General features: G+C 31.3%; 60 protein-coding genes (1 of these 60 only partly in view). 46 read left to right on the forward strand and 14 right to left on the reverse strand.

What is annotated here, in order from left to right:
• The 4 genes in view from radC to FVF61_RS11515 are tightly spaced (at most 38 nt apart) and all read left to right on the forward strand, a layout consistent with a single transcriptional unit that may run on beyond the window.
• Positions 1 to 560, forward strand: partial view of a RadC family protein gene (radC, locus tag FVF61_RS11500; protein ID WP_148456545.1) — the 3' portion only. The gene continues 139 nt to the left of window position 1, outside the view; 560 of the gene's 699 nt are visible here — the last part of the coding sequence; its start codon lies off the left edge, out of view; the stop codon is at positions 558 to 560.
• Positions 561 to 1862 (forward strand): polysaccharide deacetylase family protein, encoded by a 1302-nt coding sequence (locus FVF61_RS11505; RefSeq protein WP_148456547.1) that lies wholly within the window; start codon positions 561 to 563, stop codon positions 1860 to 1862.
• Entirely contained in the window at positions 1852 to 2541 is a 690-nt protein-coding gene (locus FVF61_RS11510) for a YjjG family noncanonical pyrimidine nucleotidase (RefSeq protein WP_148456549.1), read from the forward strand. Before FVF61_RS11505 ends, FVF61_RS11510 begins: the two co-directional genes overlap by 11 nt.
• 38 nt (positions 2542 to 2579) lie before the next feature.
• The gene (locus FVF61_RS11515; RefSeq protein ID WP_148456551.1) at positions 2580 to 3437 is read left to right on the forward strand and encodes a hypothetical protein; all 858 of its coding nucleotides are present in this window, start codon (positions 2580 to 2582) and stop codon (positions 3435 to 3437) included.
• Here FVF61_RS11515 and FVF61_RS11520 read toward each other — a convergent pair.
• The gene (locus FVF61_RS11520) at positions 3434 to 4711 is read right to left on the reverse strand and encodes a replication-associated recombination protein A (protein ID WP_148456553.1); all 1278 of its coding nucleotides are present in this window, start codon (positions 4709 to 4711) and stop codon (positions 3434 to 3436) included. The two genes, FVF61_RS11515 and FVF61_RS11520, sit on opposite strands and share 4 nt — an antisense overlap.
• Positions 4712 to 4839: 128 nt before the next feature.
• Between FVF61_RS11520 and FVF61_RS11525 the strand changes: the two genes are divergently transcribed.
• Positions 4840 to 5568, forward strand: a complete 729-nt coding sequence (locus tag FVF61_RS11525; protein ID WP_148456555.1) for a rhomboid family intramembrane serine protease — start codon at positions 4840 to 4842, stop codon at positions 5566 to 5568.
• 9 nt (positions 5569 to 5577) lie between these two features.
• Here the strand turns inward: FVF61_RS11525 and rlmB are convergent, their stop codons facing one another.
• The 6 genes from rlmB to FVF61_RS11555 form a co-directional block, all read right to left on the reverse strand.
• Positions 5578 to 6312: a 23S rRNA (guanosine(2251)-2'-O)-methyltransferase RlmB gene (gene rlmB, locus FVF61_RS11530; protein WP_148456556.1), complete on the reverse strand. Its 735-nt coding sequence runs from the start codon at positions 6310 to 6312 to the stop codon at positions 5578 to 5580.
• A 69-nt stretch (positions 6313 to 6381) separates the two neighbouring features.
• Positions 6382 to 7251 carry a hypothetical protein gene (locus tag FVF61_RS11535; RefSeq protein WP_148456558.1) on the reverse strand — a complete coding sequence of 290 codons (870 nt, stop codon included), beginning with the start codon at positions 7249 to 7251 and terminating at the stop codon, positions 6382 to 6384.
• A gap of 21 nt (positions 7252 to 7272) precedes the next feature.
• Positions 7273 to 8118 (reverse strand): hypothetical protein, encoded by an 846-nt coding sequence (locus FVF61_RS11540; protein ID WP_148456560.1) that lies wholly within the window; start codon positions 8116 to 8118, stop codon positions 7273 to 7275.
• 12 nt (positions 8119 to 8130) lie between these two features.
• Positions 8131 to 9567: a SusD/RagB family nutrient-binding outer membrane lipoprotein gene (locus FVF61_RS11545; RefSeq protein WP_148456562.1), complete on the reverse strand. Its 1437-nt coding sequence runs from the start codon at positions 9565 to 9567 to the stop codon at positions 8131 to 8133.
• Between the two features lie 17 nt (positions 9568 to 9584).
• Positions 9585 to 12731, reverse strand: a complete 3147-nt coding sequence (locus FVF61_RS11550) for a SusC/RagA family TonB-linked outer membrane protein (RefSeq protein ID WP_148456564.1) — start codon at positions 12729 to 12731, stop codon at positions 9585 to 9587.
• Between the two features lie 120 nt (positions 12732 to 12851).
• Positions 12852 to 14549, reverse strand: coding sequence for a POTRA domain-containing protein (locus tag FVF61_RS11555; RefSeq protein ID WP_148456566.1), 1698 nt, complete (start codon positions 14547 to 14549; stop codon positions 12852 to 12854).
• A 319-nt stretch (positions 14550 to 14868) separates the two neighbouring features.
• Here FVF61_RS11555 and rpsL point away from each other — a divergent pair, with 319 nt between their 5' ends.
• From rpsL to FVF61_RS11745, 38 genes are all read left to right on the forward strand, one after another.
• Complete coding sequence (gene rpsL, locus FVF61_RS11560; RefSeq protein WP_006795815.1) at positions 14869 to 15243, forward strand: 30S ribosomal protein S12; 375 nt, start codon at positions 14869 to 14871, stop codon at positions 15241 to 15243.
• 23 nt (positions 15244 to 15266) lie between these two features.
• On the forward strand, positions 15267 to 15743 hold the full coding sequence (rpsG, locus tag FVF61_RS11565) for a 30S ribosomal protein S7 (RefSeq protein WP_148456567.1): 477 nt from the start codon (positions 15267 to 15269) through the stop codon (positions 15741 to 15743).
• Positions 15744 to 15749: 6 nt separating this feature from the next.
• Complete coding sequence (fusA, locus tag FVF61_RS11570; protein WP_148456569.1) at positions 15750 to 17876, forward strand: elongation factor G; 2127 nt, start codon at positions 15750 to 15752, stop codon at positions 17874 to 17876.
• 12 nt (positions 17877 to 17888) lie between these two features.
• Positions 17889 to 18194, forward strand: coding sequence for a 30S ribosomal protein S10 (rpsJ, locus tag FVF61_RS11575; RefSeq protein ID WP_007650482.1), 306 nt, complete (start codon positions 17889 to 17891; stop codon positions 18192 to 18194).
• A 124-nt stretch (positions 18195 to 18318) separates the two neighbouring features.
• On the forward strand, positions 18319 to 18936 hold the full coding sequence (gene rplC, locus FVF61_RS11580; RefSeq protein WP_148456570.1) for a 50S ribosomal protein L3: 618 nt from the start codon (positions 18319 to 18321) through the stop codon (positions 18934 to 18936).
• On the forward strand, positions 18936 to 19565 hold the full coding sequence (rplD, locus tag FVF61_RS11585; RefSeq protein WP_148456571.1) for a 50S ribosomal protein L4: 630 nt from the start codon (positions 18936 to 18938) through the stop codon (positions 19563 to 19565). Before rplC ends, rplD begins: the two co-directional genes overlap by 1 nt.
• Positions 19566 to 19572: 7 nt before the next feature.
• The gene (gene rplW, locus FVF61_RS11590; RefSeq protein WP_040492195.1) at positions 19573 to 19863 is read left to right on the forward strand and encodes a 50S ribosomal protein L23; all 291 of its coding nucleotides are present in this window, start codon (positions 19573 to 19575) and stop codon (positions 19861 to 19863) included.
• A 10-nt stretch (positions 19864 to 19873) separates the two neighbouring features.
• Complete coding sequence (gene rplB / locus FVF61_RS11595) at positions 19874 to 20698, forward strand: 50S ribosomal protein L2 (RefSeq protein WP_148456573.1); 825 nt, start codon at positions 19874 to 19876, stop codon at positions 20696 to 20698.
• Between the two features lie 3 nt (positions 20699 to 20701).
• The gene (gene rpsS / locus FVF61_RS11600) at positions 20702 to 20980 is read left to right on the forward strand and encodes a 30S ribosomal protein S19 (protein ID WP_148456575.1); all 279 of its coding nucleotides are present in this window, start codon (positions 20702 to 20704) and stop codon (positions 20978 to 20980) included.
• A gap of 6 nt (positions 20981 to 20986) precedes the next feature.
• A complete protein-coding gene (gene rplV, locus FVF61_RS11605; protein WP_109308669.1) occupies positions 20987 to 21394 on the forward strand; it encodes a 50S ribosomal protein L22 in 408 nt (135 codons plus the stop codon).
• 9 nt (positions 21395 to 21403) lie between these two features.
• The gene (rpsC, locus tag FVF61_RS11610) at positions 21404 to 22132 is read left to right on the forward strand and encodes a 30S ribosomal protein S3 (protein WP_148456577.1); all 729 of its coding nucleotides are present in this window, start codon (positions 21404 to 21406) and stop codon (positions 22130 to 22132) included.
• A 20-nt stretch (positions 22133 to 22152) separates the two neighbouring features.
• The gene (gene rplP, locus FVF61_RS11615) at positions 22153 to 22572 is read left to right on the forward strand and encodes a 50S ribosomal protein L16 (RefSeq protein ID WP_148456579.1); all 420 of its coding nucleotides are present in this window, start codon (positions 22153 to 22155) and stop codon (positions 22570 to 22572) included.
• Between the two features lie 13 nt (positions 22573 to 22585).
• Positions 22586 to 22777 carry a 50S ribosomal protein L29 gene (gene rpmC, locus FVF61_RS11620; RefSeq protein ID WP_109682252.1) on the forward strand — a complete coding sequence of 64 codons (192 nt, stop codon included), beginning with the start codon at positions 22586 to 22588 and terminating at the stop codon, positions 22775 to 22777.
• Positions 22778 to 22790: 13 nt separating this feature from the next.
• The gene (gene rpsQ / locus FVF61_RS11625; RefSeq protein WP_040492188.1) at positions 22791 to 23048 is read left to right on the forward strand and encodes a 30S ribosomal protein S17; all 258 of its coding nucleotides are present in this window, start codon (positions 22791 to 22793) and stop codon (positions 23046 to 23048) included.
• A 2-nt stretch (positions 23049 to 23050) separates the two neighbouring features.
• A complete protein-coding gene (gene rplN, locus FVF61_RS11630; RefSeq protein ID WP_007650464.1) occupies positions 23051 to 23419 on the forward strand; it encodes a 50S ribosomal protein L14 in 369 nt (122 codons plus the stop codon).
• An 11-nt stretch (positions 23420 to 23430) separates the two neighbouring features.
• Entirely contained in the window at positions 23431 to 23742 is a 312-nt protein-coding gene (gene rplX, locus FVF61_RS11635; RefSeq protein WP_148456581.1) for a 50S ribosomal protein L24, read from the forward strand.
• A 2-nt stretch (positions 23743 to 23744) separates the two neighbouring features.
• Complete coding sequence (rplE, locus tag FVF61_RS11640; protein ID WP_148456583.1) at positions 23745 to 24296, forward strand: 50S ribosomal protein L5; 552 nt, start codon at positions 23745 to 23747, stop codon at positions 24294 to 24296.
• Positions 24297 to 24299: 3 nt separating this feature from the next.
• Complete coding sequence (gene rpsN, locus FVF61_RS11645; RefSeq protein WP_148456585.1) at positions 24300 to 24569, forward strand: 30S ribosomal protein S14; 270 nt, start codon at positions 24300 to 24302, stop codon at positions 24567 to 24569.
• Between the two features lie 72 nt (positions 24570 to 24641).
• On the forward strand, positions 24642 to 25040 hold the full coding sequence (gene rpsH, locus FVF61_RS11650; protein WP_148456587.1) for a 30S ribosomal protein S8: 399 nt from the start codon (positions 24642 to 24644) through the stop codon (positions 25038 to 25040).
• Positions 25041 to 25057: 17 nt separating this feature from the next.
• On the forward strand, positions 25058 to 25600 hold the full coding sequence (rplF, locus tag FVF61_RS11655; protein WP_148456589.1) for a 50S ribosomal protein L6: 543 nt from the start codon (positions 25058 to 25060) through the stop codon (positions 25598 to 25600).
• Positions 25601 to 25610: 10 nt separating this feature from the next.
• Complete coding sequence (rplR, locus tag FVF61_RS11660; RefSeq protein WP_148456591.1) at positions 25611 to 25967, forward strand: 50S ribosomal protein L18; 357 nt, start codon at positions 25611 to 25613, stop codon at positions 25965 to 25967.
• A gap of 6 nt (positions 25968 to 25973) precedes the next feature.
• A complete protein-coding gene (gene rpsE, locus FVF61_RS11665) occupies positions 25974 to 26498 on the forward strand; it encodes a 30S ribosomal protein S5 (RefSeq protein ID WP_148456593.1) in 525 nt (174 codons plus the stop codon).
• A 12-nt stretch (positions 26499 to 26510) separates the two neighbouring features.
• A complete protein-coding gene (rpmD, locus tag FVF61_RS11670; protein WP_148456595.1) occupies positions 26511 to 26693 on the forward strand; it encodes a 50S ribosomal protein L30 in 183 nt (60 codons plus the stop codon).
• 12 nt (positions 26694 to 26705) lie between these two features.
• The gene (gene rplO, locus FVF61_RS11675; protein ID WP_148456597.1) at positions 26706 to 27158 is read left to right on the forward strand and encodes a 50S ribosomal protein L15; all 453 of its coding nucleotides are present in this window, start codon (positions 26706 to 26708) and stop codon (positions 27156 to 27158) included.
• Positions 27159 to 27172: 14 nt separating this feature from the next.
• Entirely contained in the window at positions 27173 to 28519 is a 1347-nt protein-coding gene (secY, locus tag FVF61_RS11680; RefSeq protein WP_148456599.1) for a preprotein translocase subunit SecY, read from the forward strand.
• A 10-nt stretch (positions 28520 to 28529) separates the two neighbouring features.
• The gene (gene infA / locus FVF61_RS11685) at positions 28530 to 28745 is read left to right on the forward strand and encodes a translation initiation factor IF-1 (protein ID WP_007094967.1); all 216 of its coding nucleotides are present in this window, start codon (positions 28530 to 28532) and stop codon (positions 28743 to 28745) included.
• Positions 28746 to 28755: 10 nt separating this feature from the next.
• Positions 28756 to 28872 carry a type B 50S ribosomal protein L36 gene (ykgO, locus tag FVF61_RS11690; RefSeq protein ID WP_013305171.1) on the forward strand — a complete coding sequence of 39 codons (117 nt, stop codon included), beginning with the start codon at positions 28756 to 28758 and terminating at the stop codon, positions 28870 to 28872.
• Between the two features lie 2 nt (positions 28873 to 28874).
• Positions 28875 to 29249: a 30S ribosomal protein S13 gene (rpsM, locus tag FVF61_RS11695; protein ID WP_148456602.1), complete on the forward strand. Its 375-nt coding sequence runs from the start codon at positions 28875 to 28877 to the stop codon at positions 29247 to 29249.
• 100 nt (positions 29250 to 29349) lie between these two features.
• Entirely contained in the window at positions 29350 to 29733 is a 384-nt protein-coding gene (gene rpsK, locus FVF61_RS11700) for a 30S ribosomal protein S11 (protein ID WP_109682262.1), read from the forward strand.
• A gap of 173 nt (positions 29734 to 29906) precedes the next feature.
• Positions 29907 to 30512, forward strand: a complete 606-nt coding sequence (gene rpsD / locus FVF61_RS11705; protein WP_148456604.1) for a 30S ribosomal protein S4 — start codon at positions 29907 to 29909, stop codon at positions 30510 to 30512.
• A gap of 94 nt (positions 30513 to 30606) precedes the next feature.
• A complete protein-coding gene (locus tag FVF61_RS11710) occupies positions 30607 to 31599 on the forward strand; it encodes a DNA-directed RNA polymerase subunit alpha (RefSeq protein ID WP_148456606.1) in 993 nt (330 codons plus the stop codon).
• A gap of 58 nt (positions 31600 to 31657) precedes the next feature.
• Complete coding sequence (gene rplQ / locus FVF61_RS11715; protein ID WP_148456608.1) at positions 31658 to 32137, forward strand: 50S ribosomal protein L17; 480 nt, start codon at positions 31658 to 31660, stop codon at positions 32135 to 32137.
• Positions 32138 to 32229: 92 nt separating this feature from the next.
• A complete protein-coding gene (locus FVF61_RS11720; RefSeq protein ID WP_148456610.1) occupies positions 32230 to 32931 on the forward strand; it encodes a hypothetical protein in 702 nt (233 codons plus the stop codon).
• 49 nt (positions 32932 to 32980) lie between these two features.
• Positions 32981 to 33691, forward strand: coding sequence for a hypothetical protein (locus tag FVF61_RS11725; RefSeq protein WP_148456612.1), 711 nt, complete (start codon positions 32981 to 32983; stop codon positions 33689 to 33691).
• Between the two features lie 75 nt (positions 33692 to 33766).
• The gene (carA, locus tag FVF61_RS11730; RefSeq protein ID WP_148456614.1) at positions 33767 to 34870 is read left to right on the forward strand and encodes a glutamine-hydrolyzing carbamoyl-phosphate synthase small subunit; all 1104 of its coding nucleotides are present in this window, start codon (positions 33767 to 33769) and stop codon (positions 34868 to 34870) included.
• 81 nt (positions 34871 to 34951) lie between these two features.
• Positions 34952 to 36244 carry a phosphopyruvate hydratase gene (eno, locus tag FVF61_RS11735; RefSeq protein WP_148456615.1) on the forward strand — a complete coding sequence of 431 codons (1293 nt, stop codon included), beginning with the start codon at positions 34952 to 34954 and terminating at the stop codon, positions 36242 to 36244.
• Positions 36245 to 36430: 186 nt separating this feature from the next.
• The gene (locus FVF61_RS11740; RefSeq protein ID WP_148456617.1) at positions 36431 to 37717 is read left to right on the forward strand and encodes a citrate synthase; all 1287 of its coding nucleotides are present in this window, start codon (positions 36431 to 36433) and stop codon (positions 37715 to 37717) included.
• Positions 37718 to 37827: 110 nt separating this feature from the next.
• Entirely contained in the window at positions 37828 to 38742 is a 915-nt protein-coding gene (locus FVF61_RS11745; protein WP_148456619.1) for a dimethylarginine dimethylaminohydrolase family protein, read from the forward strand.
• Between the two features lie 12 nt (positions 38743 to 38754).
• Here FVF61_RS11745 and FVF61_RS11750 read toward each other — a convergent pair whose 3' ends face one another.
• The 3 genes from FVF61_RS11750 to lysS form a co-directional block, all read right to left on the reverse strand.
• A complete protein-coding gene (locus tag FVF61_RS11750; protein ID WP_148456621.1) occupies positions 38755 to 39927 on the reverse strand; it encodes a M28 family peptidase in 1173 nt (390 codons plus the stop codon).
• A 57-nt stretch (positions 39928 to 39984) separates the two neighbouring features.
• On the reverse strand, positions 39985 to 40512 hold the full coding sequence (locus FVF61_RS11755) for a YceI family protein (protein WP_148456623.1): 528 nt from the start codon (positions 40510 to 40512) through the stop codon (positions 39985 to 39987).
• Positions 40513 to 40607: 95 nt separating this feature from the next.
• A complete protein-coding gene (lysS, locus tag FVF61_RS11760; RefSeq protein WP_148456625.1) occupies positions 40608 to 42302 on the reverse strand; it encodes a lysine--tRNA ligase in 1695 nt (564 codons plus the stop codon).
• Positions 42303 to 42450: 148 nt separating this feature from the next.
• On the opposite strand from lysS, the gene FVF61_RS11765 reads away from it, so the two are divergent.
• Together FVF61_RS11765 and lipB are read left to right on the forward strand one after the other, a co-directional pair.
• The gene (locus FVF61_RS11765) at positions 42451 to 42609 is read left to right on the forward strand and encodes a YqaE/Pmp3 family membrane protein (RefSeq protein WP_148456627.1); all 159 of its coding nucleotides are present in this window, start codon (positions 42451 to 42453) and stop codon (positions 42607 to 42609) included.
• Positions 42610 to 42628: 19 nt separating this feature from the next.
• On the forward strand, positions 42629 to 43345 hold the full coding sequence (lipB, locus tag FVF61_RS11770; RefSeq protein WP_148456629.1) for a lipoyl(octanoyl) transferase LipB: 717 nt from the start codon (positions 42629 to 42631) through the stop codon (positions 43343 to 43345).
• A 3-nt stretch (positions 43346 to 43348) separates the two neighbouring features.
• Here the strand turns inward: lipB and FVF61_RS11775 are convergent, their stop codons facing one another.
• The 4 genes from FVF61_RS11775 to FVF61_RS11790 form a co-directional block, all read right to left on the reverse strand.
• Positions 43349 to 44995, reverse strand: coding sequence for a serine hydrolase domain-containing protein (locus FVF61_RS11775; RefSeq protein ID WP_148456631.1), 1647 nt, complete (start codon positions 44993 to 44995; stop codon positions 43349 to 43351).
• A gap of 137 nt (positions 44996 to 45132) precedes the next feature.
• On the reverse strand, positions 45133 to 46182 hold the full coding sequence (locus FVF61_RS11780) for a nucleoid-associated protein (RefSeq protein WP_148456633.1): 1050 nt from the start codon (positions 46180 to 46182) through the stop codon (positions 45133 to 45135).
• A gap of 50 nt (positions 46183 to 46232) precedes the next feature.
• The gene (locus FVF61_RS11785) at positions 46233 to 48668 is read right to left on the reverse strand and encodes a ribonuclease HII (RefSeq protein ID WP_148456635.1); all 2436 of its coding nucleotides are present in this window, start codon (positions 48666 to 48668) and stop codon (positions 46233 to 46235) included.
• A 32-nt stretch (positions 48669 to 48700) separates the two neighbouring features.
• On the reverse strand, positions 48701 to 49300 hold the full coding sequence (locus FVF61_RS11790; protein ID WP_148456637.1) for a ribonuclease HII: 600 nt from the start codon (positions 49298 to 49300) through the stop codon (positions 48701 to 48703).
• 165 nt (positions 49301 to 49465) lie between these two features.
• On the opposite strand from FVF61_RS11790, the gene FVF61_RS11795 reads away from it, so the two are divergent.
• Positions 49466 to 51445: a putative porin gene (locus FVF61_RS11795; RefSeq protein WP_148456639.1), complete on the forward strand. Its 1980-nt coding sequence runs from the start codon at positions 49466 to 49468 to the stop codon at positions 51443 to 51445.
• Positions 51446 to 51497: the final 52 nt, after the last annotated feature.

A 51497-nucleotide genomic window follows, 5' to 3' on the forward strand; every position in this document is an offset into this window, starting at 1 on the left:
ATGAAAGTGCTGTAGATTTAAGCAAACGTATTTTAGCAAGCGTCAACAACAATTTAAATGCTTTAGGGAAATTATCTTTAAAACAATTAATGGCATTTAAAGGTATAGGTGAAGCTAAAGCAATAACTATTGTAGCAGCTCTAGAATTAGGAAGAAGAAGAGGAGGTGAAGAAGTTGTCGAGAAAATAAAGATTACCTCTAGCCAATTGGTTTTTCAAGTTATGCAACCTATTCTTGGAGAATTGCCTCACGAAGAATTTTGGATTTTATACCTAAATAATTCAAATAAAATTGTTCAAAAAAACCAATTGAGCAAAGGTGGCATAACAGGTACTATGGTAGATGTTAGGTTAGTACTTAAAAATGCATTAGAAGTTGGGGCTACAGGATTCATTTTAGTTCATAATCACCCATCTGGAACTTTAAAACCTAGTGAGGCAGACAAACAAATTACCCAAAAATTAAAACAAGCAGGAGAAAGTTTGGACATTAAGGTTCTGGATCATTTAATCGTAACAGAAAAAGCCTACTTTAGCTTTGCTGATGAAAACATCTTATAAGTGCTTCTAGTTTATACTCATAAAATATCACCTCGATTAAAATATGCTTTTAAACATATCTTTACAAGAATATTAGGTATTCCGGTCGATTTTACAACCACTATTGAAGATTTTATTGCTCATGATAGTATAAAGATGTCTTATACCAAACAACCATTAAGTAATGAAATTTTTGTAAGAAGTCATGATATTTTATATGAACAAGGCCTATCAGATATAGAATTAAACGTTCAAGATTGGGAAGAAACAAAATGTTTCTTTTCAAGTGGAGATAAAAGCGCTATTCCATTCGATATATTTTCAGCCACATTCTATTTGTTAAGTAGATACGAAGAATATTTACCACATGTTAAAGACGAATATGGCAGATTTACAGCTCAAGAGAGTATTGCTTTTAAACACAACTTTCTACATCAGCCTGTAGTAGATATTTGGGCTTATAAAATGAAAAAAGTATTTCAGGAAAATTTTCCAGAATTTATATTTCCTTTAAAATCGTATTCAATAAAACCAATTATTGATGTGCCTTCTGCCTATAATTTCAAATTAAAAGGAATTATGAGAACATTTGGAGGAACTGTTAAAGATATCTTTAGTTTTAATTTCAAAAAGTTATACTACAGATACATGGTTCTTTTTGGGTTTAAACGCGATACTTACGATACCTTTAAATACATTATAAATAAACAAAAACACAGTGATTTTAAATTTCTGTTCTTCTTTTTAATTGGTGATTACTCAACATACGATAAAGGCATAGATGCTCAAAAAAAGAAACTAATTACTTTAATAAAACAAGTGGCAGATTATTGTCAAGTTGGTTTAAAAGCGTCATATTTTGCTTTAGAAGACATCTTGGTTTTAAAGAAAGAGAAGCTTAGAATGGAGTCTATTTTAAACACCTCATTAACAGCTTCAAGGCAATCTTTTTCAAAATTAAATCTACCAGAATCTTATAGAAATTTGGTTGAATTGGAAATTTTAGAAGATTATACTATGGGTTATGTAAATCATGCAGGATTTAGAGCAGGAACCTGTACACCATTTTTTTTCTACGATTTAGATTATGAAATACAAACGCCTCTAAAGATATGTTCTTATCATTTATTAGATTATTCTTTATTAAAATACCATTCACTCTTAGATAAAAAGAAAGAATTAAAGGAAATTATGAATCAAGTAAAAAAAGTAAATGGCGAATTTATACCTGTTTTTCATAATTATACGTTTAGTGAAGTAGATAGATGGAAAGGATATAAAGAATTATTTAATATGATTTTAGAATCAGCTCATGAAAATTAAGGGAATAAAAGATGTTTTTTTTGATTTAGATCATACCCTTTGGGATTTTGATAAAAATTCAGCTTTAACTTTTAATAAAATATTTAAAATGCATGATGTGGCTGTAGATTTGAACGAATTTTTAAGCCATTACGAACCTATAAACCTAGATTATTGGAAGCTTTATAGAGAAGAAAAAATTGATAAGGCTTCATTAAGGTATAATCGTTTAAACGATACATTTAATAAAATATCATTTCGAGCAGATAGTACATTAATAGATAAATTATCAATTGATTATATAGCGTATTTAACGTCATTTAATCATTTATTTGATGACACTTTAGAAGTATTAAATTATTTAAAACCTAAGTATAATTTGCACATTATAACAAATGGTTTTCAAGAAGTTCAAGAAAGTAAATTAAAGAATTCTAACATTCATCATTTTTTCAAATCGGTTACAGATTCTGAACAAGTTGGAGTTAAGAAGCCAAATCCAAAAATCTTTAATCATGCTTTAAAAAAAGTCAATGCCAATCCAAAAACTAGTATAATGATTGGAGATAATTTAGAGGCAGATATTTTTGGGGCTTTAGGAATAGGAATGGAAGCTATATATTTTAATTATCTTAAAGACCCTACCCAGCAACAAGTGAATCAAATAAATAATTTAAATGAATTAAAATTATTTTTATAAATCTTACCTATCTTTACAAGAATTTAAAAGTCTCACAAATGTTTAATAAATTTCTAATAATTACCATTCTGTTAGTTTCTAGTTTTACTATGTTTTCTCAGAATAGTGTTAACAATTATAAATATGTTATAGTTCCTGATAAGTATGATTTTTTAGATGAAGAGGACCAATTTAGACTAAATTCCTTATCTCAATTTTTATTCAATAAACATGGCTTTAATGCTTTTATGGAAGATGAAACCTTTCCAGAAGATTTATTGTATAATCCCTGTTTAGCATTAAAAGCAGATGTAATAGATGACTCTGGGTCTTTTAAAACAAAACTAAAGATTGAATTAAAAAATTGTAAAGACGAACTGGTATTTGTTTCAGAAATGGGAGAGAGTTTCGAAAAAATATATGAAGTTGCTTATAATAAAGCATTAAGAGACGCATTTACCTACGTAGCAGCCATAAAATATCAGTACGAACCTAGTGAAGAAATACTTGCTGAAAGTAGAGATACACGAGATGAAGCAAATCAAGAAATAGAGCAGCTTAAAGAAGAAATTGCTGCCTTAAAACAGGAAAAAGAAACTACTAAAGTAGTAGAAACTCCTGTAGCCGAAACTACCATTGCTGCTACTATAGAATCTGTTGCCACTAAAATAGATAACGAATTAATAGAATCTATTGAAAATGAAGAAACTGTTTTATATGCTCAAAAAACTGATAATGGTTATCAGTTAGTTGATAGTTCTCCAAAAGTAGTTATGGTTTTATTAAAAACTAAAAACCCAGAAGTGTATATGGTTCAGGGTAAAAACGCTATGGTTATAAAAGAAGATGGTTTTTGGTATTTATCAGAAAATGATGGAAGCCAAGTAATTGATACCAGACTAAATATTAAATTTTAATACTTGTATTTATCTTTCCAACGTTGTTTTAAAAAATCTCTTTGCACTTTTTCTCTAGAGTTATTTCCAGGATTATAAAATGTTGTGTTTTTTATTTCTTCAGGTAGAAATTCTTGTTCAGCAAAATTATTTTCATAACTATGTGCATATTTATAATCCTCTCCATAGCCTAGCTCTTTCATCAATTTTGTTGGAGCATTTCTAATATGAAGTGGGACAGTTAAATCTCCAGTAGTTTTAACTAATTGTTGAGCTTTATTAATAGCGTCATATGAAGCATTACTTTTTGGTGAACATGCTAAATAGGTAGTACATTGACTTAGTATAATTCTCGATTCAGGATGCCCAATAGTTGAAACTGCTTGAAATGTATTATTTGCCATTATTAATGCAGTAGGATTGGCATTACCAATGTCTTCACTAGCAAGAATCAATAATCTTCTTGCAATAAATTTTACTTCTTCTCCACCTTCAATCATTCTTGCCAACCAATAAACAGCAGCATTTGGGTCGCTTCCTCTAATAGATTTTATAAAAGCTGAAATAATATCATAATGTTGTTCACCAGTTTTATCATATCGAACTGTATTATTTTGAACTTTCTGTAAAACAGCTTCATTTGTTATAGTAATATTATCTGAAGTTTCAGAATTTACAATCAATTCAAAAATATTCAATAATTTTCTGGCATCTCCACCAGAAAGGCGTAATAAAGCTTCAGTTTCTTTTAGCTTCACCTTTTTTTTAGATATAGCCTCATCTTTTTCAATTGCACGCCTTAAAAGGGCTTCTAAATCGTTTTTACTAAAAGAATTTAAAATATAAACCTGACATCTAGATAATAAAGCAGGTATTACTTCAAAACTAGGGTTTTCAGTAGTTGCTCCAATTAACGTAACCCAACCTTTTTCAACTGCTTGTAATAATGAATCTTGTTGCGATTTACTAAACCTATGAATTTCATCAATAAATAGAATTGGATTTTTTGTAGTAAACAATCCACCACTTGTTTTTGCTTTTTCTATTACATCTCTAACATCTTTTACTCCAGAACTAATTGCGCTCAACGTATAAAATGGTCTGCCAGATTCCGAAGCTATAATATTGGCTAAAGTTGTTTTGCCAATGCCTGGAGGACCCCAAAATATCATAGAAGGAATTAAGCCTTGCTTTATTTGCTTTGTCAAAGCACCATTTTTTCCAACCAGATGTGTTTGGCTGATATAGTCATCTAAGTTCTTTGGACGTAATCGTTCTGCTAAGGGTTCATTCATATTGTAAAATTACTATATTCCATTGAAGAGAGATATTTTATTCTTTATAAATTTAGTATTCAAACTGACAATTTATCACGAATTTTAAATATGGTTATGTATTTGCAATAAAAATTTTAAATTTAATTATGAAAACAAAAGAAGAATTTCAATTTTCTAATGGAGTTATATTATTTCCTATATTTTTTGTTTTGTTTATATGGATAGTTTTTTGGATTGAAATTCGTTTCGGAATAGACTTTACAACATATGGTATATACCCACAAACCTTAAAAGGATTACGAGGCGTATTGTTTAGCCCTTTTATTCACTCTGGGATTACACATCTTTATCATAATACTATTCCTTTATTTGTATTAACAGCTGCCATATTTTATTTCTATAAACCCATCGCCTGGAAAGTATTGATTTTCGGAATTTTATTATCAGGTCTAATTACATGGAGTATAGGTAGACCATCATATCATATTGGAGCTAGTGGACTAATTTATGTATTAGTAAGCTTTACTTTTTTTAAAGGTATTCTAGCAAAGCATTATAGATTGATTGCTTTGTCATTACTTGTGGTATTTTTATATGGAAGTATGATTTGGTATGTATTGCCAATAAAAGAAGGAGTATCATGGGAAGGACATACAGCAGGTTTAATAACAGGAATGTTATTCGCAATAATTTTTAAAAAAGAAATTGCTAAACCAAAAAAATATAATTGGGAAGAAGAAGGTTTTAAAGAAGAAGAAGATCCATTTTTAAAACATTTCGATGAACATGGAAACTTTATCGAGTATAAAGAAATAGAGGAGGAGCAACCTACAATCCATTATACTTTTAAACCTAAAAGTAAAGATGAAGAATAATCAATCTATTTAAAGTCTTTGCCTTAAAGCTTCATATAATATTGCACCACAGGCAACAGATACATTTAAAGATTCAATCTCACCTAATAAAGGGAGTTTAGCCTTATCATCTACTAATTTTAAAACGGACGGATTTATACCTCTACCTTCAGAACCCATAATAATAGCGCAAGGTTCTTTAAAAGAGACATCGTATATGGTATTATCTGTTTTTTCAGTTGCAGCAATAACTTTAATTCCTGAAGCTTGTAAATAGAACATGGCATCTTTAATATGGTCTACTTTACAAATAGGGACTTTAAATACTGCACCAGCACTAGTTTTTATAGTATCTCCATTAACTGGAGCACCCCCTTTTTTTTGTATAATAATACCATCAACACCTGTGCATTCAGCAGTTCTAATTATGGCACCAAAATTTCTAACATCACTTAACTGATCTAATAAAACAAATAATGGTGTTTTACCAGATTCCATAACATTCAAGACAAGATCTTCAATATTGTGAAATTCAATTGGCGAAATTTGAGCAACTGCACCTTGATGGTTTTTATTAGTTAATCTGTTTAACTTTTCAACAGGAACATAAGAGCTATTTACTTTTTCTTTTCTAATTAATGTTTCTAACTCATTAAATAAATCTCCTTTTAATCCTTTTTGTAGAAATACTTTTTCTATAGTTTCATTAGAATTAATGGCTTCTATTATTGCTCTTAACCCAAATATTTGTGTGCTATTTTCCATTGAGACAAATGTATAAAAAAAACCATCTCAAAAGAGATGGTTTTTATTTTTAATATATTATTACTTTTTTTAGAAAGGAGTAATAGTATAGTTATAACCGTTAACTACTTCTATATAAGCAACAGCAATAGCACCACCAGTATCTTCAGTATTAAAACCAGGAGATACTAACTCTCCATCACTAAAAGCTTCTTGATGCCAAGACATTGTAATTGGTAATGGCTGATTAGTACCTAATCCAGCAAAAGGATTATCATATAATTCAGCTATAACAATGTAAGTTCCATCAGCTAAACCGTCTAATTCTCCATGTTCTGGACAATCTGCAGTACCAGCAATGTAACCAAGGATGTTTCCAGCAGCATCAGCTAGTGGGAAATCCATATCTATATCACAAAAGTCTATAGTTACTTCAGCTGGAATTCCAGCATTATAAGTATATGTACCAGACCAATCGAAAGTTAATTCTAATAAGTCATTAATATAGTCATCATTAATTGTTACATTTAATGTAAAAGGACTAACATTTGCATTAGCAATATTATCTCCTTCTCCAATAGTTAAGGTATCTGTACCTTCAGCATAGCCATTTCTATTAATTGTAACATATGCCATTGCAGATGTGTGACCAGCAGTAATGATTATTGTACCAGCACTAAAATCGTCTGAATCTGCAGTACCACCAGTTTGTACTAATGGAATATGTAAATCAGCGAATACAGGCTCAGCAATAGTTGCAGTTACAGCTATATTATAACCTAAATCTGGGTCAATCATACTTTCGTCAACAACAACATCGTTACTAGCTGTAGATAGAGTTACTGTAGGACTCGTATAGTTTATCATACTAGCTCCTGTGTGGTCGTCTTCGCTACAAGAGGTAGCTAATACTCCTGCAGAAAGAGCAAGTAAGAATATAGATTTTAATTTATTTTTCATCTTTAAAAATTTAGTCGATTATTATTGTTTAACGTAAACATTTTGGTACGTTCTGTTTCCAGAGCTAAATGCAATACCATAGTTAATAATTAAGTTACCATTAGCTAAAACAGTACCATCATCTCCAGGTGTTACATCATTTGAGTAGTAACCTTGAGCTAAATCTTGTGGTGGAACTGTTAATGTACTACACGTATCATTAAAGTTATAACCTTGGTCAGGAGCTATGGCACCAAAGGCCCATAATCCTGTTGTTTTAGCTTTATAATACCCTGGAGAAACTTCAATAATAGGTTCAATTCCATGGTTTACAGAAGCACCATCATCTCTAGTAGCAGTAACTTGATAGTTTCCAATTAAATTAGAAGCACAGTTAACTACAACAGAAAACTCACCCATATTTGGAGCGAAGTAGTATAAATCGCCATCTGCTTGATATAATTTTACTTTAAAAGTAAATACATCACCAATTCTTAAATCAGAAGCATCAACACCTAATCCAGCTACATACTCTTCAATAGTTGAATAAACAACATTAAAAGGCATCGTTTCAGACTCAGCAATAAAAGCTTCATCACCATTATTTAAAGTTTTAACTAACTCAAATTTAGAAACATTATTATAGTTTCCTAAAGAAAGTAAAGCTGAAAAATCTAAGTCCACATCAGCATTATTAAATGCAATTTCAGTGTTTTCAAGATCATTCGCATCAAGAGGTGTTCCTAAGACTTTACCACTTGAATCGTCAACTGTTATAACTAATCCACCTTCGTCAGCGACAGGAGCATTGTTATCTGGGTCTGTATCGCAACCAACAAAAAGTGTTAGTGCGAAAAACATTGTCAATAAATAATTTAATTTTTTCATTTTTCTTTTTTTTTAGTTCATCCACCAAACTGGTGAAGTTAAAGTATCTCCTCCCATAGCAGCTGCAGCATCGGCATAATTAGCAGCATTTAAAGACTGCTCGATTACAGGATACCTTAGTCTAGAAGGAATTTCGTTAATATAAGGATCTATAGCAAGAGGTAATACTGGGTAACCAGTTCTTCTCCACTCTGTCCAAGCTTCAAAACCTTGACCATAAAGAGCTATCCATTTTTGAGTTGCAATTTGCTCTAAAGCATTATTAGGAATATAACTAACAACACCTGAATAATAACCTCCCATAGATGCTCCATCATTATCTGCAAAACTAGAAGCAATACCTGCTTGATAATAAGCAGAAGCAGCAGAATCACCACCATTAATGTAGCCTTTTTTAGCAGCTTCAGCTAATAAAAATTGTAATTCTGTATAGCTTAAAAAGATAGCAGGTGCTTCAGGTAAAAGATAGAATTCTCCAAGAGGTGATACATTAGCATAACTGTATTCATTACTTGGCACATCAGCAATTCCTGAAGGTTTTCCTCTATAGTCTCCATCTGCATTAGGTTGAGCCATTACAGCTAATCTGCTATCTAGAGGTAAAGACATAGTTCCATCCATTCTTTCTACAACTTGGCTATTAATTTTCCACTCACCTCTTGTTCCAAAAACAACACTTTCGTATACTGGATTTGCATTAGGTGCAGCAGATAAATAAACTAATTTAGCATCATCTGCACTAGAAGAGAATAATAAACCACTATTTACTAAAGATTGCATTTCACTTGCTCTTAAGTCTTTTGCAGACATTCTCATTAATGCTCTAAATTTCATAGTTGCAGCAAATTTTCTCCATTTAGAAACATCACCACCATATATAATATCTTGGTTTGGATCTAAATCTCCATTTGATGGATTTAACTTAGCGATAGCATTGTCTAAAATAGTAATACAACCACTATAAACATCAGCTTGTGAATCGTAAACAGGAGAAATATTAACTGCTCCTTGTAAAGCTTCATTAAATGGAATATTTCCATATAAATCTGTTAAAAGTAAGAAGGCATAAGCTTGCATAGTTAGAGCTACACCTTGAGAAATTTCATTCTCTTCAGTAACAGCAAGATTATACATTGCATCAGCATCTGCAGCAACACTTTCATATAAAGTAGCCCAAACATTAGTTATAGAACTTTCTCTTGGCTCATATCTTGCTTCATCATTATATTGAACTTTTGCCCAATGTTGTGCCCAGCATTCTCCCATATCTCCACCATTAAAAGTGCTATACATAACATTTCCGGTAGATCTAATCATACTACCTAAAAGTAATTCTGATGGAATTGAGGTAGGATCGTTAGGGTTCGAGTTTAATTCATCAAAGTCTTTATCACAGCTTACAAAAACTAAGCCTATGAATAATAAGACAATTAAATTTATTTTTTTCATAATCTATTTTTTTATTATTAGAATCTTAGGTTAACGTTAAAAGATATACTTCTAGCAGAAGGAAGTTGACCAAATTCTTGTCCTTGTTCTCCATTTGCATTACTAAATGCTGATTCTGGATCGATGTGTGGAACTTTCTTATATAAGAATGCTAAGTTTCTTCCAACAAGAGAGAAATTAACATCATCTAAAGCGATATTCTCTAACCATTTTTTAGGGAATGTATATGTTAAACCTACTTGTCTTAACTTAATATAAGAAGCATCAAATACTGAACTTTCTGCAATACTGTTAGAAAAAGCACGCTTATTGAAATCTTCAGCAGAAACAATTACATTATTAGGCACATATTCTGGGTTTGCACTAGTACCAATATTCATAGTACCTTGACCAACTACACCAGTTTCACGACCTTGCATTGTTTCATCTAATACACCAGCATATCTACCCCAAGAAGTTGTCATAGAATAAATGTCTCCACCCATTTTACCATCAACTAAAGCGTCTAATCTAAAGTTTTTGTAAGATACTATTAAATTAACACCACCTGTCCAGTCTGGAGTAACATTACCTAGAGGTTTACTTCCAGAAATTACTGGTAACCCATTTTCATAAAGGATATCTCCATTAGGAGCTCTAGCAAAAGAAGGACCTACAATAGTTCCGTAAGCTTCTCCAACTCTAGCTTCTACAGTTGTACTCCATTGTCCACCTAAAACTAATGTTTCTAAGTCTCCTAAAGATACAACTTCGTTTTCGTTCTTAGCCCAGTTAATTTCTAAGTCAACTTGCCAGTCATCATTTTTAACTAATGTACCACCTAATTGAACTTCCCATCCTTTATTTCTCATTTCACCAACGTTCTGTAATGAAGAACCACTACCAGTACTTGATGATAATTGAACGTCAACAATTAAATCTTCAGATGTTTGATCGTAATAAGTTACATCTAAACGTAATCTGTTTTCAAACAATCTTGCATCTAAACCAAACTCATAACCACTTGTTGTTTCAGGTCCAATTTCAGGATTGTTAATAGCTGAAGGTAAAAATAAGAAGTTAGTACCATCCCAACCATCTGTTGCGAATTGATAAGTATCTTCTAATCTATAAGCGCCTAAAGCACCAGTACTACCTACTTTAGACCAACCACCTCTTAGTTTTAATAAAGAAACAGTAGATTTATCCATTTCAAAAATATCACTTAATACTGCACTTAAAGTTACAGAAGGATAAAAGAATGAATTGTTATCTAATGGTAATAAACTAGACCAATCATTTCTAGCTGTTACATCTAAAAATAACATATTTTGATATGCTAATTGACCGAAAGCAAATAAAGAGTTGATTTTTTGCTCTGCATAAGTAGCACCTTGAATTGGGTCTACACCAGTTTTAACGTTACTTACGTTATATAAACCAGGTAATTCTAATTGAGGAGCCGCAGCATGAATTAAGTCATTTCTTCTATACATAGTGTTACCACCAGCATTAAGAGAGTAAGTTAAATCATCAATAATGTTTCCAGCAGAAGATAATAGTACTTCACTGTTGACCTCATTAAATGTTCTGTCAATAACTCTGTAGTATCCTTCAGGAGCATTATTAGATCCTTTAGCCTTTCTTTCAGTAGTTTGAGATTTCCAGTAATCAACTCCAGTTTTAGCTTGTAAAGATAACCATTTAGTAATTTCAAAATTTAAATTAACACCACCAATTATACGGTCTTTATTATAACCATTTAAGTTCGTGTCTAATACCCAGAATGGGTTGTTTTGGAAAACTGTATTCCAGTTTAATGGAGTACCTTCAGCAGCTGTACCTACAGCAGCAAGAGGTAAATTTTCCCAATCTCTAAGAGCATTGAAGTCTACGTTACGACCAGACCAAATCATTTGTTGAACTGGGTTTTCATTATCATAACCAACAGTAACTAAGTTGTCTGCTTCAGATTTGATATATTTAGCATTTAAAGATACATTTATCATATCACTAACTTGAAGATTTGTAACACCTCCAATATTATATCTTCTAAAATCTGTATTAGGCACCATTCCTTCTTGGTCTAACAAACTTAATGAAAGTCTAAAGTTTGCTTTATCAGAACCACCTGAAAAAGAAAGGTTATTATTTAAAGTAATACCAGTTTCGTAGAAATCTTTAATGTTATCTGGTTGAGATACCCATGGAAGAGGTGCACCATCAACTGTATAAGAATTCCATTGTACGAATTCATATCCAACATCTAGAGCAGGACCCCAACTTTCATCAATACCACCATCTCCAGATTGACCATCGATAAACTCAAAATAGAAAGGATTACCACCTTGTCCATAAGAGTTTTGAAAATCTGGTAATAATAATGGATTTTCGAAAGAAACAGCAGAGTTAAAAGTAATTCCTAATTTGTCTTTAGATGTAGATCCTTTTTTTGTAGTAATAACAATTACACCATTAGATGCACGTAAACCATATAATGCAGCTGCATTAGGCCCTTTAAGCACAGTAACAGTTTCAATGTCATCAGGATTAATGTCGGCAGCACCATTTGGCAAATCAAAACCACCACCATCTCCAGCAGTACCATAATTTGAGTTGTCAACAGGAATTCCGTCAATTACAAATAAAGGTTGGTTGTTACCAGTAATACTTGATGCACCTCTTAATATAATTCTAGAAGAAGAACCAGTAGCACCAGAACTGTTAGTAACTTGAACACCAGCAACTTTACCTGAAAGTGAATTTACTATATTCGTTTCATTTGATTCAGCAATGTCTTCACCTTTAACAGATTGAACGGCATAACCAATTGCTTTTTCCTCTTTCTTAATACCAAATGCTGTAATAACAACCTCGTCGATTGCTTGTACATCTGGAGCCATACTAAAACTAATGTTGTTAGAAGCTCCAACAGTCATTTCTTTTTTAGTATAACCTACAAAAGAGTAAGATAAAACATCACCAGTACTTGCAGATATGGAGTAATTTCCATCAAAATCTGTTTGTGTACCATTTGTCGTACCTTTTACAATAATATTAACTCCAGGAAGGGGTAACCCGTTTTCATCGGACACAGTTCCTGAAATTGTTTTTTCTTGTGCAAACGTAAATTGCACAACAAACGCTAGGAATAGCGTTAAAATTCCACTAAACTTTGTTTTCATTTTATATTTTATTTGAATTAGTCTACGCCAAAAATCATAATAAAAAGTTAATTAAACAATATTTAAGGGTTAAAATTTTAATTTTTTTTAAAAATAGCCTCATTTTTAGTTAATATTCCCTTAAAAAAATGCTGTTAAGCTTAAATGGACTTGAGAATTTGAGAATTTAAAGGATTGATTTTCTGTTTTCCCATTCGCAAAATTGAATTTTAATAGGCCAGCTTTGGTAACTAACCCAAAACCAAACCCAAAACCATAAAGCTTTTCTTTTTGATCTGTTATTTTGTTTTCAAAATAAGCAGCATCTATAATTGTATGGACATAAATACTATTATTAAACATATACCTATATTCAGTGTTTATTAGTCCGTAAAGAGTAGCAGATAGACTGTTTTCTTCAAACCCTCTTAATGAATTAATTCCACCAAAATAAATCAATTCATTCTCAAGATAATTGTCTGAAAATAACCCATTGCTATTTACTCTTAAATAAATACTGTTTTTAGGATTTAGATTAAATATATGAAAAGCATCAATATAATACTGATACTGTTTTGTTGAGTTGTTTTCGTAGTCGCGAGAACCAGTTTCAACTTGAAAATCTAATAACGAGTTTGTTATAAATAACACACTCTCCTTTTGTCGTTTAATATATTGATACCTTACATTGTAAAATAAGGTTGAGTAGTCTTTAATTAATGGATTACTGTAAATGGAATCCAATAAATCATTAGATTGGACAGATCTAATGCCAGCAAAGACTTTATTCCTAGAGTTTATTTGATAAAATAGTTTAACATTTTGATTTACTGTTGTAAAAGATGAATCTCTTTTTAGTAATCCTAATTCTAATTCAGTTCCTAAAGGCGTTCCAAATAAATAAGGTAAATTCAAATTCACATTAAATGTTTTCTGCTCATTTTCGTCACTTTTATAAATAATTCTAAAAGATTCTCCATAATTTAAGTTATTGTTTAATTCTAAATTTAAGTATCCACTAAATTCTATTTTATTTGTTTCTTCATTTGTTCCAAATCCAATAAATCCATCAAAGTTATTGTTTTTGGTTTTGTTTATAAATAAATAGATTGTTGTCGAATCTTTGCTAAATAGTATTTCAGGGTCTTTAATTTGGTTAGCAAAAGGTAATTCATTTAATGTTTTAATTTGGTTTTTAATTTCAGATAAATTAAAAACATCCCCCTCTTTTATTTTTATATAATACTTCAAATAAGATTTTGGAAATTTTTCGTAACCTTTAATAATAATCTTATTTATATGTCTAATCAATAACTTATCAGATACTATTAAAGTAGCATTAATTTTATTATCGTTTTTTATACTAATATCAGAAAGTTTTAAAGTGCTAAACGGATCGCCTAATTCTGATAGTTTTAAATTTAAAGTATTTAGAGCTTTTTCGGTGCCTTGAATTGGAATAGTAAAATATGTGTCTGTAATTTTATTTGTAACAAACTGAATTATTTTTTTTGGTATTAAGCTGTCATTATAGTATATATTAATGAGATCAAACTTTCTATTTAAACCTATATTCAAAATTAATGAAGAATCATTCAATTTTTTTATTGGAGAAATATTACTCTCAATGTAGCCTATGTTGTTAAGAGTCTTTTTAAAATTAGTAACCTCATTTATAACAGAGTTGTAATCTTTATGTTCTTTTAAATATTTTATAGAATCTATAACTCTGTTTTCTGAGCTATCCTTACCTTTTATATTTAAATGTAAAGTTTGGCTGCTAGCATCTATAGAAAAAAGACAATTAACAATAAGTAGTAAGGTAAGTATTCTAATCACGTTTATAATATATACCAATTTGAATTGTAAAACTAACGTAAAAAGCAGACTTAATTATATACTAGAATCTATAATTTAAAAAATCTTTTTAAATCATAATACTTTTAAAAAGTATAAACTAAAATATATAAATGAATGAAAGGGTATCTCTCATGCTTAAAGGTGTTAACTGTGTGGTTTTAAGCAATAGCATCAAAAGAAATAAAAAAATATAGGCTCTCAAGTGAAAATTAATTAATTAACGTTTGAAAAATTAAAATATATTTCTACCTTTGCAGCCCTCTAATAAGAGGTATTTGTAAAATATTATAGAAAATATATGCCAACAATTTCACAATTAGTACGAAAAGGAAGAGCCAAAATAACCAAGAAGAGTAAATCGGCTGCTTTAGATTCGTGTCCACAAAGACGTGGAGTGTGTACTCGTGTTTACACCACAACACCTAAGAAACCTAACTCTGCAATGCGTAAAGTAGCAAGGGTAAGGTTGACTAATGGTAAAGAGGTGAACGCATACATTCCAGGAGAAGGACACAATTTACAAGAGCACTCGATAGTATTGGTTAGAGGTGGAAGGGTAAAAGATTTGCCAGGAGTTAGATATCACATCGTTCGTGGAGCCTTAGACACAGCAGGTGTTGCAGGTAGAACACAACGTAGATCTAAATATGGTGCAAAACGCCCTAAGAAGTAATTAAAAAACTTTAAGAAGAAGACATGAGAAAAAGACAAGCGAAAAAAAGACCGCTTTTACCAGATCCACGTTTTAATGATCAGTTAGTAACTAGATTTGTTAACATGATGATGTGGGACGGTAAAAAGTCTGTAGCTTTTAAAGTGTTTTACGATGCTATTGATATCGTAGACACAAAGAAAACAGATGAAGAAAAAACTGCTTTAGAATTATGGAAAGATGCTTTATCTAACGTTATGCCTCACGTAGAAGTACGTAGTCGTAGGGTTGGTGGTGCTACATTCCAAATTCCAATGCAAATTCGTCCAGATAGAAAAGTTTCTACTGCAATGAAGTGGTTAATTAGTTATTCTCGTAAAAGAAACGAGAAATCTATGGCACAACGTTTAGCATCAGAAATTCTAGCAGCAGCTAAAGAAGAAGGAGCAGCAGTTAAAAAACGTGTGGATACGCACAAAATGGCTGAAGCAAATAAAGCATTCTCACACTTTAGATTTTAATATATAATGGCAAGAGATTTAAAACTTACTAGAAATATTGGTATTGCAGCACATATTGATGCTGGTAAAACCACTACAACAGAACGTATCTTGTTTTATACAGGTGTGTCTCACAAAATTGGTGAAGTGCATGATGGTGCTGCAACTATGGACTGGATGGAGCAAGAGCAAGAAAGAGGTATTACAATTACTTCTGCTGCAACAACTTGTACTTGGCAGTTTCCTTTAGAAAATGCACAACCAACTCCTGAGACTCAGGGATATCACTTTAATATTATTGACACTCCTGGTCACGTAGATTTTACGGTTGAAGTAAACCGTTCTTTACGTGTATTAGATGGATTGGTGTTTTTGTTTAGTGCAGTAGATGGTGTTGAGCCACAATCTGAAACTAACTGGAGATTAGCAGATAACTATAAAGTTCCTAGAATTGGTTTTGTTAACAAAATGGACCGTCAAGGATCTAACTTTTTAGCAGTATGTCAACAAGTTAAAGATATGTTGAAGTCTAATGCTGTGCCAATTGTTTTAAATATTGGTGATGAAATTGACTTTAAAGGAATAGTTGATTTAGTAAAAAATAGAGCCATCGTATGGCATGATGATACTCAAGGGGCAACTTTTGATGTAATTGAAATTCCAGACGAATTAAAAGAAGAAGCTAGAAAATATAGAGCACTTCTAATTGAAGAAGTAGCTACTTATGATGAAAACCTATTAGAAAAATTCATGGAAGATGAAGATTCTATTACAGAAGAAGAAGTGCATGCTGCTCTTCGTGCTGCAGTAATGGATATGGCTATCATTCCTATGATTTGTGGTTCTTCATTCAAAAATAAAGGAGTTCAGTTTTTATTAGACGCTGTATGTCGTTACTTACCTTCACCTCTTGATAGAGATAATATTGTAGGAATTAACCCAGAAACTGAAAAACAAGAAACTCGTAAGCCAGATGTCAATGCGCCTTTTTCTGCATTAGCATTTAAAATTGCTACAGACCCTTTTGTTGGCCGTTTAGCATTCTTTAGAGCTTATTCAGGTCGTTTAGATGCAGGTTCTTACATTTTGAACAATCGTTCAGGAAAAAAAGAACGTATCTCTCGTATCTACCAAATGCACTCTAATAAACAAAATGCTATCGATTTTATAGAAGCAGGAGATATTGGAGCAGCAGTTGGATTTAAAGACATTAAGACTGGTGATACTATGTCTGATGAGAAACATCCTATTGTTTTAGAATCTATGAACTTCCCTGACCCAGTTATTGGTATTGCAGTGGAGCCTAAGACTAAAGCAGATGTTGATAAATTAGGAATGGCTTTATCTAAATTAGCTGAAGAAGATCCAACATTTACAGTAAGAACAGACGAAGCTTCGGGACAGACAATTATTTCTGGAATGGGTGAGCTTCACTTAGATATTATAGTTGATCGTTTACGTCGCGAATTCAAAGTTGAAGTAAATCAAGGTCAACCACAAGTAGAGTATAAAGAAGCAATTACAAGAAAAGCTGAGCATAGAGAGGTTTATAAAAAACAATCTGGTGGTCGTGGTAAATTTGCTGATATTGTATTTACGCTTGAACCAGCTGAAGAAGGAAAAGTAGGTCTTCAATTTGAATCTATCATTAAAGGTGGTAACGTTCCTAAAGAATTTATCCCTTCTATTGAAAAAGGATTCAAACAAGCAATGGTTAATGGCCCTTTAGCAGGATACGAAGTAGATGCTATGAAAGTAACACTATCTGATGGTTCTTACCATGATGTGGATTCAGATCAATTATCTTTCGAATTAGCTGCTAAATTAGGGTTTAAAGCTGCTGCAAAAGCTGCTAAAGCTGTAATTATGGAACCTATTATGAAACTTGAGGTTATTACACCTGAAGAAAATATGGGTGATATTGTAGGAGATTTAAATCGTCGTAGAGGTCAAGTAAATGATATGGGAGACAGAGCTGGAGCTAAAACAGTAAAAGCAACTGTGCCATTATCAGAAATGTTTGGATATGTTACAACATTAAGAACATTATCTTCAGGACGTGCAACATCAACAATGGAATTTTCTCACTATGCTGAAACTCCTTCAAATATATCTGAAGAAGTAATCAAAGCAGCTAAAGGTGTAGAAGCTTAATATCTTAAGAAAATGAGTCAAAAAATCAGAATAAAATTAAAATCTTACGATCACAATTTAGTAGACAAGTCTGCTGACAAGATTGTAAAAACAGTAAAAAGTACTGGAGCTGTAGTAACTGGACCAATTCCATTACCAACTCATAAGAAAATTTTCACTGTATTACGTTCACCACACGTAAATAAGAAGTCAAGAGAACAATTTCAATTAAGCTCTTATAAGAGATTATTAGATATCTACTCTTCATCTTCAAAAACAATTGACGCTTTAATGAAACTTGAATTACCAAGTGGTGTTGAAGTAGAGATTAAGGTGTAAGTAAGATCAAACATGTCCTTAACGATGGTTAAGGAAAAACGGAAAGATACAATTCAAGGCTGAAACGTATTTTTCAGCCTTGAGTTTTAATAAATAGAATAGTAATAATTAATAATTAATAAATATGTCTGGGTTAATAGGAAAAAAAATCGGTATGACCAGCATCTTCGATGAAAATGGAAAAAACATTCCATGTACAGTAATCGAAGCTGGACCATGTATCGTTACCCAAGTCAGAACTGAAGAAGTTGATGGTTATAATGCTATCCAACTTGGTTTCGATGACGCGACAGAAAAAAGTGCTACTAAAGCTGACTTAGGTCATGCTAAAAAAGCAGGAACTTCTGTAAAACGTAAAATCGCTGAGTTTAAAGGTTTTGATAAGGAGTACAAATTAGGTGATGCAATCACTGTTGAACACTTTATTGAAGGAGAATTCGTAGATATCTCTGGAGTTTCAAAAGGTAAAGGATTTCAAGGGGTTGTAAAACGTCACGGTTTTGGTGGTGTAGGTCAAGCTACTCACGGACAACACAACCGTTTAAGAGCACCAGGTTCTATTGGAGCTGCATCATATCCTGCAAGAGTATTTAAAGGAATGAAAATGGCAGGAAGAATGGGAACTGATAAAGTGAAAGTTGAAAATTTAAGAGTTTTAAAAGTAGTTACTGAAAAGAATCTACTTGTGGTTAAAGGATGTGTTCCTGGTCATAAAAACTCTTATGTAATTATTCAAAAATAATGAAAGTAGCAGTTTTAGATATAAACGGAAAAGAAACTGGTAGAAAGGCAGACCTTTCTGATGCAGTTTTTGCTATCGAGCCTAACAATCATGCAGTGTATTTGGATGTTAAACAATATTTAGCAAACCAAAGACAAGGAACTCACAAATCGAAAGAAAGAGCTGAGATTTCTGGTAGTACACGTAAGATTAAAAAGCAAAAAGGAACAGGTACAGCTAGAGCTGGATCTATTAAGTCTGGTGTTTTTAGAGGTGGTGGACGTATGTTTGGTCCAACACCAAGAAATTACGGTTTCAAATTAAATAAAAACTTAAAGCGTTTAGCACGTAAATCTGCCTTTAGTATTAAAGCAGGTGAAAAATCTATTGTAGTATTAGAAGACTTTAATTTTGATGCTCCAAAGACTAAAAATTTCACTGCAGTTTTAAAGGCTTTAGACTTAGAAAACAAAAAATCTCTCTTTGTGTTGGGTGCTTCAAATATTAATGTATATTTGTCGTCACGCAATTTAAAAGGCTCTGAAGTTATAACTAGCTCAGAATTAAGTACTTATAAGATTTTGAATGCAAATCAAGTAGTGCTTTTAGAGAGTTCTTTAGAAGGAATTGAATCGAATTTAAGTAAATAAGAAGCAGATGAACATCTTAATTAAACCTATAATCACAGAAAAAGCGACTGCAGATAGCGAGTTAAGAAACTGCTATACGTTCGCAGTGAATACAAAGGCGAACAAGGTAGAAATCAAGAAAGCAGTGGAAGCTGCTTACGGAGTTTCTGTTGAAAAAGTTCGTACCATAAATGTCCGTCCAGATAGAAAAACCAAGTTTACAAAAACTGGTATTCAACATGGTAAAACAAATGCTGTTAAAAAAGCAATTGTACAACTGGCGGAAGGTGAAATGATTGATTTATACAGTAACATGTAATTAAAGACAAATGTCAGTAAGAAAATTAAAACCAATCACACCAGGACAGCGATTTAGAGTAGTAAATGGGTATGACGCCATAACTACTGATAAGCCGGAGAAAAGTTTATTAGCTCCGAAGAAAAGGTCTGGTGGTAGAAACAGTCAAGGAAAAATGACCATGCGCTATGTAGGTGGCGGTCATAAGAAAAGGTATCGTGTTATCGATTTTAAACGTAACAAAACTGGAATACCAGCTGAAGTTAAGTCTATCGAGTACGATCCAAATAGAACAGCTTTTATTGCTTTATTGAATTATCAAGATGGCGAAAAAGCATACATCATTGCTCAAAATGGCTTACAAGTAGGTCAGACTGTAGTATCCGGTGAAACTGCAACTCCAGAAATTGGAAATGCAATGCTTTTAAGTCAAATTCCTTTAGGAACTATTATCTCTTGTGTAGAGTTACGTCCTGGTCAAGGAGCTGTAATGGCAAGAAGTGCTGGTACGTTTGCTCAGTTAATGGCAAGAGATGGTAAATTTGCAACTATTAAATTGCCTTCAGGAGAAACACGTTTAGTGTTAGTAACATGTATGGCTACAATAGGTGTAGTTTCCAATTCAGATCATCAATTACTTGTATCAGGTAAAGCTGGTAGAACAAGATGGTTAGGAAGAAGACCTCGTACTAGACCAGTAGTAATGAATCCAGTAGATCATCCAATGGGTGGTGGAGAAGGAAAATCATCTGGTGGTCATCCACGTTCTAGAAATGGTATACCTGCTAAAGGTTATAGAACCCGTTCTAAAACAAAAGCGAGTAATAAATATATTGTAGAACGTAGAAAGAAATAAGATATGTCAAGATCATTAAAAAAAGGACCTTACGTTCATTATAAATTAGAGAAAAAAGTGACTGAAAATGTTGAGTCTAACAAAAAAACAGTTATTAAAACTTGGTCAAGAGCAAGTATGATAACTCCAGATTTTGTTGGACAAACAATAGCAGTACATAATGGCCGCCAATTTGTTCCAGTTTATGTAACTGAAAACATGGTAGGACATAAGTTAGGAGAATTTTCACCAACAAGATCTTTTAGAGGTCATGCAGGTGCTAAAAATAAAGGTAAAAAGTAGTAAGCTATGGGAAGTCGTAAAAAACAAATGGCAGACGCTATTAAGGAAGCAAAAAAGGAAATCGCTTTTGCAAAACTTAATAACTGTCCTACATCACCGAGAAAAATGCGTTTAGTAGCCGATTTAGTAAGAGGCGAACGCGTAGAGAAAGCGCTTAATATTTTAAAATTTAGCCAAAAAGAAGCGTCTAACCGTTTAGAAACTTTGTTATTGTCTGCAATTGCAAACTGGCAAGCTAAAAACGAAGATGCAAGTATTGAAGAAGCTGAATTATTTGTTAAGGAGATTCGTGTAGATGGTGGATCAATGTTAAAAAGATTGCGTCCAGCACCTCAAGGTCGTGCACACAGAATTAGAAAACGTTCAAATCACGTAACATTAGTGGTTGGAGCTAACAATAACACACAAAGTTAAGATAGAAGTATGGGACAAAAAACAAATCCAATCGGAAATCGCTTAGGAATTATCAGAGGATGGGAATCAAACTGGTACGGAGGAAACGATTATGGCGACAAACTTGCCGAAGACGATAAGATCAGAAAGTACGTACATGCACGTCTATCTAAAGCTAGTGTTTCAAGAGTAATTATCGAAAGAACTCTTAAACTTGTAACCGTTACTATCACTACTGCTAGACCTGGTATTATTATCGGAAAAGGTGGACAAGAGGTAGACAAGTTAAAAGAAGAGCTTAAGAAAATTACAGGTAAAGAAGTTCAAATAAACATATTTGAAATTAAAAGACCTGAACTTGATGCGCAATTAGTAGCAGCAAGTGTTGCTCGTCAAATTGAAAATCGTATTTCATATAGACGTGCAATCAAAATGGCAATCGCTGCAACTATGCGAATGAATGCAGAAGGAATAAAAATTCAAATTAGTGGACGTTTAAATGGTGCTGAAATGGCACGTAGCGAACACTACAAAGAAGGACGTATTCCATTATCAACATTCAGAGCCGATATTGATTATGCTTTAGTTGAGGCCCACACTACTTACGGTAGATTAGGGATTAAAGTATGGATCATGAAAGGTGAAGTATATGGTAAAAGAGAACTTTCTCCACTTGTTGGATTATCTAAGAAGCAAGGAAAAGGTGGAGCCGGAGGACGTGGTGGAAACAATAATAGTAAACCTCGTCGTAGAAAGTAATTTTTTAAAGAACAAGAAAAATGTTACAGCCTAAAAAAACAAAATTTCGTAAGCAACAAAAAGGACGCATGAAAGGTAATGCTGGAAGAGGTCACCGTTTATCGAGTGGTACTTTTGGTATTAAATCATTAGATTCTAGTTTTGTTACTGCACGTCAAATAGAAGCTGCGCGTATTGCTGCTACTCGTTATATGAAAAGAGAAGGTTCATTATGGATTAAAATATTTCCAGATAAGCCTATTACAAAGAAACCTCTTGAAGTACGTATGGGTAAAGGTAAAGGTGCTGTAGAATACTGGGTAGCAATTGTGCAACCAGGTAGAATATTATTTGAAGTAGGAGGAGTGCCATTAGACGTTGCAAAAGAAGCACTACGTTTAGCAGCACAAAAACTACCAGTTAAAACTAAGTTTATAATTGCTCGAGATTACGAAGCATAATTTATTTGATATTATGAAACAATCAGAAATTAAAGAATTATCTGTTGCTGAGTTACAAGAGAAACTTAGTGAAACTAAAAAGAGTTATTTAGATTTAAAAATGGCTCACACAATTTCTCCTTTAGAGAATCCAATTCAATTACGTTCTGTAAGAAGAGACGTAGCTAGAATTGCAACTGAATTAACTAAAAGAGATTTACAATAATTCTGCCAAAATGATGGAAACAAGAAATTTAAGAAAAGAACGTATAGGAATAGTTACTAGTAACAAAATGCAGAAATCTATTGTAGTTTCTGAAGTTAAAAAAGTAAAACACCCTATGTATGGAAAGTTCGTGTTAAAAACTAAGAAATATGTGGCGCACGACGAAACAAACGATTGTAACATTGGAGATACTGTAAAGATCATGGAAACAAGACCTATGAGTAAATCTAAATGTTGGAGATTAGTTGAAATAATTGAAAGAGCTAAGTAATTATGATACAAACAGAATCAAGATTAAAAGTAGCTGATAACACTGGAGCAAAAGAAGTATTAACAATACGTGTTCTAGGTGGTACTAAAAGAAGATACGCATCTGTAGGAGATAAAATTGTTGTTACAGTTAAAGATGCAACACCTAATGGAAACATTAAAAAAGGTGCTGTTTCTACTGCAGTAGTTGTACGTACTAGAAAAGAAGTAAGAAGACCAGACGGATCTTATATTAGATTTGATGATAATGCATGTGTTTTATTGAACCCTACAGGTGAAATGAGAGGAACTCGTGTATTTGGTCCTGTTGCTAGAGAACTTCGTGATAAACAATTCATGAAAATTGTATCATTAGCACCTGAAGTGCTTTAATGCAAAATAAAATGACAAAGCTTAAAATTAAATCAGGAGATACTGTAAAAGTTATATCTGGAGACCATAAAGGATCTGAAGGTAAAGTACTTCAAGTATTAATAGATAAGAACAAAGCGATCGTTGAGGGAATTAACTTGGTGAAAAAACATACAAAACCAAGTGCTCAAAATCCTCAAGGTGGAATCGTAGAAAAAGAAGCAGCTATTCAAATTTCTAACTTATCCTTGTTAACTTCAAAAGGAGAAACAACAAGAGTTGGATATAGAATGGAAGGCGATAAAAAAGTAAGATTTTCAAAAAAATCAAACGAAGTAATATAGTTATGGCATATATACCTAGACTTAAAGAAGAGTACAAAAGCAGAGTAACTGCAGCTCTAAGAGACGAATTTGGTTATAAAAATATCATGCAAGTGCCTAAACTTCAAAAGATAGTATTATCTAAAGGAGTTGGAGCTGCAGTTGCAGATAAAAAGTTAATAGATCATGCAATTGATGAATTAACAACTATAACTGGACAAAAGACGGTTGCAACTATTTCTAAAAAAGACGTTGCATCATTCAAATTACGTAAAGGAATGCCAATTGGCGCAAAAGTAACTTTACGTGGAGAAAGAATGTACGAATTTTTAGATCGTTTAATAACTTCTGCCTTACCTCGTGTAAGAGATTTTAATGGAATTAAAGCGACTGGATTTGATGGTAGAGGTAATTACAATTTAGGTATTACTGAACAAATTATTTTCCCTGAAATCGATATCGATAAGGTAAATAAAATTTCAGGAATGGATATTACATTTGTAACTACTGCTGCAACAGATAAAGAAGCAAAATCATTATTAACAGAATTAGGATTACCTTTTCAAAAGAATTAAGATATGGCTAAAGAATCAATGAAAGCCCGTGAGGTAAAAAGAGCAAAAACAGTAGCTAAATATGCTGAAAAACGTAAAGCTTTAAAAGAAGCTGGAGATTATGAGGCATTACAAAAGTTACCTAAAAATGCTTCTCCTGTAAGAATGCACAATCGTTGCAAACTTACTGGAAGACCTAGAGGTTATATGAGAACTTTTGGTATTTCTCGTGTTACATTCAGAGAAATGGCTAATCAAGGTTTAATACCAGGAGTTAGAAAAGCTAGCTGGTAAACATTAAAAGAATTATAAACTGGATTTAGGTTTAACAAAAAAGTTAAAAACCGATTCCGAAATTTAATAACTATGAATACAGATCCAATAGCGGATTATTTAACTAGAATTAGAAATGCTGTGCGTGCTAACCACAGAGTGGTAGAAATTCCTGCTTCTAATTTAAAAAAGGAAATTACTAAAATATTATTCGAACAAGGATATATTTTAAGTTACAAATTCGAAGATAATGCTGTTCAAGGAACAATTAAAATTGCTCTTAAGTACAACAAAGAAACAAAAGAATCTGTAATTAAAAAGATTCAGAGAATAAGTAAACCAGGTTTACGTAAGTATGCAAGTTCAAAAGAACTACCTAGAATTTTAAATGGTCTTGGTATTGCCATTGTTTCTACGTCTCATGGCGTAATGACAGGTAAACAAGCTCAAAGAGAAAATGTAGGTGGAGAAGTACTTTGTTACGTTTACTAATTAAAAGCGAATAAGAAATGTCAAGAATAGGTAATAACCCAGTAGCAATTCCAACAGGAGTTACGGTTGATATTAAAGATAATGTTGTTTCAGTAAAAGGAAAGTTAGGAGAATTAACTCAAAATTTTGATGCTGTAGCGATAAAAGTAGAAGATGGTAATGTATTTGTAGAGCGTCCTTCAGATTCTAAAGAACACAAAGCAAAACATGGACTTTATAGATCCCTAATCAATAACATGATTAATGGCGTATCTAAAGGATGGACAAAACAATTAGAACTGGTTGGTGTAGGTTATAGAGCATCAAATCAAGGACAAAAATTAGATTTAGCCTTAGGATTTTCTCACAATATTATATTAGATATTGCTTCAGAAGTACAAGTGGAAACAATTTCAGAAAAAGGAAAAAATCCGATAGTAAAATTAACATCTTCAGACAAACAATTAGTTGGTCAAGTAGCAGCTAAAATTCGTGGTTTCAGACCACCAGAGCCTTATAAAGGTAAAGGAATTAAGTTTGTTGGAGAAGTATTAAGAAGAAAAGCAGGTAAATCAGCTTAATAATTAAGTTATGGCATTAACAAAGAACGAAAAACGATTAAGAATTAAAAGCAGAATTCGTAAAATAGTTTCAGGTACTGAAGCTAGACCTAGACTTTCTGTTTTTAGAAGTAATAAAGAAATTTATGCTCAAGTAATAGATGATGTGTCTGGTAAAACTATCAGTGCAGCATCTTCTAGAGATAAAGACATTAGTTCTGCAAAAGGTACAAAATCAGAAATAGCTACTTTAGTAGGAAAAGCTGTAGCTGAAAAGGCCCTTAAAGCAGGTGTAGATACTATCTCTTTTGATAGAGGTGGATACCAATACCATGGAAGAGTAAAATCATTAGCCGAAGGAGCTAGAGAAGCAGGACTTAAATTCTAAGAAATTATGTATCAGAAATACAAAAGCGCAGAGTTAGTAAAACCAAGTGGATTAGATCTTAAAGATCGTTTAGTTGGTGTTCAAAGAGTTACAAAAGTAACTAAAGGTGGTAGAGCATTCGGATTTTCAGCAATTGTTGTTGTAGGAGATGAAGCAGGTGTTGTTGGTCACGGTTTAGGAAAATCTAAAGACGTAGCAAGTGCAATTGCAAAAGCTGTGGAAGATGCTAAGAAAAATTTAGTACGTATTCCATTAATGAAAGGAACTTTACCTCACGAACAAAAAGGAAAATACGGAGGAGCAAGAGTAAATATTATTCCTGCTGCACCTGGAACAGGAGTTATTGCTGGTGGTGCTGTAAGAACAGTACTTGAAGCAGTTGGAGTACACGATGTATTATCAAAATCTCAAGGTTCTTCAAACCCTCACAACGTTGTAAAAGCTACTTTCGATGCATTATTGCAATTAAGAAGTGCTAAAACTATAGCTCGTGATAGAGGAATATCTCTAGAAAAAGTTTATAAAGGTTAATAAAGGATAACGATGGCAAAGATTAAAGTAAAAAAAGTAAAAAGCGCAATCAATCGTACGCTAAGACAAAAAAGAACTCTTGAAGCTCTTGGTCTTAGAAAGATTGGACAAGTCGTAGAACACGATGCCACGCCAAACATCCTTGGTATGGTTAATAAAGTTAAACATTTAGTTTCTGTAGAAGAAACAAAATAATAAGATACTGAAATGGATTTAAGTAATTTAAAACCTGCAGAAGGTTCAGTTAAAGGTCAAGGAAAACGTATAGGTCGTGGTCAAGGTTCTGGAAAAGGTGGCACTGCAACAAGAGGTCATAAAGGAGCGAAATCTCGTTCTGGATATTCTAAGAAAATTGGTTTTGAAGGTGGTCAAATGCCTCTTCAAAGACGTGTGCCAAAGTTTGGCTTTACTAACATAAATCGTAAAGAATATCAAGGAATCAATCTTGATACATTACAACAATTAGTAGACGAAAAGAAAATTAAAGATACTTTAGATTTTGAAACACTTGTTGCTTTAAGATTAGCTGGAAAAAACGATCTAGTTAAAATTTTAGGAAGAGGAGAGTTAAAAGCTAAATTAAATGTATCTGCTCATAAGTTTACCGCTTCAGCAAAAGCTGCGATTGAAGCTGCAGGAGGAGAAACTGTAACTTTATAATCACAAACAAGCGCATGAAATTTATAGAGACACTAAAGAATGTTTGGAAAATAGAGGAATTAAGAAACAGAATCATTGTAACACTTGGTCTGTTATTAGTTTATCGTTTTGGCGCACAAGTTGTTTTACCTGGTATTGATGCAGCTCAATTAGAGAATTTGCAAAGCAATACAGAATCAGGTTTATTAGGCTTACTAAACGCATTTACAGGAGGAGCATTTGCTAATGCTTCGGTATTTGCATTAGGTATTATGCCTTACATCTCAGCTTCTATTGTAGTTCAATTAATGGGAATAGCGATTCCTTATTTACAGAAATTACAAAAAGAAGGAGCTAGTGGTCAAAAGAAAATAACACAAATCACACGTTGGTTGACCATTGCAATTTGTATGGTTCAAGCACCAGGTTATTTAGCAAGTTTACCAACAGCATTTGGAATACCTCAAAGTGCCTTTTTATTAGGAACTGGAGGATTATTCTATTTTTCATCTATAATTATATTAGTTACAGGCTGTATTTTTGCCATGTGGTTAGGAGAGAAAATTACTGATAAAGGTATTGGTAATGGAATCTCATTATTAATTATGGTAGGTATTATTGCTACATTACCAAAGGCATTTTTACAGAATGCATCTTCTAGATTAGAAGGAAATAACGTCATGTTAATTCTTTTCGAATTGGTAATTTGGCTTGTTATTATATTAGCATCTATTATGCTTGTAATGGCAGTTAGAAAAATTGCAGTTCAATATGCAAGAAGAACAGCTTCTGGAGGTTACGAGAAAAATGTTATGGGATCTAGACAGTTTTTACCATTAAAATTAAATGCTTCTGGAGTTATGCCAATAATCTTTGCTCAAGCAATCATGTTTGTGCCAAGTTTAATAGGTGGGTCTTCTTTCTTAAAAGATACAGGAGCAGGACAATGGATGCAAACAAACTTTGCAGATATTTTTGGTTTTTGGTACAATGTTGTATTTGGGTTATTAATAATTGTATTTACATACTTCTATACAGCTATTACAGTTCCAACAAACAAAATGGCAGACGACTTAAAACGTAGTGGTGGTTTTATTCCTGGAATTCGTCCAGGTTCAGAAACTTCTGAATACTTAGATAAAATAATGTCTCAAATTACATTACCAGGATCTATATTCTTAGCATTAATAGCTGTGTTCCCAGCAATTATTGTAAAGCTAATGAGTGTTCAATCTGGATGGGCTTTATTTTTCGGAGGTACATCATTATTAATTATGGTTGGAGTTGCAATTGATACTATGCAACAAGTAAATTCTTACTTGTTAAATAGACATTATGACGGCTTGATGAAAACAGGTAAAAATAGAAAAGCAGTAGCTTAATATTAAAACTATGGCAAAACAAGCAGCAATAGAACAAGATGGAACAATTATAGAAGCATTATCTAATGCTATGTTTCGTGTTGAACTAGAAAATGGTCACATTGTGACTGCGCATATATCTGGTAAAATGCGTATGCATTATATTAAATTATTACCAGGAGACAAAGTAAAATTAGAAATGAGTCCTTACGATTTAACTAAGGCTAGAATAACTTATAGATACTAATACTAAGACGATGAAAGTAAGAGCATCAGTTAAAAAAAGAAGTGCAGATTGTAAAATCGTGCGTAGAAAAGGTAGACTTTACGTAATTAACAAAAAGAATCCTAGATTCAAACAAAGACAAGGGTAGTTATGGCAAGAATTGCAGGTGTAGACATACCAAAAAACAAAAGAGGAGTAATTTCCTTAACTTATATCTATGGAATAGGTAGAAGTAGAGCAAAAGAAATTTTAGCTACAGCTAAAGTTGAAGAAAGTACAAAAGTTCAAGACTGGACAGATGACGAAATTAATAATATTCGTGAGGCTGTTGGTTCTTTCACTATTGAAGGAGAACTACGTTCTGAAACACAATTAAACATTAAGCGATTAATGGATATTGGATGTTACAGAGGTATTCGTCATAGAGCTGGTCTTCCATTAAGAGGACAACGTACTAAAAACAACTCTAGAACTAGAAAAGGTAGAAGAAAAACTGTTGCTAACAAAAAAATGGCAACTAAATAATAATAGTCTTTAGTCTTTAGACGTTGGAAAGAATCTGTTTGAAATTTAACGGTTTAGGATTCTAGCGACTTTATACTATCACTAAAAACTAAAATTAAATATGGCAAAGTCAAGTACTAAAAAGCGTAAAGTAATTGTTGATGCAGTGGGTGAAGCTCACGTAACAGCATCTTTCAATAACATTATTATTTCGCTTACAAACAAAAAAGGAGACGTAATTTCATGGTCTTCAGCTGGTAAAATGGGATTTAGAGGTTCTAAAAAGAACACACCTTACGCAGCACAATTAGCAGCAGAAGATGCAGCAGCAGTTGCTCAAGAAGCTGGCTTAAAAAAAGTAAAAGTTTATGTTAAAGGGCCTGGAAATGGTAGAGAATCTGCTATTCGTTCTATTCATAATGCAGGTATAGAAGTAACTGAAATTATTGATGTTACTCCATTACCACATAATGGATGTCGTCCTCCAAAACGTAGAAGAGTATAATTTATACATTTTATAAAATTAATATCAACTGTTTATAATGGTTGATATTAATATTTATATGTAAATTTGCACTCTGAAAAAATAATTAACAAGTATCAACGAGAGATTAACGATTATCGAAGGATAAGATTTAGACCTTAATTCATAATCACTCTCATAACTCAATTTAAGAAATGGCAAGATATACTGGTCCTAAAACTAAAATAGCCCGAAAGTTCGGTGAAGCTATTTATGGAGAAGATAAATCTTTTGAAAAAAGAAATTATCCTCCAGGTCAACATGGTGCAAATAAGCGTCGTGGAAAAAAATCTGAATATGCAATCCAATTAATGGAAAAGCAAAAAGCTAAATATACTTATGGTGTATTAGAAAAACAATTCAGAAACATGTTTAAAAAAGCAACTGCTGCACCTGGAATTACAGGTGAAGTATTGTTACAACTTTGTGAGTCTAGATTAGATAACGTTGTTTATAGAATGGGAATTTCTCCTTCTAGAAGTGGTGCTAGACAATTAGTATCTCACAGACACATTACAGTAAACGGAGAAATAGTAAATGTCCCTTCATATCAATTAAAAGCTGGAGATGTTGTTGCTATAAGAGAAAAATCTAAATCACTTGAGGCAATTGATAGATCTTTATCAAATTCAAGTGCTGTTTACGAATGGATTACTTGGAATAATGAATTAAAGCAAGGGACTTATGTTTCTGTTCCTGCAAGACTACAAATTCCAGAAAACATCAACGAACAATTCATCGTAGAATTATATTCTAAATAATAAATTAATCATATTGGTATTTAGCCAAAGGATTTATTTGTCTTCTTCAAACTTATAAATCGCGCAACTAAATAACAATTAAAACGAAGAAAATATGGCAGTATTTAATTTTCAAAAACCTGATAAAGTAATCATGATTGATTCAACTGATTTTGAAGGGAAATTCGAATTTCGTCCTTTAGAACCAGGTTATGGATTAACAGTTGGAAATGCTTTAAGAAGAGTTTTACTTTCTTCTTTAGAAGGGTTTGCAATAACATCAGTAAGAATTGAAGGTGTAGATCATGAATTTTCTACAATTGCAGGAGTAGTTGAAGATGTTACTGAAATTATTTTAAATTTAAAACAAGTACGTTTTAAAAGACAAATAGAAGATGTAGATAGCGAGTCTATTTCAATTTCTATTTCAGGACAAAATCAAATTACAGCTGGAGATTTCCAAAAATTTATTTCAGGATTCCAAGTTTTAAATTCAGAATTAGTAATCTGTAATTTAGACCCTAAAGTAAACATCAATATGGAAATTACAATTGAAAAGGGAAGAGGATACGTTCCTGCAGAAGAAAACAAAAAAGCTTCTGCACCTATTGGAACAATCTTTACAGATTCAATTTACACTCCTATAAAAAATGTTAAGTATAGTATTGAAAACTATCGTGTAGAACAAAAAACAGATTACGAAAAATTAGTTTTCGAAATCATTACTGATGGTTCAATCAATCCTCAAGATGCCTTAACTGAAGCAGCAAAAACATTAATTCACCACTTTATGTTATTCTCTGATGAAAGAATAACATTAGAAGCTGATGAAATTGCTCAAACAGAAACTTATGATGAAGAATCTCTTCATATGAGACAATTATTAAAAACTAAATTAGTTGATATGGATCTTTCTGTTCGTGCTTTAAATTGTTTAAAAGCTGCAGAAGTTGATACATTAGGTGACTTAGTATCATTTAATAAAAACGATTTAATGAAATTCCGTAACTTCGGTAAAAAATCTTTAACAGAGCTTGAAGAGCTTGTAAACGTTAAAGGTTTAAATTTTGGAATGGACTTATCAAAATACAAATTAGATAAAGATTAATTAATCATATTTTGCTCCTCGATGTCGAGTTTGGTAGCAAGATGATAAAACAAATGTCATGAGACACGGAAAAAAAATAAATCACTTAGGTAGAAAAACAGCTCACAGAAAATCAATGTTAGCTAATATGGCTTGTTCTTTAATCGAACACAAACGTATTAACACAACTGTGGCTAAAGCAAAAGCTTTAAAACAATTTGTTGAACCTTTAGTAACTAAATCTAAAGAAGACACTACTCATAACAGACGTATTGTAATGGCTCGTTTAAGACAAAAAGAAGCAGTTGCTGAATTGTTTAGAGATGTTGCCCCTAAAGTTGGTGATAGACCAGGAGGTTACACAAGAATTATTAAACTTGGTAATCGTTTAGGTGATAATGCTGATATGGCGATGATAGAATTAGTTGATTACAACGAAATCTATAATGCTGATAAAGCTAAGAAGAAAACAACAAGAAGAAGTAGAAGAGGTGGTTCTAAACCAGTTGAAACTACTGCTCCTGTAACAGAGACTAAAGCTTCTAACGAAGAAGAATAAATTTGATATCTGTTAAATAATGTTAATTATTAAAGGATGGACTTAATTAGTCCATCCTTTTTTTATATTTGCACCTTAAAATTTATAAAACCATGAATAAATATTTAGTTATCTTATTTGCATTATCAATTAATTTTTCATTTTCGCAAGCGTCATCTAATGCTTCAGCAAATAGCTTAGCAAATTCAAGCAGAATGTTAGCAAACAATGGTTTATGGATAAACAATAACTCATCAAATAGTGAATTAAAAGGATCTCCTTATTTATTTGATTCATGGAATTCAGATAATGCAGTAATTTATATGGCAGATGATAGAGCCTATAGATTAAAATCACTAAATTATAATGTAAGATTAGAGCGTTTTGAAGCTAAATTTTCAGAAGATTCTGTATTAGCATTAAATCCAAAAAATATTAATAAAATTGTTGTAGATAATAGAACATTCAAGCGTTATTTAGATCCAGAATTTCAAAGAAATTCTTATTTTGAAGAAATAGTAAAAACGAATTCTATTACTATTTTAAGAAAATTCGAAACTGAAATTGTTGAAGGTAATTTTAACCCAATGACTCAACAAAAAATGACTGATGATCAAATAATCAAAAAGGAAAAATATTATTCTACAGAAAATGGTGAAATTTTAACTGAAATGAAATTTACTAAAGGCGCAATATTAAAGTTAGTTGATGCAGATAAGAAAGATACAGTTAAACAATATGCTAAGGACAACGACCTTAATTTTAAAGATGTTAATGATCTTAAATCTATATTAAAGTTTTATAATACTATATAAGTTTAATGTAAATAAATAATTTAGCTTTATATTTAATAAAAAATTAAATATGAAGCTTTTTTTATTTCTAGTATTTAGTATTTGTGTATTAAATACAGGTTTTTCACAAAAAATAAATTCATCATTAACTGGTGGCGAGGGTTTTTCTTTTGTTACTAGACCAGTATCAACAGCAGATGGATGGCCTGGAGAAGTGCATCAAAAAAAAATAGTTAATGATTATGAAGGATCAATTCATTTGTTTGATACTTGGGAGACAACAGCTATGATTGTAACCAACTCAGGAAAAGAATTAAGAATAAATAATCTTAATTTCAATCTTAAAGATCAACGGTTTGAAACCAGAATTTTAGGAGACTCTTTATTTATATTTAATAACGATAAAATTAAATATGTACAAGCTCAAGAAACATCATTTATTAAATTAAAAAATCCGAAATCTAATAATGTTGAGTTTTTTGAAACATTACTAAATTTAGAACATATTACACTATATAAACATGCTGGACTCGATATTAGAAATGGTATTTTAAATCCTTTAACTCAACAACAATTACCAGATGTTTATTCTACATCCTTTTCTTATTTTTACACAAAAAATAATTCGAATCTATTAGAAATAAAATTGAAGAAGAAAGATATCTTAAAAGCATTTTCTAATAAAAAAAATGAAATTATTATTCATGCAAAAGAAAATGACTTGTGGTATGATACGGAAGAAGGATTAATTAAAATTCTTACCTATTATAATTCTTTGTAATAAAGAAATCATAAAAAAGGATAAACATTTTAGTTTATCCTTTTTTTTATGCAATTTTGCAAAACTTTTTATATCATGAAATACAACAAACGAGAAAAAGCCATAGTTTTATTAGCAGATGGAACCATTTTTCATGGTAAAGCCATCGGAAAATCTGGCACTGCTTTTGGCGAAGTCTGTTTTAATACAGGCATGACAGGATATCAAGAAATATTTACAGACCCTTCATATTTTGGCCAACTTATGGTTACTACCAATGCTCACATTGGTAACTATGGTACTCAAAAAGATGAAATAGAATCTGATTCTATCAAAATATCAGGACTAATCTGTAAGAATTTTAGTTATGAATATTCACGAGATGCAGCTGATGCTTCATTAGAAGAGTTTTTAAATAAGAATAATTTATTTGCTATTTCTGATGTTGATACTAGAGCTTTGGTAAGTTATATTAGAGATTATGGTGCAATGAATGCCGTAATTTCTACTGAAGTTGATAATATTGAAGAACTTAAAAAGCAATTAGCTAAAATTCCAGACATGAATGGATTAGAGTTAGCATCCAAAGTATCTACAAAAGAACCTTATTATTATGGTAATGAAAATGCTACGTATAAAATTGCTGCTTTAGATATTGGTATAAAAACAAATATTCTTAGAAATTTAGCTAAAAGAGATGCCTATATAAAAGTATTTCCCTACAATGCCACTTTTCAAGAAATGAGTGGCTTTAATCCTGATGGTTATTTTTTATCTAATGGGCCTGGAGATCCAGAACCATTAAAATCAGCTCAAAAAGTTGCAAAAGAAATTATAGAAAAAAATTTACCATTATTTGGTATATGTTTGGGACATCAAGTTATTGCATTAGCAAATGGTATTTCAACATACAAAATGCATCATGGACATAGAGGGATTAATCATCCTGTAAAGAATCTGTTAACAGGAAAGGGTGAAATCACGTCTCAAAATCATGGTTTTGCAATTAATAGAGAAGAGGCTGAAAATCATTCAGATATTGAAATTACACATGTTCATTTGAACGATCATACAGTTGCAGGAATTAGAATGAAAAACAAGAATTGTTTTTCGGTACAATACCATCCAGAAGCAAGTCCAGGACCTCATGATTCTTCGTATTTGTTCGATCAGTTTATTGAAAACATTAAAAATAAATAACTAAAAACCTCAAGGAAGTTCTAATTCTTTGAGGTTTTTAAGTAAGTAAATAGTATATAATTAATTTTTTAAATATTTGTAATGAGTATTATTATAAACATTCACGCTAGACAAATTTTAGATTCAAGAGGGAATCCAACCATTGAAGTAGATGTGGTTACCGAAAATGGGATTATGGGAAGAGCTGCTGTGCCTTCAGGAGCTTCAACAGGAGAACATGAAGCAGTAGAATTACGTGATGGTGGAAAAGCCTATATGGGAAAAGGGGTTTTAAAAGCTGTTGAAAATGTCAATACAATAATTTCTCAAGAATTGTTAGGCACTTCTGTTTTCGAACAAAACCTAATCGATAAAACAATGATTGATTTAGATGGCACTTCAAATAAGTCTAAATTAGGAGCAAATGCTATTCTAGGGGTTTCATTGGCTGTTGCTAAAGCTGCTGCTAATGAGTTAGGCATGCCATTATATAGATATGTTGGAGGCGTAAGTGCAAACACACTTCCTGTACCAATGATGAATATTATTAATGGAGGTTCACATAGCGATGCTCCAATTGCTTTTCAGGAGTTTATGATTATGCCAGTAAAAGCAAACAATTTTACTCAGGCCATGCAAATGGGAACTGAGATTTTTCATCATTTAAAAAAAGTATTACACGATAGAGGTTTAAGTACAGCTGTTGGAGACGAAGGTGGTTTTGCACCAAATTTAGCTGGTGGTACTGAAGATGCGCTTGATACTATAAAAAAAGCTATAGAAAATGCAGGTTATACATTTGGAGACGATATTATGATTGCATTAGACTGTGCTTCTGCAGAATTTTATATTGATGGGAAATATGATTACACTAAATTTGAAGGAGTTTCAGGTAAAGTAAGAACAAGCCAAGAACAAGCAGATTATTTAGCAGAATTAACCTCTAAATATCCAATAATCTCAATTGAAGATGGGATGGACGAAAACGATTGGGATGGTTGGAAATATTTAACCGAAAAGATTGGAGACAAAGTACAATTAGTTGGCGACGATTTGTTTGTAACTAATGTTGAGAGATTATCTAAGGGAATAGAAAACAATATTGCCAATTCTATTTTAATTAAAGTGAACCAAATTGGTACACTTACCGAAACTATAGCAGCAGTAAACATGGCACATAATGCTAGTTATACCTCTGTTATGTCTCATCGTTCTGGTGAAACAGAAGATAACACGATTGCAGATTTAGCTGTTGCATTAAATTGTGGACAAATAAAAACAGGTTCAGCTTCAAGAAGCGATAGAATGTCTAAATACAATCAGTTATTACGTATAGAAGAAGAGTTAAGCGAAGTTGCTTATTTTCCAGGAGAAAAAGCATTTAAGATTAAGTAATCACCAAATAAAAATATATTTAAAAAGCGATTAATATAAAACTGTTAATCGCTTTCTTTTTACTATCAATTTTACCAATATTTTAATTACTAAAACCTTTGTTAAGTACTTTATTAATCGTTAGATATTTTGTAAATTCGTACAATTAAAAAAGACAATACATTACACTAATATTTATTACAATATATGTCAGATAAAGCAAGAATTGAAATTAAAGGCAAAAAGTATGAACTTCCTCTAATTGTGGGAACAGAAAATGAAGTTGCCATAGATATAAAAAACTTAAGAAGCTCAACAGAAGGTGTTATCACTTTAGATCCAGGGTATAAAAATACAGGTTCTTGCGAAAGTGCTATTACATTTCTAGATGGAGAAAAAGGAATTTTAAGATATAGAGGGTATTCTATTGAAGAACTAGCCGAAAAAGCGAGTTTTTTAGAAGTTGCTTTTCTTTTAATTTTCGGTGAATTACCAACCAAAGAACAATTAGAAAAATTTCATACAGATATAAAAGCACAATCTGTTGTTGATGAAGATGTTCGTAAGATTGTTGATGCATTTCCAAAATCTGCTCATCCTATGGGAGTTATTGCATCATTAACAAGTGCTTTAACTGCTTTTAACCCTTCTTCTGTAAATGTAAATTCTGAAGAAGATATGTATAAAGCTATTGTAAAAATATTAGGTAAATTTCCTGTATTAGTAGCTTGGACTTTCAGAAAGAAAAACGGATTGCCACTAGATTATGGAGATAAAAATTTAGGTTATGTTGAAAACATCTTAAAAATGATGTTTAAGCAACCTAATGAAGAATATAAATTTAATCCAATTGTAATTGATGCTTTAGATAAATTATTGATTCTTCATGCAGATCATGAACAAAATTGTTCAACATCTACAGTAAGAATAGCTGGTTCATCTCATGTTGGTTTATTTGCATCTCTTTCTACAGGTATTTCTGCACTTTGGGGACCACTTCATGGTGGTGCTAATCAAGCAGTTTTAGAAATGCTTGAAGCTATAAAAGAAGATGGTGGAGACACAGATAAATTTATGGGCAAAGCTAAGGATAAGGAAGATCCATTTAGATTAATGGGCTTTGGACACAGAGTTTATAAAAATTTCGATCCAAGAGCAAAAATCATTAAGAAAGCTGCAGACGAAATTTTGAATGACCTTGGAGTTGAAGATCCAATATTAAATATAGCTAAAGCTTTAGAAAAAGAAGCGCTTAAGGATTCTTATTTCGTTGATAGAAAATTATACCCTAATGTCGATTTCTATTCTGGTATTATTTATAGAGCCATGGGAATACCAACAGACATGTTTACTGTTATGTTTGCTTTAGGACGTTTACCAGGTTGGATAGCACAATGGAGAGAAATGCGTTTAAATAATGAGCCAATTGGTCGTCCTCGTCAAATATATATTGGAGAAACTTTAAGACCTTTTAAGGCTATTAATAAGCGTTAATTATACTAATATATTATACAAAAGCTTCATTTAAATTTATGAAGCTTTTTTTGTATCTATATGAAAGTAAAAATTATATATATAAAAATTATTTTTAGGTTTGTAATACTATGATAAAATTAAACGTAAAAAACGAAACATCAAGATTAAGAGCAGTTGTGTTAGGAATAGCTAATAGTAACGGACCAACTCCAACTGAAGAACAAGCTTACGATCCAAAATCTTTAGAACATATAAAAGCAGGAACTTATCCAGTAGAAGCTGATATGGTAAAAGAAATGGAAGCTGTTGCCAATGTGTTCGAGAAATATAACGTAAAAGTTTATAGACCAGAATTGATTGAAGATTGTAATCAGATTTTTACACGTGATATCGCATTTGTTATTGATGATGTGTTTGTAAAAGCAAATATCTTACCCAATCGTGAAGAAGAGTTAGAGGCTATTCAATATGTTATAGATCAAATAAATCCTAAAAAGGTAGTAAGACCACCTGAAGAAGTACATATTGAAGGTGGAGATGTTATGCTTTGGAATAACCATATTTTTATTGGAACCTATAAAGGCAGTGATTATAAAAATTACATTACAGCTAGAACCAACATGGAAGGAGTTCAATATATTAAAGATCTATTCCCAAATAAAATTGTTAAAGAATTTGACTTAGTAAAATCTAAAATCGAGCCAAGAGATAATGCCTTGCATTTAGATTGTTGTTTTCAGCCTGTTGGAAAAAATAAAGGTATAATTTATAAAAGTGGTTTTAGAGAGGAAAGTGATTATATGTATTTAGTAGATTTGTTTGGAGAAGAAAATCTATTTCATATAACCAGAGAAGAAATGTACCATATGAATAGTAATATATTTTCAATTGCTGAAGATGTGGTTGTGTCAGAAAAGAATTTTACAAGATTAAATAATTGGTTGCGTGAAAATGGTTTTACTGTTGAAGAGGTGCCTTATGCTGAAATTTCTAAACAAGAAGGTTTGTTACGTTGTTCTACGTTACCATTGATAAGAGATTAAATAAATATAAATTTAATTTAAAATTAATTTCTTTGTAGTTCTATTGTTTCCAACCACAAATACAGCTAAATAAACACCAGTTGGTAAATGATTTAAATTAAAAGAGGCAAGTTGTTGAAAAATTGATTTTTGAAAAACTTGTTTTCCAAGGATATCATACACTTTAAAGTTTACTGCTTCATCTAAAACAGTATTAAAAGATATATTTACTTTGCCTTTTGATGGATTTGGATACATATTTATATTTGTATCAAATAAATAAGATTCTGTATTTAATGTATTAAAATCTACTTGAGCAAAAAACAAAGCAGCTCCAAGCGAACCTTTGGTTACTTCATATAAATATGTTAGATCCATATTTATTAATAAATCGTTAGGACCATGAGCATAAGGCGTTTCATTAGACTCATATAAACCTGTTATAATTTCACCATTATTTTCAAAAGGCATATAATCTGATGCGTAAGCATATGATATTTCAGTATTTATTGTTGAATACAATTCTATACAATTTGCTAATTGGTTTGTTGCAATATTAGATGCTGCATTATTTGATGAAGGTGAACCTTGGTCTCTTTCGCATACAATTGTATTATTTGTCATTCCTGATACACCTCCAACTTCATCTATATTAAATACTAATTTAATATCTAAATTTTGAGGTACAACCGTATGGTTTACGTAATAATTACTTCCTTCCAAACCATCTTCTTCTCCACTAAAATGGATAAATTTTATGGAATATTCTGTTGGAACATTTGCTAATAAACGTGCTAATTCCATTATTAATACAGTTCCAGAACCATTATCGTTTGTACCTTTACCATTAATAGTATCGTAATGCGCATCAATTATTACATAGGTATTTGGATATGTTGAGCCAGTTTTTGTAACAATAATATTATTACTTGTACCAGAAGAATAAGTAAACGGTTGTAGCTCTATACTTGTATAACCCATACTTTGGTAGCGAGCAGTTATCCAGTTTTCAGCATTTGTTAATGCTTGTGTGCCTACCTCTTTAACTCCAAAATTTTCAAAGTTAGTCAAATCGGTTGTAATATTTGTTTGGGATACATTACTTACAATATTTCCATAATAGGAATTATAAGTTTGAGAAAATGTAGTTGTGCTTATAAAAAAAAGGAATACAAATAGTTCTGAAGTTAAGTAAAAGTGTTTCATTTAATTAGATTTAGGTTTACTAATTTAAGTGAAAAATATAAACTATAAAAATTTCTATTAATTAACAATGCAAATAATGGTTACATCTGCTGTACTTCCTACTGTAAGAGTACCAGTATCTTCGCCAATTTTGTAATCTAATCTTTCAATTTCAAATGAACCTTTGAATGTATTATTAGAAAATTTAAAAGGGATTTCTACTGTTTTAGTAACTCCATGCATGGTTAATTCTCCTCTGGTTACATAATCTTTATCTTTAATACTAACCGAAGTTGATTTAAAACAAATATTAGGGTATTTTTCTACATGGAAGAAATCTTCTGTTTTTAAGTGAGTATCTCTTTTCTCATTATCGGTATTCACAGAAGCTGCATCAATACAAATATCGAAACTTGAATTATCAAGATCATTCTTATTAAAATTAAAATCACCTTTCATTCCATTAAAAGTACCTTTAACATTAAATACCATTCCTCCTTTAATTTTAAATTCAATAACAGATTTAGATGTGTCTATGGTTTGAGCCTGAATAAAACTGAAACTTAAGGAGCTAATAAGAAATATAAAAAGATAAAACGTTTTCATAAAAATGTATTTAAAATAAGTATTTCTATAAAGTTAAAAAAAAAAGGAACTACATGTCTGTAATTCCAATCTTATATTTTCGTTAAAAGTTGATTTTAAGTTATTTCAACAAACAAACCATCATCATTTTTTCCAACTTTGGCTGCTTTGTTTTTTGTTAAATCTTTAATGGCTTTATCCCATTTTTTGTTACTTAAACCAGATTGACTTTTTAAATCGTTTAAGTCCATTTTATCAGATTTATTTAAAATCTCTAAAACAGCTTTAGCGTCATCACTAATTGCTAAGGGTTTTTTCTCTGGTCTCATTTGAGGGAAGAACAACACTTCTTGAATAGATTGATTGTTTGTTAGAAACATGATTAGTCTGTCCATGCCAATTCCCATTCCAGAAGTTGGAGGCATGCCATATTCTAAAGCACGAAGAAAGTCGTGATCAATAAACTCAGTTGCTTCGTCGTCTCCTTTGGCAGCTAGTTTTAATTGATGTTCAAAACGCTCACGTTGGTCTATTGGGTCGTTCAATTCTGAATAGGCATTGGCAATTTCTTTTCCACAAACCATAAGCTCAAAACGTTCGGTTAATTCTGGATTCTCTCTGTGTTCTTTACACAACGGACTCATTTCTTTTGGATAATCTGTAATAAAGGTTGGTTGGATGTAATTACCTTCACATTTTTCACCAAAAATTTCATCAATTAGCTTGCCTTTTCCCATAGTGTCATCGACTTCAATTCCCATGTCTTTGGCTGCTTGTCTTATTTCAGATTCACTTTTACCAGTAATATCAAAGCCAGTAAAATGTTTGATAGAATCTGCCATAGTCACTCTAGCATAAGGTGCTTTAAAGTCAATGTCGTGTTTGCCAAATGTGGCTTTGGTTGTTCCGTTTACAGCAATAGCACAATGTTCTAAAAGTTGTTCGCAGAAATCCATCATCCAATTGTAGTCTTTATAAGCTACATAAATTTCCATAGCAGTAAACTCTGGATTATGAGTTTTGTCCATCCCTTCATTTCTGAAATTTTTAGAAAACTCATACACACCTTCAAATCCACCAACAATAAGACGCTTTAAATATAACTCGTTCGCAATTCGCATATATAGCGGAATATCCAAACTGTTATGATGTGTCATAAATGGTCTGGCTGCAGCTCCTCCAGGAATAGGTTGTAGGATTGGTGTTTCAACTTCAAAATAACCAGATTCATTAAAGAAATTACGCATGGCATTGAAAAGTTTTGTTCTTTTAATAAACACTTCCTTGACATGAGGATTTACTACCAAATCTGCATATCGTTGTCTGTAACGTAACTCAGGATCTGTAAAAGCATCATGCACATTTCCTTCTGCATCAGTTCTTGGTAAAGGCAATGGTCTAAGCGCTTTACTTAAAAGATGAAAGTCTTTTACCTTAACCGTTTTTTCACCTACTTTAGTAGTGAATAAAACGCCTTCAACACCTATAAAATCTCCTATATCTAGAAGCTTTTTATAAACTGTATTGTATTTTGTTTTGTCGTCTCCAGAACAGATTTCATCTCTATTAAAATACACTTGTATTCTGCCTTCGCTATCTTGAAGCTCAGCAAAACTAGCATTCCCTTGAATTCTCCGTGACATTAAACGTCCAGCAACAACTACTTTTTTACCTTCAGAAAAATCCTGTTTAACCTGTTTAGAAGTATGGTTGTAAGGGAATAAATCTGCTGGATACGGATTAATTCCTATTTCGCGTAATTTAGCTAGTTTGTCTCTACGTACTAATTCTTGTTCTGATAATTGCGACATATAAATATCTTAAATGATGTTATTTTTGAAGCCACAAAGATAATTACTATTCCTTAGGATATCAATTTAATATATTGGAAAATATTAGTGTAACAAATTGGTGAAAAATCATACTTATAAGTATATTTCATCAATTAAAAATAATCAAATGAGTTTTTGGCGTGTTTTACTATCTATTTTATGTCCACCTTTAGCTGTTATAGATAAAGGTTGTGGCTCTATACTAATTGTCTTCTTGCTATGGATTTGTGGTTGGGTACCAGGAGTTATTGCTGCTTTAGTAATTTTGAATAATCCGAAGTCTTAAAATTGTATCTTTGTAGTCTATGAATAAGATTATCGAATTACAAGATTTAGGAAGTAAAGATTATAAAGATACTTGGGACTATCAGGAGTTTTTATTTAAAGGTATTGTAGATACAAAAATAAAAAACAGACGTGAAGATGCTAATCTTGAAACCTCTAATTATTTCCTGTTTGTTGAACATCCACATGTTTATACTTTAGGGAAAAGTGGCGATATGAGTAATTTACTTATTAATGAAGAGCAACTTAAAGCTAAAGGAGCCAGCTTTTACAAAGTGAATAGAGGAGGAGATATTACTTATCATGGACCAGGACAAATTGTTGGCTATCCTATTTTAGATTTAGAAAACTTCTTTACAGACATCCATAAATACCTTCGTATATTAGAAGAAATGATAATCCTTACACTTGCTGAATATGGCTTAAAAGCAGAACGAAGTAAAGGTGAAACTGGCGTTTGGTTAGATGTTGAAACGCCTTTTGCAAGAAAAATTTGCGCTATGGGAGTTCGTGCTTCTCGTTGGGTGACTATGCATGGTTTTGCATTAAATGTGAATGCTAATTTAGGTTATTTTGATAATATGATTCCTTGTGGCATTCGTGGAAAAGCTGTAACATCTTTAAATGTAGAACTTGGTAAAAAGGAAGTGGACGAAGCTGAAGTAAAAGAAAAATTATTGAAACACTTTGCTGTTTTGTTTGAAGCTGAAGTTGTTAAACAGGATGTGAAGGTTTAGACTCTATTTCTTTTCAAATATTACATTAAGTGTACGACCACTATAAATACTTAATGCTATAATCTCGCCTTTTTCATTTCTGTTAAATTTGATATACAAGCCATAATCTGTGCCAAAAAAATCTTTGGAAATGGGTTTTAAAGTGATGTCTTCATTCCAACGATGTTTAACAATTAACTGGTTGTTTACAACATGAATATTATATACAGTTTCTAATTCACTGCTCCAATAGTCACCTTTAAAACTTACCAATTCTTCAGCTTTTGGGCTCCAAGATTCAACACGTTCAAAAACTTCTTTTGAGTTTGTTCTTATCGAAGTTAACTGAATCTTTCCGTTTGAAAGTTTTTCAATTAGTACTTGATCATCACTGCCATTGATACGGAAGATAGTAGGTTCGGTTGGAATCAGTTTTCTTCTGCTATTAATAGAAAGGGTGTCTTCCACTATGGTTAGATTAATAGTTTTGTTTAATGTAGATACTACATATAGACCAGATAATTGTTCCAACGCTTCTTTTTTAATAGGAATACCTTCATATTCAAAATCATTATCAATCATGAATTCTTCTAAAAGGACATCAGCAATTTTATTGATTGAAATAACACCATTTCTACCAAAATTTGAAACAGTAAAGATACCTGTATATTGATCTGGAAAATACATTAATTGCGTAATAAAAGCTTCGTGACCACCATTGTGACTATAAGTTTTTAGTCCACGATATGTGCCTATTTCAATACCAAGAGCATAACCTGAATTAATACCATTATTAAAAACAAATGGTTCAAGGAATAATTTGTTAACAGCATCTCCACCAAGCTTGGTCTTGCTATAATTGTTTATCCATTTTGTTATATCCTGAACGCTTGTATAAACATCTGCAGCACCAAAAATAGCACGATTACTTTTTTCATTTGTGTAACCAGAACTTTGATTAGAAGAGTAAGATTCAGCAGCATTAATAATAACCTCACCAACATGAGTTTCAATCTGTGTGTCGTTCATCTCTAAAGGTTTCAGAATGTTTAATGTTACCCATTTTGCTGCAGACATGCCAGCTGCTTTTTCAAAAACTTCTGCTAAAATAACCCAAGCTGTACTGTTATAAGTATAGGTTGAACCAGGTTCGAATTCTAATTGTGGTTGTTTTCTAACCACTTCCAAACACTCTTCCTGAGACAGTCGGTCGACACCAATGTTTCTGCCAGCAAGGCTTGACATAGTATAGGCTTCTCTGTAACCACTTGTATGAGAAAGAAGATGTCTTATAGTAACTGGTTGGTCAAATTCTGGCCAATCTTCAAGATATTTATTTACAGGATCGTCTAACTTTATTTTCCCTTCAACCTGTAACATGGCAAAAGCATAACCTAGGAATTGCTTAGAAACCGAGCCAATATTGTAAACCATTTTCGAATCGTTGGGAATTTTGTAAGACAAATTTGCTAATCCATAGCCTTTACTGAAAATGAGATTGCCATTCTGAACAATTCCAACTACTAATCCTGGAGTGTTATCTTTTACTGAAGAAGGAACCAAAGCATCGATTTTAGATTCTATATGGTTGAGGTCTATAACTTGCCCTTGTATGCTTGGCGAGTAAATTAATCCGATGATAATTAAAATAAATAAATAAACCTGCTTCATGATAATTGGTTATTAATATTGTTATCAGTTCATGAGTAAAGTAGATGTGTTATGGGGAGATTGTAAGGTATGAAAAATCTACTACTTATTTAGTAACTAATAATGATTATTGAAATCAACTATTATTTAATAACAAATTACCCTTCCGCATTAAAATACACTTTATAGAAATGCATTTTTTTCTCATCGTCGTAACCACGTTCTAGATATTCGCTGGAAGCTTCTGGCGCATCTATATCTAATTTTATTTGAATGTTGGTATCGAGTTTAATTTCGGTTTTAATTTTTTTCTTTTCTTTTTTAACAACAGCTTCAGCCACATCAAACTGATTTCTAATACGAATATCTTGTTCGCTTTCGAAGTTTTTTTTATAATCGTCGAATAAGGTTTTGTGTTTGTCTTCTTCGAAAATTTCATCCTTAAAACGTTCTATATTTATAATTTCATTTTCTTTAAAAAAATCAATGGTTTTTGCTAAAAAGGTATTTTGCTCTTGGTTGCCATAAGATATTTTTAAAATGTCTTCTGAAAAATCTTTACATAATTCGATGTATTGTTGTGTGTGACTATTTGCATCGTCTGCATATTTTATATTCAGGAAATGATTGGTCCAATATTGCGCATCATAATTATTATTGTCTGCACTTAAAACAATTGGTCCTTCGGCATCTGTCTGGTTTAAAATTATGCAGCCTTTATCAACTTTTTTAGAACTAATGCCTTTCTGGACCATCACATCATAACTATTATTCTCTAAATACGTTTGAAAGAAATTGACTTTGTTTTCAATTTTAAAAATACCCAAAGCATTTGTGGTAATTTCATTGAATTCTATCCCTTCGAACATCACAATCAATACGTCACCAGTTTTTATTTGTGCTGAATTAGACTGCTCGAACAAGTGTTTTACTATGTGTTTTGAAGTTTCAATAAACGCATCGTCTTCATTAAACATTTGAGAACTGTAAGTATTTATTTCGTTTAAAGAAATATCTGCATGATGATTAAACCTATAAGACTGAATCAAAGAACCAAAAGGTCTTAATAAAAAAAGCAGCATAAGCTCGTAACTAGCTTCATCAAAATGTACCTCTTTTTCTGAAAATGCATTTTTAGTGTTGTTTTGTTTGTTACCTACTTTGTGAATAATGCATTTTGAAATACTGGCATGGGTACGTTTTATCATAAGAAATTATCTAGCTTTAAGGCTATTAGGATTTAATTTTATTGAACAGGTTAATTGATCTGGTAAATAATAAACGAGTTATTGTCTGCTTTAGTTACAAATTCCAGATTTCTGTCTTTGTCTATATTGTCTAAAGTTATTTTAGAATTTCCGTAAACTGGAAAGTTTGAAATAGATTGTCCTTGGCTATCGAATAAATAGATTTTTTTGGACTGTAAATCGGTTACTGAAACATATATTTTATCGTAAATATAAAAGATTTCAGGATCTGTATAATTTCCGTAATCTAGTTCTATTGTTTTGGTTTTAATAATCAATTTGTTTTCAGATTGAGCAGCCAGTGTTTTACTTGTTGTTTCAATGTTATGTAAGTCTGTAAGATTTAGATTTTGTTCAGAGGTATTACCTTTAGTGTCTATTGTAACAAGTTTACCATATTTAGTAGTAGTTGTAAACTTGTTATTGTATAAATAAACAGCCTGATTAGAGTAGTTATAGTTTTTATTAACTGCCACTCGAGTTTTTCCAATCCTATCTAAAATATATAGTTTGTTGTTTGTTTTAAATAACAGATAATCGTTTCTTCCAATACGAATGTGTTGAGGTTGATGATTAAGAGCGCTTTCTGCATTTTTAAAAGTGAATCCTTTAACGGTTTTTCCTAATTGATCAACCATAAAGATACTTTTACCTTGGGTAATTAATAATCTGTAATTTCTGTTATTATCATAATCGAAAATAGAAAGAGGTTGCGTTATTTGATCGTTAAATTTTAATGGAAAAGGTGACACATCTTTTCCGTTTCTGTCTAAAACATACACACGATTTGAAGTGGCAAAAGCCAATTGAAGTCTACCATTTTTGTACATGTCTATTTGTTCAATTTTTCCAAGAACAGCTCCTTCTAATTGTTTTTTCCATAGTAATTTTCCTGTATTGGAAATAAGATATAGGTTATTTTTTACATCTTGAACTACTATTTCTTTTTGATTAGATTCATGATTAATTACAAGCTGAGGTATATTTAATAAGTCTTCATTTAATTTGATATTAAATTCTTCGGTAACTGAATTTTCTACAGCTTTTGTTTTACTCTTTTTTATTACAGCATTAACATGCGCATAATGATTATCGAATATAAATTGAATAGCTGAGCATTTATATTTTTCTAAATCTAAATTAAATTCTTCATCAATGATATTTTGAATAATACTATTTAATTTATTTGGATTTACAACTAACATCAAAGAAGCTTCGTCGCTTAAATTTTCTTTTATAGTTTCAAAATAAGATCTATCGTTTAATGTGGTGTTATTTTGGTAGTTTGCTATAATGTTTTGTAATGCTTCAACAGAATTTCCAAAAACAAAGAAATTGTCAATAACACAATACATATTGGCGTTTTTAAAACTTATTAATGGGGAAAAGGCATTACTAAATAAATCTGGCTGACTAAAATCGAAAATATTAATCTGCCTATAAGTTTCAATTAAAGATTGCTCGTTTGATAAAGCATCGTCTGTTGAGGTTTCATCTAAAGAATTTAAAACAATAGCTTGATTGTTTTCTTCAAAAATAACTCCAACTTCAACAATGTTATCAAAAAGTGTTGTTTCAGTATCTAGAGAATCTGAAAGTTTATATGTATCCAGATTCTTTCTAAAATTAGAATAGTTATTAAAGGTAAAACTCAAAAAGCCATCACTATTTGCAGGAGTAATTTTTGCCAGTAAATTTTCCTGTGGTATTGTGTTTTTAAAGATATTTATTAAGCTTTTTATAGAATCTGTTGCTTTAGTAATTCCGTTTAGTAAGATTTCATCTTGTTCTAAATCAACATCAACCAATAAATATTCAGTGAATTTTACATTTGCAGTAGAAGCTTGATTAAAAATAGAACCTAAAAGTTGACCATTTTTTTCATTGAAAATTATGGATAATTGACTATTTGGATCTGATGTATCTAAAAGGTTTTCTATTTCAATATTTTTGTTGTCCTTATTAATAGAATTAATTAATAAATCTTGAGTTGAGGCTCCAATTAAGAGGCTATCCTTAATTATACTAAAAACACTTTTATTATTAATAGTTGTTTTGGTAAATGTGTGCTGCTTTGTTTTTATAGTTTCTTCAGAATGATTTGGTAAAGAATCAATATTTAAAATATTTAGTTGGTATTTTGTAATGAAAGCGTATTGAAGACTATCTTTTTCATCTTCAACAAAACTTAATAAAATGTCATTATTAGTATTTAAATGTTTAAAAACTTCAAGTTTGTTAGTAATAGATTTATAAATATTTGATATAGATAAATCATTAAGTAAGTCGTTGTTTCGAATATTGCTATTTAAACTTTCAATATTTGAAATTTTTAAAACTAATGAAGGGTTTTCTGGAATAAAATCTGAAGGGCTACTTATTTTGTTATCAACGTTACAACCAGTAATTAGTAACAATATAAAGATGGAATAAAAAAATCTTTTCATTAACTTGAGGGGTTTTATGCAAATATAGTAAGTTATAGTTCTAATTTTAATTGATCTGGCAAGAGTCTAAAAGATTTTCTGTGATAATTTGTAATACCATATTTTTTTATGGCATTTCTATGTTCTTTTGTTGGATAACCTTTGTTTTTTCTCCAATTATACATAGGGAATTCTGTATGTAGTTTGTCCATAAAATCATCTCTATACGTTTTTGCTAGTATGGAAGCAGCAGCTATAGAAAGGTAATTGCTATCTCCTTTAATTATGGTTTGATGTGGAGTACTGGCAAAAGGTTTAAACCTGTTGCCATCAACAATAATAAATTCTGGGGTTGTTTTAAGATTTTCAATGGCTTGATGCATAGCCAAAATAGAAGCATTTAAAATATTAATTTCATCTATTTTCTCCGGAAACACATGTGCTACACTATAATCTAGAGCATGTTCTTCAATATATGGTCTTAAAATATTTCGTTTTTTTTCTGATAATTGCTTGGAATCATTTAAAACAGAATTTTTAAAACCTATTGGTAGAATAACAGCAGCTGCAGTTACTGGTCCAGAAAGGCATCCTCTTCCAGCTTCATCTGTGCCACATTCCAAAGTAAAATCAGAGTAATTTAATTTCAGCATTTATATAAATCTTAAGAATAAGACGTTATTATTAATTGTAATATTGTTCATTATAAATAAATACCTATAAGATATTTTCTATTTTTGACGAAAATTAGATGTCTATCTATTAATTGTATCAAATAAAAACCTGATTTAGGCTGTTAAAAGGTCTTAAAAATAATTATGAGAAAAATATTATTAGCATTTTTTTTAATAGGTGTTGTTAATCTAGGATTTTCTCAAATTTCGCCTACTCGTAATAAAGATCAAAATCAAGAAGGCTTAATTAAAAATGAAAATTATCAAGACGATTCTTATCAAGGTTCTACTAAAAGTACAAGTAACGAAAATATTAAAAATAAAGATGCTAAAATAGATATGTACTTAATTATCTCACATAAAAGTGATACAACTTATGTAGATACGACTCTTACTGTTAAAAAAGAATATAAATTTAACTATTTGAGAAAAGATAATTTTAACCTAATGCCTTTCTCAAATGTAGGCCAGTCTTATAATACCTTAATATATATGTTTAATGATAATAATTTAATGCCTTCATTTGGAGCAAGAGCTAGACATTTTAATTATATGGAAATTGAAGATATTAATTATTATCATGTTCCAACTCCATTTACAGATTTGTATTATAAAACGGCTTTCGAACAAGGTCAACAAGTAGATGCATTTTTTACGGCAAATACATCTAAACAATTTAATTTTTCAATTGCTTATAAAGGATTAAGATCTTTAGGTAAATACCAACATGCTCTTACAAGTACAGGAAATTTTAGATTTACTTCTAGTTACAAAACTAAAGATAATAGATATATAGCAAATGGACATATAGTTATGCAAGATTTGCTTAATGAAGAAAATGGAGGTTTACAGGATAGTAATGTGCCTTATTTTGAGTCTGGTAATCCCGAGTTTAAAGATAGAGATTTGTTAGCTGTAAATTTTGAAGATGCAGAAAACATTTTAAAAGGCAAACGTTTTTACTTAAATCATAAATACATTATTAATAAGAAGATTGATTCTTTAACTAAAAATAAATTAAGTGTTGGACAAGTTATAGCTTTTGAAGACAAGTATTATGAATATAACCAAGATGATCAAAACGATTATTTTGGAGGAGCTTTTAGGCAAGATGATTTGAGAGATAGAGTAACATTAGAAGATTTTAATACAAAGTTATATGCTAATTATAGTAACAATATAGTTGGAGATATTCAGTTTAATACTACTTATAATAATTTTAATTATGGCTATGATAAAGTTACTTATATAAATAGCAATCTAATTACCAATAGGCTAAAAGGAGATGTTATTTCAATAGGAGGAACTTATTTTAAAAATATTAAAGGATTCAATATAGAAGGTGAATTCGGTTTGAATGTATCAGGAGATTTTGAAGGAAACTTTTTAATGGGAAAGGCTTCATATCAATTTACTGATGATATTTTGTTTAGTGCAAAAATAAACCATTCATCTAGAGCTCCTAATTACAATTATCTATTGTATCAAAGTGTCTATGAAAATTATAATTGGGAAACAAGCTTTAATAATACAGAAACACAGAATATAGAATTTGTGTTTCAGTCTAATAAAATTGCTAATTTATCATTAAATATTACTTCAATTAACGACTATGCTTACTTTAAAAAAGTATCTGATACTGGTTTAGTAAAACCTTTTCAAAGCAATAAAGCAATTAGTTATTTATCCATTAAGTTGGAAAAAGAGTTTAGATATAAGAAGTTTGCTTTAGATAATTCAATAGTATACCAAACTGTTAATGATGACAATCAAGTTTTCAATGTTCCAGAATTTGTAACAAGAAATACACTTTATTATTCTGATTACTTTTTTAAGAAAGCTTTGTTTCTACAAACAGGAATTACATTTAATTACTTCTCTAATTATTATATGAATGGTTACGATCCTCTTCTAGCAGAATTCTATGTTCAAACAGATAGAGAATATGGAGGCTTTCCTAGATTTGATTTTTTTGTAAATGCAAAGATACAACAGGCAAGAATCTATTTCAAGGCAGAGCATTTTAATTCTGCATGGACTGGATATGATTTTTATTCTGCGCCAAATCATCCATACCGAGACTTTGTTATTCGCTTCGGATTAGTTTGGAACTTCTTTTTATAATCTTTAAACAAGTGACACCAATGTATCAGTTATTCTTAGACATTTAGTGGTT

Source organism: Xanthomarina maritima (assembly GCF_008084905.1).
Lineage (GTDB): Bacteria > Bacteroidota > Bacteroidia > Flavobacteriales > Flavobacteriaceae > Xanthomarina > Xanthomarina maritima.

Bases quoted from the DNA above. Each gene is read 5' to 3' on its own strand.
- FVF61_RS11510 (WP_148456549.1), top strand. From the start codon at position 1,852: ATGAAAATTAAGGGAATAAAAGATGTTTTTTTTGATTTAGATCATACC.
- FVF61_RS11515 (WP_148456551.1), top strand. From the start codon at position 2,580: ATGTTTAATAAATTTCTAATAATTACCATTCTGTTAGTTTCTAGTTTT.
- FVF61_RS11520 (WP_148456553.1), bottom strand. From the start codon at position 4,711: ATGAATGAACCCTTAGCAGAACGATTACGTCCAAAGAACTTAGATGAC.
- FVF61_RS11525 (WP_148456555.1), top strand. From the start codon at position 4,840: ATGAAAACAAAAGAAGAATTTCAATTTTCTAATGGAGTTATATTATTT.
- rlmB (WP_148456556.1), bottom strand. From the start codon at position 6,312: ATGGAAAATAGCACACAAATATTTGGGTTAAGAGCAATAATAGAAGCC.
- FVF61_RS11535 (WP_148456558.1), bottom strand. From the start codon at position 7,251: ATGAAAAATAAATTAAAATCTATATTCTTACTTGCTCTTTCTGCAGGA.
- FVF61_RS11540 (WP_148456560.1), bottom strand. From the start codon at position 8,118: ATGAAAAAATTAAATTATTTATTGACAATGTTTTTCGCACTAACACTT.
- FVF61_RS11545 (WP_148456562.1), bottom strand. From the start codon at position 9,567: ATGAAAAAAATAAATTTAATTGTCTTATTATTCATAGGCTTAGTTTTT.
- FVF61_RS11550 (WP_148456564.1), bottom strand. From the start codon at position 12,731: ATGAAAACAAAGTTTAGTGGAATTTTAACGCTATTCCTAGCGTTTGTT.
- rpsL (WP_006795815.1), top strand. From the start codon at position 14,869: ATGCCAACAATTTCACAATTAGTACGAAAAGGAAGAGCCAAAATAACC.
- rpsG (WP_148456567.1), top strand. From the start codon at position 15,267: ATGAGAAAAAGACAAGCGAAAAAAAGACCGCTTTTACCAGATCCACGT.
- fusA (WP_148456569.1), top strand. From the start codon at position 15,750: ATGGCAAGAGATTTAAAACTTACTAGAAATATTGGTATTGCAGCACAT.
- rpsJ (WP_007650482.1), top strand. From the start codon at position 17,889: ATGAGTCAAAAAATCAGAATAAAATTAAAATCTTACGATCACAATTTA.
- rplC (WP_148456570.1), top strand. From the start codon at position 18,319: ATGTCTGGGTTAATAGGAAAAAAAATCGGTATGACCAGCATCTTCGAT.
- rplD (WP_148456571.1), top strand. From the start codon at position 18,936: ATGAAAGTAGCAGTTTTAGATATAAACGGAAAAGAAACTGGTAGAAAG.
- rplW (WP_040492195.1), top strand. From the start codon at position 19,573: ATGAACATCTTAATTAAACCTATAATCACAGAAAAAGCGACTGCAGAT.
- rplB (WP_148456573.1), top strand. From the start codon at position 19,874: ATGTCAGTAAGAAAATTAAAACCAATCACACCAGGACAGCGATTTAGA.
- rpsS (WP_148456575.1), top strand. From the start codon at position 20,702: ATGTCAAGATCATTAAAAAAAGGACCTTACGTTCATTATAAATTAGAG.
- rplV (WP_109308669.1), top strand. From the start codon at position 20,987: ATGGGAAGTCGTAAAAAACAAATGGCAGACGCTATTAAGGAAGCAAAA.
- rpsC (WP_148456577.1), top strand. From the start codon at position 21,404: ATGGGACAAAAAACAAATCCAATCGGAAATCGCTTAGGAATTATCAGA.
- rplP (WP_148456579.1), top strand. From the start codon at position 22,153: ATGTTACAGCCTAAAAAAACAAAATTTCGTAAGCAACAAAAAGGACGC.
- rpmC (WP_109682252.1), top strand. From the start codon at position 22,586: ATGAAACAATCAGAAATTAAAGAATTATCTGTTGCTGAGTTACAAGAG.
- rpsQ (WP_040492188.1), top strand. From the start codon at position 22,791: ATGGAAACAAGAAATTTAAGAAAAGAACGTATAGGAATAGTTACTAGT.
- rplN (WP_007650464.1), top strand. From the start codon at position 23,051: ATGATACAAACAGAATCAAGATTAAAAGTAGCTGATAACACTGGAGCA.
- rplX (WP_148456581.1), top strand. From the start codon at position 23,431: ATGACAAAGCTTAAAATTAAATCAGGAGATACTGTAAAAGTTATATCT.
- rplE (WP_148456583.1), top strand. From the start codon at position 23,745: ATGGCATATATACCTAGACTTAAAGAAGAGTACAAAAGCAGAGTAACT.
- rpsN (WP_148456585.1), top strand. From the start codon at position 24,300: ATGGCTAAAGAATCAATGAAAGCCCGTGAGGTAAAAAGAGCAAAAACA.
- rpsH (WP_148456587.1), top strand. From the start codon at position 24,642: ATGAATACAGATCCAATAGCGGATTATTTAACTAGAATTAGAAATGCT.
- rplF (WP_148456589.1), top strand. From the start codon at position 25,058: ATGTCAAGAATAGGTAATAACCCAGTAGCAATTCCAACAGGAGTTACG.
- rplR (WP_148456591.1), top strand. From the start codon at position 25,611: ATGGCATTAACAAAGAACGAAAAACGATTAAGAATTAAAAGCAGAATT.
- rpsE (WP_148456593.1), top strand. From the start codon at position 25,974: ATGTATCAGAAATACAAAAGCGCAGAGTTAGTAAAACCAAGTGGATTA.
- rpmD (WP_148456595.1), top strand. From the start codon at position 26,511: ATGGCAAAGATTAAAGTAAAAAAAGTAAAAAGCGCAATCAATCGTACG.
- rplO (WP_148456597.1), top strand. From the start codon at position 26,706: ATGGATTTAAGTAATTTAAAACCTGCAGAAGGTTCAGTTAAAGGTCAA.
- secY (WP_148456599.1), top strand. From the start codon at position 27,173: ATGAAATTTATAGAGACACTAAAGAATGTTTGGAAAATAGAGGAATTA.
- infA (WP_007094967.1), top strand. From the start codon at position 28,530: ATGGCAAAACAAGCAGCAATAGAACAAGATGGAACAATTATAGAAGCA.
- ykgO (WP_013305171.1), top strand. From the start codon at position 28,756: ATGAAAGTAAGAGCATCAGTTAAAAAAAGAAGTGCAGATTGTAAAATC.
- rpsM (WP_148456602.1), top strand. From the start codon at position 28,875: ATGGCAAGAATTGCAGGTGTAGACATACCAAAAAACAAAAGAGGAGTA.
- rpsK (WP_109682262.1), top strand. From the start codon at position 29,350: ATGGCAAAGTCAAGTACTAAAAAGCGTAAAGTAATTGTTGATGCAGTG.
- rpsD (WP_148456604.1), top strand. From the start codon at position 29,907: ATGGCAAGATATACTGGTCCTAAAACTAAAATAGCCCGAAAGTTCGGT.
- FVF61_RS11710 (WP_148456606.1), top strand. From the start codon at position 30,607: ATGGCAGTATTTAATTTTCAAAAACCTGATAAAGTAATCATGATTGAT.
- rplQ (WP_148456608.1), top strand. From the start codon at position 31,658: ATGAGACACGGAAAAAAAATAAATCACTTAGGTAGAAAAACAGCTCAC.
- FVF61_RS11720 (WP_148456610.1), top strand. From the start codon at position 32,230: ATGAATAAATATTTAGTTATCTTATTTGCATTATCAATTAATTTTTCA.
- FVF61_RS11725 (WP_148456612.1), top strand. From the start codon at position 32,981: ATGAAGCTTTTTTTATTTCTAGTATTTAGTATTTGTGTATTAAATACA.
- carA (WP_148456614.1), top strand. From the start codon at position 33,767: ATGAAATACAACAAACGAGAAAAAGCCATAGTTTTATTAGCAGATGGA.
- eno (WP_148456615.1), top strand. From the start codon at position 34,952: ATGAGTATTATTATAAACATTCACGCTAGACAAATTTTAGATTCAAGA.
- FVF61_RS11740 (WP_148456617.1), top strand. From the start codon at position 36,431: ATGTCAGATAAAGCAAGAATTGAAATTAAAGGCAAAAAGTATGAACTT.
- FVF61_RS11745 (WP_148456619.1), top strand. From the start codon at position 37,828: ATGATAAAATTAAACGTAAAAAACGAAACATCAAGATTAAGAGCAGTT.
- FVF61_RS11750 (WP_148456621.1), bottom strand. From the start codon at position 39,927: ATGAAACACTTTTACTTAACTTCAGAACTATTTGTATTCCTTTTTTTT.
- FVF61_RS11755 (WP_148456623.1), bottom strand. From the start codon at position 40,512: ATGAAAACGTTTTATCTTTTTATATTTCTTATTAGCTCCTTAAGTTTC.
- lysS (WP_148456625.1), bottom strand. From the start codon at position 42,302: ATGTCGCAATTATCAGAACAAGAATTAGTACGTAGAGACAAACTAGCT.
- FVF61_RS11765 (WP_148456627.1), top strand. From the start codon at position 42,451: ATGAGTTTTTGGCGTGTTTTACTATCTATTTTATGTCCACCTTTAGCT.
- lipB (WP_148456629.1), top strand. From the start codon at position 42,629: ATGAATAAGATTATCGAATTACAAGATTTAGGAAGTAAAGATTATAAA.
- FVF61_RS11775 (WP_148456631.1), bottom strand. From the start codon at position 44,995: ATGAAGCAGGTTTATTTATTTATTTTAATTATCATCGGATTAATTTAC.
- FVF61_RS11780 (WP_148456633.1), bottom strand. From the start codon at position 46,182: ATGATAAAACGTACCCATGCCAGTATTTCAAAATGCATTATTCACAAA.
- FVF61_RS11785 (WP_148456635.1), bottom strand. From the start codon at position 48,668: ATGAAAAGATTTTTTTATTCCATCTTTATATTGTTACTAATTACTGGT.
- FVF61_RS11790 (WP_148456637.1), bottom strand. From the start codon at position 49,300: ATGCTGAAATTAAATTACTCTGATTTTACTTTGGAATGTGGCACAGAT.
- FVF61_RS11795 (WP_148456639.1), top strand. From the start codon at position 49,466: ATGAGAAAAATATTATTAGCATTTTTTTTAATAGGTGTTGTTAATCTA.